Genomic DNA, 54819 nt, shown 5'->3' with positions numbered 1-54819 from the left:
TGTGCGGCTGGTCGGCGAAGCCGTCGAGGCGTACCGGGCGGCGTTCAACGGAGAGACCGTCACCAGCGAGGAGACCAAGGACGTCCGCATCGACCTGCCCGTCGACGCCCACCTGCCGCCGGAGTACATCAACTCCGACCGGCTGCGGCTGGAGGCCTACCGCCGGCTGGCCGCCGCCCCCGATGATGAGGCCGTGGGCGCGGTGGTAGAGGAGCTGACCGACCGGTACGGGCCGCTGCCCGAGCCGGCGGGCCGGCTGGTGGCGGTGGCCCGGCTGCGGCTGCTGTGCCGCAGCGTCGGGATCACCGAGGTTTCGGCGCCGTCGGCGACGACGTTGCGGCTGGCCCCGATGACGCTCGCCGACTCCGCCCAGTTGCGGCTCAAGCGGCTGCACCCGGCCGCCAGTTACCGCGCCACCACCGCCACCATCCAGGTCCCGATCCCGCGCGCCGGCTCCTCGGTCGGTGCCCCCCGCATCCGCGACGTCGAACTCGTCCAGATGGTGGCCGACCTGATCTCAGCGCTGGAGGGCAAACCGCAAGGCCACGTCGATGTGACCGGCCCGGCAGCCGTTGACAACGCCGCCGCGCCGGCCGGCCGACGATGACCGTCGTCCTGGTCGACCCCCGCCGGCCCGCACTGGTGCCGGTGGAGGCTTTGGCGTTGCTGACCGGCGACGTCGTCTACACCGAGGAGCTGCCGATCGCGGTGCCGTGGTCGCTGCCGTCTGCCCAGTCGGTGCTCTCCGGTGCCTTCGAGGGGCAGGCCCCGGTGCTGCTGTCCTCAGATCGCGATCATCCCGCCGTCGTCGCGCGCCTGGCGGCCGGCGAGACGCTGATCGCCGCGCCGGATGCGCCGCCGGGGGAGCGGTTGATCGATGCGGTCGCGATCATGGACCGGTTGCGCACCGCCGGACCGTGGGAGAGCGAGCAGACCCACGACTCGCTGCGCCGGTTCCTGCTCGAGGAGACCTACGAGTTGTTCGACGCGGTGCGCAGCGGGGATGCCGAGGAACTGCGTGAGGAACTCGGCGACGTGCTGTTGCAGGTGCTGTTCCACGCCCGCATCGCCGAGGACGCCCCGGAGCATCCCTTCGGCATCGACGACGTCGCCGACGCACTGCTGCGCAAGCTGGGCAACCGGGTGCCGGCGGTGCTCGCCGGTGAGGAGATCTCGCTCGAAGACCAGGTGGCGCAGTGGGAAGAACGTAAAGCGCTCGAAAAGCGCTCCCGGAACTCGATCATGGACGACCTGTCCACCGCCCAGCCGGCGTTGGCGTTGACGAGCAAGGTGCTGCAGCGCGTCACCCGCGCCGGCCTGCCCGCCGAGCTGATCCCCGATACCATCACCACAGTCACCGTCACCGCCGACGTCGATGTCGAAAACCAGCTGCGCTCAGCGGTTTTGGAATTCATGGACACCGTCCGTGCCGTGGAGAAGGAGATCGCGGTGGCGCGCGGCGGCGGCGTGGACGTCCTCGACGATCCCGCCCCGCTGGGCGAGATCAGCGAGCAGGAGTGGCGCGCTTACTGGGTGGATCAGGCTTAATTAGGAGGATATTGCGGCGCCTGCCGTTCCAACGTTGACGGCAGGTCCGACTGCGCTTTTCGCGTGCGGACAGCGTGGGCCACGAGAGCGGATCGCGCCCAGACGTGGATCCAGGCGCGTACCTCCTCGCGGCGGTCCTGTGCGACGACGTCTGCGGACGCTTGCGCTAGTTATGAGAATCGGAGCCCTCGCCCCAGCCGCCCGGCAGCATCGGCATCCGCGGCTCGGTGTCGAGCCCCTCGCCGGCGAGCACGGTGATTCCCGCCGCGCGGCGGCGCGCCTCGGTGGCGGTGCCGGCGAAGCCCAACGGGCCCGCGCCGGAATCCGAGGGTCCCGGCTGGCCCCAGTCCGGGGTCACGCCGACGTTCATGTCCATGTATTCGTCGCCGAACCCGTGCTGCTGGGCGCGGTGGCGGCGCCGGCGTTTGGCGGCCAGCGCCTGCGCCGCAGATTCTGCTGGGGCGCCCTGGCTTTCGGACGCCTCTTCTTCGGCGCTGCGGGAACGCCGCGCACCGCTGGAGCTGCGCGCCGCCGACGAGGCGCTGCTGACCAGGTACAGACACGAGGTCGGCCCGAAACCGACACCCGGACCGCCGCCCGCTGCGCCGCCGCCGGCCGGCATCCCGCCGCTCACGGTGCCCGGAGCAGTCGGGCCGGCCGACGAGATCGGATCCGCGCAGGCGCACACCTCCGCGCCGGCCGGTACCACGGCGCCCGCGGAGACCGGGACGCCGGCGCCGCCCGCCACCGGCAGTGGCGGAGTCGGCTCGACCGCCTGCTCGACCCCGCCCGCCGCGCCGATCGCGCCGAGCGCACCGAGCCCGGCGGCGGCAGCGGCGAGGCCGGGCGCCGCGGCCATGACGATCGGGATCGCCATCTGCACGGCGATCTGTCCCATCGGCCACAACAGCATCAACGTGTGGAAAGTGGTCCATCCCAGCGACGCCGCCAGAATCGGGGACATCCCCGGGATCTGCGCCAGCATCTGGCCCACCGCGCTGGCAAACGGAAACGCCTCGATCGGATACCCGTCGACACCCAGTTGCGCCCACAGCCACTTGGCGATCGGGTCGGCAAAACCCATGTTGAACTGCGTGAGCCAGTCGGCGACTTGTTGTTCCCAGCTCGTCCCCGCGGTGGCCTCAGCAGCGCCCGGGGCCACGATCGGCGGCGCGGGCGTGGCAGGCGGAACCGAGGCCAGCGCCGCTCCCGCAACACCCTGGTAGACGGTCATCATCTCCGCGGCCTGGACCCACATCCGGGCGTAGTCGGCTTCGTTCAGCGCGATCGGGATGGTGTTGATGCCGAAGAAGTTCGTTGCGACCAGCGTCGCGTGCACGGCGTGGTTGGCGGCAAGCTCGGCCAGCGTGGGCATACCGGCCAGCGCGGTGCTGTAGGCGGCGGCCGCCGTCTCGTGCAGGGCGGCCGCGCCTGCGCTCTTGGCGGCGCTCTCAGCCAGCCAGCTCAGATAGGGTGCGTGCGCGGCCGCGTACTGCTGGGCGCTCGGGCCCTGCCAGGCGCCGGCTTCCACGCCGGCCAGCACCGCATCGAGCTCGGCGGCGACCTCGGTGTACTCGGCGCTCATCGCTGACCAGGCCGATGCCGCCTCCAGCATCGGACCGGGTCCCGGGCCGGCGCTCAGCAGCGCCGAGTGCACCTCCGGCGGCGACGCCAGCCAGACCGGTGCGGTCATGAAACACCACCACTTCCAGCGATCGTGATCTTGTTCGGTCAACCAGTGGTCGCCTCGCCGCCCGGTTTGGTTCCCGGCTCTCGAATCTTTGTCTTCACGCACCGAATGAGCGACTATGTCGGCATGCGGTGCGAGGTGGTGCGCGAAACCCTGTCGGCCCTGCTCGACGGCGAACAGCAGGAGCTGCCGGCGCAGCAGGTCGACGCGCACCTGGCATCGTGCCGCAGCTGCCGACGCTGGCTGGTCGGTGCTGCCGCCCAGGCCCGCCGGCTGACCGAGATCGAGTCCGGGGCCGACGCCGCGGCGGGCCCTGACCTGGCCGCGCAGATTCTGGCGGCAGCCGGCGTGACATCGGTCACCGGCGAGATCACCGCCGGCACGCGGTGGACGCGCTGGGGCTATCGGCGGCTGTCCCTGATCGTGGTCGGGATGCTGCAGGTGGCGATGGCACTGGCCCAGATCGCCGGCGTGGACTTCGGGATGGTGTCGGCGCACGGGCACGGCGCGGCCACCGGGGCGCATTTGCTGCACGAATCCACCGCGTGGCTGTTGGCGCTCGGCGGCGCGATGATCGCCGCGGGTATCTGGCCGGCGGTCGCGCTGGGTGTTGCCGCAATCACCGGGGTTTATGCGCTGGCGCTGACCGGCTACGTCGCGATCGACACCTACCACGGGCAGGTGACGGTCGAGCGGATCGCCAGCCATCTGCCGGTCCTGGTGGGTTTGCTGTTCGCGTTGCTGGTGGCCCGCGAACGTACCGGTGGCACCGGCTCGCGCCGAGCCGCAGACGACTCCCGCGATGCGTCTCCGCCGGTCGATTCCAGCCGCGGCCGGAAGGGCCGCCATCTGCGGTCGGTCAACCAGTCGACCATCCCTACGACCATGCGTCGTAGTGGCGCCGCAGGGCCGGGTCTAGGGTGGTTTTCCATGGCGAGCGCGGACCGGGTCGACGATGACGTTGTCACCGCGCTCGCGCTGGCGGCGGCAGCCGGCGACACCCGGGCTCTGGAGGCGTTCATCAAGGCCACCCAGCGCGATGTCTGGCGGTTCGTGGCCTACCTCTTCGACGGCGTCAGCGCTGATGACCTGACCCAGGAGACCTTCCTGCGGGCGATCGGCGCGATCGGCCGGTTCTCCGGACGCTCCAGTGCCCGGACCTGGCTGCTGGCCATTGCGCGCCGGGTGGTCGCCGACCACATCCGGTACCTGCGGTCGCGTCCACGCACCGCTCCCGGCGCCGACCCCGAACTGCTGCTCGACCGCGACCGGCCCAGCCGTGGCTTCGAGGACGTTGTCGAAGTCACCAGCCTGATCGCCGGCCTGTCGGCCGAGCAGCGTGAGGCGCTGCTGCTGACCCAGCTGTTCGGGCTGTCCTACCACGACGCCGCCGCGGTGTGCGGCTGCCCGGTGGGCACCATCCGCTCCCGGGTCGCCCGCGCCCGTGACGCGCTGCTCGCCGATCCGGAACGCGACGAGCTGACCGGTTAGCCCGACCAGTATCCGCGCTGGCAGGCCGGGTTTTTCCGGAATGCGGGGCTACTGAAGGCCGTCCCTGGCGCTGGGGTCATGGAACGATGGACAAAGATCACGGTTTCGAGGTTGGGGAGAGCGGTGTCGGCGCATCGTTGGCTGCGGACGACCGCCGTCGTGGCTGCGACGGCCGTGCTGCTGGCGTCCAGCTGCAGCTGGCAGCTCGGTAACCCCATCCCGCAGGGCGTGCCGCCACCGCCCGGGGACCCGGTCCCGCCGGTGAATACCGAACTGGTGGCGGGCCGTCCGGCCGATCAGCTCTACCACTGGGCCGCCGAGCGGGCCGCGATGCTCGATATCCCGGTCACCGCGCTGGAGGCGTACGCCTACGCCGCACGGGTCGCGGAGGTGGAGAACCCCAACTGCCACCTCGGCTGGACGACGCTGGCCGGCATCGGCCAGATCGAGAGTCATCACGGCCGCTACAACCACGCCACGGTGGCCCGCAACGGTGACGTGCGGCCGAAGATCCGGGGCGTGCGTCTCGATGGCACCGGCGGCACGCTGCACATCGTCGAGAACCTGCAGCCGGACCTGGCCGACGACGACGGCGTGGTCCGCGCGATGGGCCCCATGCAGTTCATCCCGGAGACCTGGCGGCTGTACGGCGTCGACGCCAACAACGACGGCATCGTCAGCCCGGACAACATCGACGACGCTGCGCTGTCGGCGGCCGGCTACCTGTGCTGGCGGGGCAAAGATCTGGCCACGCCGAAGGGCTGGATGACGGCGCTGATGGCCTACAACGAATCGGAGATCTACGCCCGCGCCGTGCGGGACTGGGCCGCCGCGTACGCGGCTGGCCGCCCGTTGTGACGTAGGTGTTGGGGAGCACCGTTAGGCTCCCAAGAGGCCCCCATAGGCTTATCAAGGCCAGCCCCACCCAGCTCAAGGAGAAGTCAGTGCCCATCATCCAGCAGGTCGGCGCCCGCGAGATCCTCGATTCCCGCGGCAACCCCACGGTCGAGGTCGAGGTGGCGCTGGAGGACGGGACGTTCGCCCGGGCCGCGGTGCCCTCCGGCGCGTCGACCGGTGAGCACGAGGCCGTCGAGCTGCGCGACGGCGGCACGCGGTACGGCGGCAAGGGTGTGCAGAAGGCGGTCACCGCGGTACTCGACCAGATCGCACCGGCGGTCATCGGGATCAGCGCCGATGACCAGCGGCTGGTGGACCAGGCCCTGGTGGATCTCGACGGCACCCCGGACAAGTCCCGGCTGGGCGCCAACGCCATGCTCGGGGTGTCGCTGGCAGTGGCCAAGGCCGCCGCGGACTCCGCGGCGCTGCCGCTGTACCGCTACCTCGGCGGTCCCAACGCCCACATCCTGCCGGTGCCGATGATGAACATCCTCAACGGCGGCGCGCACGCCGACACCGGTGTCGACGTCCAGGAGTTCATGGTCGCCCCGATCGGCGCCCCCAACTTCGCCGAGGCGCTGCGCTGGGGTGCCGAGGTCTACCACTCGTTGAAGGCGGTGCTCAAGAAGCACGGGCTGTCCACCGGGCTGGGAGACGAGGGCGGTTTCGCGCCCGACGTCGCCGGCACCACCGCCGCCCTGGACCTGATCAGCAGCGCGATCGAGTCGACCGGCCTCAAGCTGGGCACCGATGTCGCGCTGGCCCTCGATGTGGCGGCCACCGAGTTCTACACCGAGGGCAGCGGATACGCCTTCGAGAAGCAGACCCGCACCGCGGCCCAGCTGGCCGAGTTCTACGCCAAGCTGCTCGACAGCTACCCGCTGGTGTCGATCGAAGACCCGCTGTCCGAGGACGACTGGGACGGCTGGGTGGCGCTGACCTCGGCGATCGGAGACCGGGTGCAGCTCGTCGGCGACGACCTGTTCGTCACCAACCCCGAACGCCTCGAAGAGGGCATCGAGCGGGGCGCCGCGAACGCGCTGCTGGTCAAGGTCAACCAGATCGGCACCCTGACCGAAACCCTGGATGCGGTGACGCTGGCCCACCACAGCGGCTACCGCACCATGATGAGCCACCGCAGCGGCGAGACCGAGGACACCACCATCGCCGACCTGGCGGTGGCCGTCAGCAGCGGACAGATCAAGACCGGTGCCCCGGCCCGCAGTGAGCGGGTGGCCAAGTACAACCAGCTGCTGCGGATCGAGGAGGAGCTCGGTGACGCCGCCCGCTACGCCGGCGAGCTGGCCTTCCCCCGCTACGCGCCGGAGAGCAAATAGCTCCTCGGGGCCGCTGCCATGTCCGATCCGAAACGGCCCGAGAAGCGGCGCACCGCGACGTCGCGGCCGGGTCGGGCCGGTGAAACCGCACGCGCCCGCCCGCGCCGCTCACCGGTGGTACGCCGCGGACCGGGCTCCTCGCGCAGCGCGCCGGAATCACCAGCCCAGCCGATCAAGCGATCCGCCTCGGCGGCAGCGGATCTGCGCTCGGAGCTGCGGGTCGGTTTCACCGCGCGGCGTGCGGTCATCCTGGCGGCGGTGATGTGCGTGCTCACCTTGACCCTCGCCGGACCGGTCCGCACGTTCTTCGCCCAGCACGCGGAGATGAAACAGCAGTCCCAGCTGGAAGCCACGCTGCACCGCCAGATCAACGACCTGCAACAGCAGAAGGCCAACATGGATGACCCAGCGCATATCCGGGCGCAGGCGCGGGAGCGGCTCGGCTTCGTCATGCCCGGCGAGATTCCCTATCAGGTCCAGCTGCCCGCGACCGCCGAGGTGCCGGGCGAGCCGGGTGTCGAGCCCGGGAACATCGGTCCCAGCGGTGACCCCTGGTACACCGCGCTGTGGCACACCATCGCCGATGTGCCGCACCCTCCGCCCGGTCCCGCGGTGGCGCCGGGATTGCCGGCGCCACCGCCGGGGCCTCCCGCCGTTCCCGTTCCGGTTGCGCCCGGTGGTTGACCCCGCCGACCTGGACGTGGTGGGCCGGCAACTGGGCCGAGAGCCGCGCGGCGTCCTGGAGATCTCTTACCGCTGCCCCAACGGCGAGCCCGCCGTGGTGAAGACAGCGCCGAAACTGCCTGACGGGACACCGTTTCCGACGCTGTACTACCTGACTCACCCGGTGTTGACCGCCGCGGCCAGCCGGCTGGAGTCCTCGGGTCTGATGGCCGACATGACCGACCGGCTGCAGCACGACCCGGCTCTGGCCGCCCGCTACCGGGCCGCCCACGAGTCCTTTCTCGCCGAACGGGATGCGATCGAGCCGCTGGGGACCACGTTTTCCGGCGGCGGGATGCCCGACCGGGTGAAGTGCCTGCATGTGCTGATCGCCCATGCGCTGGCCAAGGGCCGCGGGGTCAACCCGTTCGGCGACGAGGCGTTGGCGATCCTGGCCGCCGAGCCGGGGATGGCCGGGATTCTGGTGCCGGAGGAGTGGCTATGACGCGCGTCGCCGGAATCGATTGCGGCACCAATTCGATTCGTCTGCTGATCGCCGACGCGCGCGAGGGACGCCTGTACGACGTACACCGCGAGATGCGGGTGGTGCGGCTGGGCGAAGGCGTCGACGCGACCGGACGGTTCGCCTCGGGCGCCTTGGAGCGCACCCGGGCGGCCCTGGCGGATTACACCGAATTGCTGAGCGCCCATGATGTTTCACGGGTGCGGATGGTGGCGACCTCGGCTACCCGCGATGCGGCCAATCGTGACGAGTTCTTCGCCATGACCGCACAGGTGCTGGGTGCGGCCGTTCCCGGCGCGGTAGCCGAGGTGATCACCGGCCACCAGGAGGCGGAACTGTCCTTTCGCGGCGCGGTAGGCGAATTGGCCGCTGCCGCTGGGCCGTTCGTGGTCGTCGACCTCGGTGGTGGTTCCACCGAGGTGGTGCTGGGCGATCCCGACAACGGGGTGTCGGCCAGTTTCTCGGCGGACATCGGCTGTGTCCGGCTGACCGAACGCTGTCTGCACTCGGACCCGCCGACCCCCGCTGAGGTCGCCACGGCCCGCGGCGTCGCCCGCGAACTGCTGGGCGAAGCCCTGCGCGCGGTGCCGGTGCAGCACGCGAAGACCTGGGTGGGAGTGGCGGGCACCATGACGACGCTCTCGGCGCTGGCGCATGGCCTGACCGAATACGACGCGGGGGCAATTCACCTGTCCCGGGTGGGTTTGCGCGACCTGTGGACGGTCTGCGATCGATTGATCGGCATGAGCCGCGAACAGCGGGCCGCGCTGGGGCCCATGCACCCCGGTCGCGTCGACGTGATCGGCGGCGGGGCGATAGTCGTGCAGGAACTCGCGCAGACCTTGGCCGAGCGCGCCGGGATCGAGGAACTGGTGGTCAGCGAACACGACATCCTGGATGGCATCGCGCTGTCCATCGCCTGACCCTTCTCGCGGACTCACCCGCGGCGTGGGGTGACCAGGCGGCCGCCGGCGACCAGCGACGCCGATTGTTTGAGCCGCTGGGCCCGGACGCTGATGTCATATCCGTGCACCTCGGCGATGGCCGCGAGGTTTGCGGTGAGATAGCGGTACAGGTCGTCGGCGTCGCGGCAGATGAGCACCGCCATGAGGTTGTGCTGGCCGCTGACCGCGGCGACGAACGCGACCTCGTCGTGGGCGGCGATCCGTTCGCCCACCCGGTGCAGGTGCCGCGGCACGACGTTGAGCCACAACATCGCGTTGAGCTGGAATCCGAGCCGTTCCCCGAGCACGTCGACGTCATAGACCAGGGTGCCCGAGGCTTCCAGGGCGGCCACCCGCCGAGCTACCCGTGCGGCCGACCATCCGGTCCGTTCGGCCAGGTACGCCTGAGTGGCGCGGCCATCGTCGGCGAGCGCGTCCAGCAGCGGCTGGTCGTGCGCGGTGGGGGTGATGAGGGGACCGGACCCGGCCTGGCCTACCGGGGCGTCGAGGATCTGGTTGGTTTGCTCGGCACTGAGTTTGTGGCCATAGCCAGCCCACTGCGCGGTCGCCGGTTCGCCGAACGCGTGCAGCACCAACTCAACGCTGATGTCGAGCACCGACGTGGTCCGCGGGAGCTGTTGCAGCAGCGGGCTTTCCCGACTCTCGCGGACCGGCGCGCGGATGACACAGACCAATTCGGTCCACCCCGACAGGATGTTGGCGTGGGTGACATCGGACCGTCGCGCCAGCGCGTCGCCCAGTTGCGAGATCCGGTCGGGTTTGGCGCGGATGCGCGCCACCCACTGCGCCTCCCCGTGCACCCGCGGGTTGACCAGGCCGACGACCCGCAGCACACCCTCGCGACGCAACCGCTGGTAGCGGCGGGCGACGGTTTGCTCGGATGCGTCGACGACGGTGGCGAGACGCCGAAACGACACCCGCGGCGAGAGCTCCAACGCATGGAGGATCTGTGCGTCAAGCCGGTCTGTCATGAGGAAAGTATGCAGTCACTGCCTGTATCTATAGCGGTTTATAGCCATTCCACGGCTAGCCGTAGGAATTTTAGAGCGCTGGCTGCGACGCTGGGCTGCAGGGAACGAGAGAAAGGCAATGCCATGCACTGGACGGGCAACACCATCCTGGTGACCGGCGGCGGCACCGGCATCGGCCGCGGCCTGGCCGAGTCGCTGCACCGACTGGGGAACCAGGTCGTCGTGGCGGGGCGACGGCGCGAGCCGCTAAGAGCCGTCGTCGACGCCAACCCAGGCATCGGCCAGCTGCCGCTGGATCAGGGCGATCCAGGCGACGTCCGGCGATTCGCCGCCGAACTCGCCGACCGCTACCCAAGCCTGAACGTCGTGATCAACAACGCCGCCGTCATGCGCGTGGAGGACCTCACCGCCGGTGATGTTGCCGCGGCGGAGGCGGTGGTGGCGACCAATCTGCTGGGGCCGATCCGGCTGACCGCCGCGGTGCTGCCGGCGCTGCTCGCCCAGCCCCACGCGGCGATCATCAACGTCACCTCCGCGCTGGCGTTCGTGCCGAAAGCGATCACCCCCGCCTACTGCGCAACGAAGGCGGCGCTGCACTCCTACACCGAGTCGCTGCGTTTCCAGTTACGCAACACCCCGGTTGAGGTGATCGAGATCGTGCCGCCGCGGGTGCAGACCGACATGCACGTCACGCTCGCCGACGACCCCACCACGATGCCGCTGGATGTCTTTGTCGCCGAGACGATGACGCTGCTACGCGCCCAGCCGCAGGCCACCGAGATCGTGGTGGCGCAGGCCGAGCCGTGCCGGCTGGCCGCCCACGCCGACAGCTACCGCGAGCTCCACGCCATCATCAACTCGAAGGGATAGCCATGCGCGTCGTTATCGGCCTGCCCAACCACATTGCCCGAGTAGATGGTTCACTGATCGCCGAGTGGGCGCGGCGGGCCGAACAATACGGCTTCGCCGGAGTCACGACCATCGACCGGTTGGTCTACCCCAGCCTCGACTCGATCGTCGCCCTATCCGTTGCCGCCGGCGCCACCCGCGATCTCAGGCTGATCACCAATGTGCTGCTGGCACCGCTGTACCCCGCCGCACTGCTGGCCAAGCAATTGGCCAGTCTGGCCGATATTTCCGGTAATCGGCTCACGCTGGGGCTGGGAGTGGGCCGGCGCACCGACGACTACGCGGCCACCGGCGCGGACTTCCACCAGCGGGGGCGGGTTATCGACCAGACCATCGATCTGATGCGGCAGGCGTGGCAGGCCGACGTGGTCACCGGTGACGTCCCGCTATGCCCTGCGCCGGTGCAGATTCCGGTGCTGTTCGGCGGGGCGTCGCCAGTCACCTTGCGACGCGTGGCCACGGTGGGAGATGGCTGGGCGGCCGGCGCCGTCCGCGACTACGCGAACCAGTCGTCGTTTGCCGACCGGGTGCGGGCGGCCTGGCAGCAGGCCGGCCGGGCGGGCACGCCTTGGCTGAATGCCAGCGTGAATTTCGCGTTCGGCGACCCCGAAACGGTGTACGCCGGGCAGGCGAACCTGCGCAACTACTACGGCTTCGTGCCGGAGTACGCCGAACTCAACGTGGCCGACATGCTGGCCACGCCGCACGACGCGGTGGCCACCGTGCGCGCCTACCGCGACCTCGGATTCGACGGGCTGCTGTTTCACCCCAGCGTCGCATCGCTGGACCAGCTTGAGCGCCTCGCCGACGCCGTGCTGTGAAGGCATCGATCGGAACGATGACCGTGGCTACCTTGCGCACTCACGAAATCGCGTTGCACTACGAAACATACGGTGATCCCGTCCGACCCGCCGGTGTTGTTGATATCGGGCCTGGGCGGCACCGGCAAGAGCTGGATCGGCCAGATCGAGCGGGTCGCGGCCGACCACTACGTCGTTCCCGCCCGGGGCGGTGCCGGGGAACCAGTCGCGCCGAAAGCGGTTACCCGACGGCGCAACTGGCCGCCGAGATGGCGTCGGTTGCAGGTTAGCCGGCGGCCTTCCAGACGACCTTGTCGACGCCGGCGGCGTCGCGGTAGACGACGCTGTCGGGCGCAGTGCCGTTCTTGACATCGAAGTACAGCCGCCCGCTGGTCTGGCTGCCCTGTGCGATCGGACCGTTGGGCAGGCCGTCGACCTCATTGCCCTTCATAACGGCATACGTCGAACTGTTGACGGCGCGGGCATTGAAGTCAGCAATGTTCGGGGTAGGAGAACCGTTTACCGCCGTGGCAGTCACATCGGAGTACCAGATACCGTCGTTGTGGCCGCTGGGTTGCAGGTTTTTGACGGTGTAGTCGATGGCCCCGCCTGGACTCTGAATCTCCTGTGTTTGACCGAACCCGACGACCGTTGGATCCGCAGAAGCCGGTGCCACCGCCAGCATTCCTGCCGTCGTTAGGCCGACCGCTGTCACCGCCGTCTTTTTGGCGATCTGGGAGAACATCACGGTAAAACTCCTTCCGCTAGGTCTCCAAATACATATCCGCGTTGACGGTTTTCAAACCTCGAAGCGGTAACCCATGCCCGCTTCGGTCAGCAAATGCTTGGGATTCGACGGATCGTCTTCGAGTTTGCGCCGCAACTGCGCCAGGTAAACCCGCAGGTACTGCGTTTCCTTGGCGTAGGCCGGCCCCCACACCTGGGTGAGCAGCTCATCGCGGCCGACCAGCTTGCCGCGGTTGCGCACCAGCATCTCCAACATGCCCCACTCGGTGGGGGTCAGATGTACCTCGCCGTCGTTTTTGGTGACCTTCTTGGCGGCGAGGTCAACGGTGAACGAGGAGGTTTCGACGATCGGTTGGTCGATTTCGGCGGTGGCGGCATTGCGGCGCACCGCGGCACGTAGCCGGGCCAAAAATTCGTCCATCCCGAACGGCTTGGTCACGTAGTCGTCGGCGCCGGCGTCGAGGGCCTCCACCTTGTCCGCGGAATCGGTGCGGGCCGACAACACGATGACCGGCACCGTCAGCCAGCCCCGCAGCCCGTCCAGCACCTCGATGCCGGAGATGTCGGGTAGCCCCAGATCCAGGATCACCACGTCGGGACGTTGTTCGGCGGCGGCTCGCAGCGCACCGGCGCCGGTTGCCGCGGTGACGACCTCATAGCCGCGCACCGACAGGTTGATTTTCAGTGCACGTAAGATCTGCGGCTCGTCGTCGACTACCAGCACCCGTGTGCTCATCAGCTCTCTCCTGACGGTGCGGCCAGGTCCACCACCATGGTCAACCCGCCACCTGGTGTCTCCGTCGCCGAGATGGTGCCCCCCATCGCCTCGGTGAAACCCCGTGCCACCGAGAGTCCCAGCCCCACACCGCTGGTGTTGTCGCGATCGCCGAGGCGCTGGAAGGGGTCGAACACGTGTAACTCGCCGCCGCGGGGCAGCCCGCGGCCCTCGTCGGCGACGTTGATCAAAACCCGGTCACCGACTTGACCTGCCGTCACCCGCACCACGCTGTCCGAGGCGTAGCGCAGGGCATTGTCGATCACGTTGGCCAGCACTCGTTCTAACAGGCCGGCGTCGGCCATTGCCACCGTCGGACCCACCTCCACCTTCACCTGGTCCAGGCCGTTCCGCCGGAAGATGTTGCTGCGCTTACCGATTCCGATCAAGGAGCGCTGCACGACCTCCTCCAGGTACACCTTGGTGAGCTCCGGTCGAATGACGCCCGCGGCCAGTCGTGAGGAGTCCAGCAGGTTGCCCACCAAACCGGTGAGCTGGTCGACGGATTCCTCGACGGTGGCCAGCAGTTCGGCGGTGTCATCCGGTGAGAACGCGACGTCGTCGGCGCGCAGACTCGACACTGCCGCCTTGGCCGCCGCCAGCGGGGTACGCAGGTCGTGGCTGACCGCCGACAGCAGGGAGCGGCGCAGTTCGTCGGTGCGCATCACGGCGTCGGCCCTCCCCGCTTCGACCGCCAATTCCTCCTGGCGTACCAGTCCCGCGGCCTGCCGGGCCACCACCGACAGCACCCGGCGGTCCCGGGAGGCCAACTGGCGGCCGGCCATCAACATCCAAAACTCGTTGTCGCCGACATCGATCGCGGTGTCGGCGAGAGCCACCGACATGCAGGGGTTCTCGCCGACCGAAGCGACGACCTCGGGCTGTTCGGGGGCCGCGGCTCCGCTCGGCACCCGTACCAGGCTCACCGAGCGTTGCGTGTAGGTCTCGCGCACCCGTTCCAGCAGGCTGTCCAGATCCGCTCCGCGCAGCACCGATCCGGCGAACAGTGTCATCAACTCGGCTTCCCGCGAGGCGCGGCCGGCCTCGCGGGATCGTTTGGCCGTGCTGTCGACCAGTGCCGCCACCGCGACCGCCACCAGCAGCAGCACCACTTCGGTCACCGCGGCGTCGTGTTCGGCGATGGCGAAATCGCCGCGCGGCGCGAGCAGGAAATAGTTGAGCAGCACGCCCGACAGCAATGCCGACAGCACGGCCGGCGCGATACCGCCGAGCAGCGCCACCACCAGCACCCCGACCACGAACAGGGCGCTTTGCCCGCTGTTGAGGTAGTGATCCAGCCAGCCGACCACGATCGCGCAGACCAGGCACGGGACTGCGATCGCGGCTAGCCAGGACGCCGCGCGCCGCTCCCGCGGGGAGATCGACACCGCCCGGAAGTTCGGCTTGGTGTCCTCGTCGGTGACGATGTGCACGTCGATATCGCCGGATTGCTGCACCACCGCCGCACCGACGCCCTCGTCGAGGATGCGGGCCCAGCGCGAACGCCGCGAGCTGCCGATCACCAGTTGTGTGGCGTTGACGTCACGGGCGAAGTCGAGCAACGCGGCTGGCACGTCATCGCCGATCACGGTGTGCAGGGACGCGCCCAGGCTGACCGCCAGTTGGCGGATCTGGCCCACGCGCGGCGCCGGCGCAACGGAATCGCCGTCGCGCAGCACGTGCAGCACCAGCAGTTCGCCGCCGGCCTTGGATGCGATCCGGGAGGCCCGCCGCACCAGTGTTTCGGACTCCGGGCCTCCGGTCACCGCCGCCACGATGCGTTCGCGCGCCTCCCAGGTCTCGGTGATCTTCTTGTCGGCACGGTATTTCGTCAGCGCGGCGTCCACCTGGCCGGCCAGCCACAGCAGCGCCAGTTCGCGCAGCGCGGTTAGGGTTTCGCCGCGAAAGTAGTTGGCCAATGCCGCGTCAACCTTCTCCGGCGGGTAGACGTTGCCGTGGGAGAGTCTGCGGCGCAACGCCTCCGGGGCGACGTCGATGAGTTCGATCTGCGTCGCCTGACGCACGACCGCGTCCGGAACGGTGTCGGCCTGGGTGGTGCCGGTGATCTTGGTGACGACGTCGCTGAGGCTCTCCAACTGCTGCACGTTGACGGTGGAGATCACCGTGATTCCGGCGTCGAGCAGCTCCTCGACGTCCTGCCAGCGCTTGGGATTACGGCTGCCCGGGGCGTTGGTGTGCGCCAGATCGTCGACCAGGACCACTTCAGGGTGCCGGGCCAACACCGCGGAGACGTCGAGTTCGCCGCCCACAGCGCCGATTATCTCAATGCCCTCAAGCAGTTCGGCGGTCTTGGTGCGGCCGTGGGTCTCGATCGCGGCGGCGACCACATCGGTGCCGCGTTCGGCCCGGCGGTGGGCTTCGCCGAGCATCGCGTAGGTTTTGCCGACCCCGGGCGATGCACCCAGATAGATCCGCAGTTCGCCCCGCCGGCCACGCTGCCTCATGACGCTCACCCGACCATCATCCCGGCAAGCCGCGTCGTCAGCCAGCGGCGACCGGTCGCGACATCACGGTGGGCTTGAATCCGTAGCGCGGATCGCTGAAACCGCGGCCGCCACGTGCTGCGGCCGCCCCGGCGGCACCCATCGCGGCTGGAACCGCCGACACCGATTGCCCTTCCTCGACCGCACCGGGAATCCATTCCGAGGTGATCAGCGGTGCCGCACCGGCCTCGGACGGCAGCGCCCCCGGCCAGCTCGTCGGCACCGAGAGCCCACCGACCGGGGCGGCCTGGGCCACGCTGGCCAGCACCGGCGCCCGGCCGGCCGCTGCAGCGCCGGAGGCGGCCGCGCCGCCCGGGGCGTCCACAGAATCCACCAGGATCGGGCCGGTGGCGGCGCCCACGCCGGGCGAGGCGATGGCGATGGCGCTGGCGATGCCGGCGAACAGGTGCCACGAGCCGGCGGTCACCGCGTAGGTGCTGTAGGTCTGAATCGCGTTCCAGATCCCGATGTTCTGCGTCGAGCCGATGAAATCCGACAGGAAATCGCCGGCCTGGGCCGGCCCGGCCGCCGCGCTCAACGGGGAGGACAGGCTCTGCACGGTGTTGGGCAGCCCGGAAATCAGCTGGGACAACCCGTTCTGGGTTCCGCTGGCCGAGGCCTGGCCGACCGCGGCAGCCTGACCCGCCGTGCCGAGCGGGTTGGCGATCGCGTTGGGGGAAGACAGGGGCTGCAAGGTTCCAGCGCTCGCAGAGGAGGCCGCGTAGCCGTACATGGCGATGGCGTCCTGCGCCCACATCTCGGCGTACTGGGCTTCGGTGGCGGCAATCGCGGGCGTGTTGATGCCCAGGAAGTTCGAGGCGACCAGCGCGACCAGCTGCGCTCGGTTGGCGGCGATCACCGGCGGCGGCACCATCATCGCGAACGCCGCTTCGAAGGCGGCGGCCGACGCGGTGGCCTGGGCGGCTGCGTGCTCGGCGGCGGCCGCGGTGGTGTTGAGCCAGTTGATGTAGGGCGTCACGGCCGCCGCCATCGACGCCGAAGCCGGGCCCTGCCACTCCTCGCCGGTCAGCGCCGCGACCGCCGACTGGTAGGACGTCGCGGTCGTCGCAAGCTCGGCGCCCAGACTGTTCCATGCCGCCGCGGCGGCCATCATCGGTGCCGCTCCGGCACCGGCATACATCAGGCCGGAGTTGATCTCCGGGGGTAACGCGCCAAAGTCCATCTTCGTCAATTCCGATCGCTGGTCACCGATTGTCTCCCCGTCAGCCCACCGGCGGGCGGGGCATCACCTTCGGCTTGATGCCGTACCGCAACCGGCCGCGGCTGCCCTGGTCGCTCGTGGACGCCGGCAGTCCGGCGGGTACGGCCGCCGTCGAGGCACGGGGTGCCGCGGCCGCGGTGCTGGTGCCGGAGAGTGCCGCCGGTGCGGTCCCCGCCGGAGCGGCCTCGCCGGCCCAGCTCGGTGGCACCGGCGTGCCGAGGGGCCGCGCCGCGGCCGGGCCCGCGCTCGCCGGGACCGGTGCTGCCGCGCCGGCCGGCGCGGTCTGGCTGGTGAGGCCCGCTGAGGGCAGCAGCGATTCGGGTGCGACCTGGTGAACGACCCCCGAGGGCGACGTGATGTAACCCTTGCCCAACCCGGTGAACTCCGAGGCGGCCGAGCCGATGGTGCCGGCCTGCATGGCGGCCAGGATGGAGCTGTTGCTGGCGATCCCGCCCAGCCCGTATGTCGGGTCGGCGGCCCCCGAGCCGGCGCCCAGTCCTGCGGTTGCCGTGCCCAGCCCGGCGGCTGCCGAGTTGGCCGTCTCGGTGTAGCCGTAGGAGTCGCCGCTGGTGCGCAGCGTGTTGACGAACATCTCCTGGATCGCCGCGGCCTGGGCGCTGATCTGCTGGTACAGCTGCCCGTAGGCGGCGAACTGGGTCGCCTGCAGGATCGAGACCTCGTCGGCCCCGGCCGGGGCGATGCTGGTGGTGGGTGTGGCCGCCGCGGCATTCTGCGCGGTCATCGCCGAGCCGATCGCTTGCAGGTTGCTGGCGGTCGCCGCCATCGCCTCGGGATGGGTGGTCACGAAGGACATGACTTCTCCTGATGGAAAACGGGCCGGCCGTCGGCCGAGTGCAGGGTCCACTGTTTCCGTTCGAACGCCGGATTGCAGAAGTCGTTTACGGGTTCTTAACGCCCCTGCCAGAATTCTTGACGGTTTATTCGCACAGGCACTTCACAGCGGTCAGGTGGCCCGGCTCAGGCCCAGCTGGACCCCACCGCTGCATCGGTGCTGGCCATGTTGTTGCCGGCGGCCTGCACCTTCTGGCCGTGGGCGTTGGCCTGGGAGTAGATGACCTGGAAGTTTCGTCCGAGTTGGGTGATGAATTCCTGGCAGGCCACCGAACCGGCGCCGCCCCAGAAGTCCCCGGCGGCCAGCACGTCGTGCACGATCGCCTGGTGTTCGGCCTCCAACGAGGCGGCCTGGGCGCGGATCAGTGCGCCGTGGGCGTCGACATCACCGAACTGGTAGTTGATGGACATCGTCGGGTTTCCTTTCCTTGGTTAGCTGCTCAGGGTCTGCTGCGAGGCAGCTTCCTGCTGTTCGTAGTGGTTCGCGTCGCGAATCAGACCGTCGCGTACGCCGTGGAGCATGTTGACGATGTTGCGGAACGCGGTCTGCATCTGGCCCATGGTGTCGTAGGACGTCCGCTCGGACAGACCGCCCCAGCCGGAGCCGGAGATGCTGGTCGAGGACGCCCACATCCGCCGGGCCTCGTCCTCCACCGTCTGCGCATGAGTGTCGAACCGGGCCGCCATGGAACGCATCGCGTCCGGGTCGGTCATAAAGCGTGTGGTCATGGGTGTGTCTCCTTCGTGAATTGTTCGTGCCGGGTCAGCCGGCCAGGACCGGGTGCGCGACAACGTTTGGCTTGAACCCGTACTGGGGCACATTGCCGGTGGGTCCGCCGCGTCCGCCGAGGCCACCGATCGGCATTCCTGCCGGTATGGCCGAAGCCCCGTTTGCGGCGGTCGCGCTCAAACCGGCGCCGGGCGCCGCGGCGACGGTGCCGGAGGTGGTTCCGGCAAGCCAGTTCTGCGGTACCGACAGCATGCCGACCGAGCTGGCCTGTCCGAGGGCCGCGGAAACTGGCGCGCCGCCGAACGTGCCGAGCCCGCCGAGGCCGGCGAAGCCCGCCGAGCCCAGCGAAGCCACCGGTGCCACCGCACCGACGGCCGAACCCAGCCCGCCGGCGGCCGCGGAGCCCGCTGTTCCCACCGAGGAGCCCGCACTGCTGCCGAGGCTGCTCAAGAACCCGACGGCGGTCGACAGCGTGCTGGCCACATTCCAGGCCCCGGTGTTGACCATTCCGTTGATGCTGTCGGTGATCTGGCTGTTGTCGAACAGACTGCCCAGCAGCCCCGACAAGCCGGACGACGTCGACGACGAACCGCCCTGTGCCGGCGAGGCCAGGCTTTGCAGCACGACGGGCAGCGTGGAGATCAGCTGGCTGGTCTGGCTGTTGTCCGCAGCGGCGGCGCCGGCGGCCTGGCCGGTCGCGGCGGCCTGGCCGGCCAACCCGGCGGGGTTGGTGGTCTGGCTGGGCTCGGCGAACGGCGTCAGCTGCGAGGCAGCCGCCGATCCGCCCGCGTAGCCGTACATCGCAGCGGCGTCCTGGGCCCACATCTCGGCGTAGTGCGCCTCGGTGGCCGTGATCGCCGGGGTGTTCTGCCCCAGCAGGTTGGTTGCGACCAAGGTCATCAGCAGGCTGCGGTTGGCCACGATCACCGGTGGGGGAACCGTCATCGCGAACGCCGTCTCGAACGCGGCGGCCGCCGCGGTGGCCTGACCGGCGGCCTGCTCGGCCTGGGCGGCGGTGGTGTTCATCCACGCCACGTAGGGAGCCGCCGCGGCGGCCATCGATGCCGACGCCGGACCGGCCCACAGTTCCCCGGCCATCCGTGCTATCACCGCCTGGTAGGCGGCCGCGGTCGAGCCCAATTCGGCGGCCAGACCGCGCCAGGCTGCGGCGGCTGCCAAGAGCGGGCCCGCCCCAGGCCCGGTGTACATCCAGGCCGAGTTGACTTCCGGCGGCAATGCCCCGAAATCCATCATGTCTTGAATCCCTTTGTCTGGCTGGGCTTACCGGGCCGCGATCGCGTTGGCGGCCTCGGTGGCCGCGTACGATCTAGCGCTGGTGATCAGCGTGGTGACGAACATCTGGTGAATCGCATTCGCCTGGGCACTGACCGCCTGGTACAGGCCGGCGTGCGCCACGAACTGCGCGGCGGTCAACGCCGACACCGGGTCCGCCGCTGCGGGAACCACACTGGTGGTCACCGCGGCGGCAGCCGCATTCTGGGCGGCCATCGCCGAGCCGATACCGGTCAATTCGCCGGCCGCGGCCGTCAGCTCTGCAGGCTGAGCGCTCACGAACGACATCGCTGTCCCCTAACCGAACCAGCCGGCGCCTTGCCGGCCGAGATCCACCGTGCCGCAACGATGCTCGGTTAGTAGTGACCCTTACGCGCTCTTAACGGCGCCGGATCGAACCTTGACGGGTCCTTGATGTCGCAGAAGACAAACAAACCGGCGCAGCCCCCTCCGCTGCGCCGGTTTGCTTGATCGGGGCTTTGTCAGGCCCAGCTGGAGCCGACGGAGGCGTCGGTGTTGGCCATGTTGTTGCCGGCGGTCTGCACCTTCTGGCCGTGGGCGTTGGCCTGGGAGTAGATGACCTGGAAGTTGCGGCCGAGCTGGGCCACGAACTCCTGGCAGGCCATCGAACCCGCGCCACCCCAGAAGTCCCCGGCAGCCAACACGTCATGCACGATCGCCTGGTGCTCGGCCTCCAACGAAGCGGCCTGGGCGCGGATCAACGCACCGTGGGCATCCACATCACCGAACTGGTAGTTAATGCTCATCTGTGGTTCTCCTCCTAGCTCGACAGGATCTGCTGGGAAGCAGCTTCCTGCTGCTCGTAGTGGTTCGCGTCGCGAATCAGACCATCGCGCACCCCGTGCAACATGTTCACGATGTTGCGAAACGCCGTCTGCATCTGCCCCATCGTGTCGTAAGACGTCCGCTCGGCCAGACCACCCCAGCCCGCACCGGAGATGTTGGTCGACGACGCCCACATCCGCCGGGCCTCATCCTCGACCGTCTGGGCGTGCACGTCAAAACGCCCCGCCATCGCCCGCATCGCGTCCGGATCGGTCATAAAACGTGTTGCCATTGTCGTGTCTCCTCACCTGAAGTTGGTTGGCGTAGCGTTAATCTGCTTTATCCGGCAACGACCGGCCGGGCCATCACGGTCGGCTTGAACCCGTAGCGGGGGGTGCTCAGACCGAAGCCGCCCCGGTCGGCGCCGACCGGCATTCCGCCAGGCATCGCGGCCATCGATTCGATTTCTTCTGGGGCGGCCGCCCAGCTGCTGGCCTGCAGAGCACTGGCGGCCTCGGCGGTGCTGGCCGGGGCGGCCGCGGCCCACGCCGGCGGTGCGGACAACTCGCCGACCAGTGTGGCCTGGCCCACGCCCGCCGAGACCGCCGGTGTGGTTGCGCTCGCGGTAAAGGCGCCGGCCGCCGCGGACGCGGCACCGGTGGTGCCACCACCCAGCGCGCCCAGGCTGCTCAGCGGGCCGCCGGGAGCCAGCAGGGCGCCGATACCGGCACCTGCCGAACCACCGCCGAAGGCGTTGAAACCCCCGCCGGAGAAGAAGCTGGTCATGGTGGGGATCAGGCTCGACGGCGTGAAGGCCAGGGACGTTCCCGCGAAGCTCACCACGCCGTTGAGCGGATCGGACAGCAGCGAGGCGATGCCGTTCACCGAGGCGTTGTTCAAGAAGGCCGACCACAGTCCGGACAGGTCTCCTGCGGCTGCGGGCTGACTGGCCGCCGCCGGCGAGGCGAGACTTTGCACCGCGTTCGGCAGCGACGAAATCATCTGTGCCGTTTGTGCGGTGTTGCCGGCCGCCGTGCTGCCGGCTTGACCGACCGCCGAAGCCTGGTTGGCCGTCCCGGCGGGATTCGTGGTCTGGCTCGGTTCGGAGAACGGGGTCACATTGGTCGCCGCTGCCGAGGACGCGGCGTAGCTGTACATGACTTCGGCGGCCTGGGCCCACATCTGGAGATACTGGGCGTCGCTGGCCATGATCGCGGCGGAGTTCTGGCCGACGACGTTGGTGGCCACCAGTTGCTTCTGCTGGATGCGGTTGGCGGTGATCACCGCGGGCGGCGGGGTGGCCGCATGGGCCGCTTCGAACGCCGCCGCGGCGGCGGTGGCCTGGGTAGCGGTCTGCTCGGCGTTCGCCGCGGTCTCGGCCATCCAGGCCAGGAAGGGCTTGGCGGCGGCGGACATCGCCGCCGATGCCGGGCCCATCCACTCGTCGTCCACGAGTTGGGACAGCGTCGTCTCGTAGGACGTCAGGGCCGAGGTGATCTCCGCGGCGAGTCCGCGCCAGGCGGAGGCGACGGCCATCATCGGCGCCGAACCAGGCCCGGAGTACAGCCGCCCCGAATTGACCTCAGGAGACAGCAGGGCGTAGTCGATCATCGTTGCTCCTGACAAACGTTGGGCCGCAACATGGTCAGACCACCATCGGCTTCGGCATGACTTTTGGACGGAAGCCGTACCGCGGCGTGCCGTAGTGCATGCCGGGCCGTGCGGCACCGGTGGGAACCGGCGGCGGCATGGAGGCCATGTTGTTGTGGGTTTCGGCGGGGACCGCCCACCCGGAGGGGGCAAGGGACGCGGCGCCGGCCGGGGTGGCCGCCGACCAGCTCGCCGGCGCCGAGAACGACGTCCCCACCAGCGATGCCTGGCCCATGCTGGCGGTGACGCTCGGAGTCACCGAGCTCACCCCGAATGCGCTGCTCACCCCGCCGCCGAGCGCACCCAGGGCGCCCAGCGCGCCACCGGGACTCAGCGCTGCCCCCAGGCCGCTTCCGAGCGCACCGCCGCCGGCGGCGTTGAAACCGCCGCCGGTGAGGTAACCGATGAGGCTCGGCAGCAGGCTGGACGGGATGAAGGCCGCGCCGGTGCCCATCGTGTTGGCGAAGTTGTACAGCGGGTTGCCGATCAAGTACGCGAAGCCGTTGAGCTCATTGTTGCTCAGTATCGACTCCAGCCAGGTGATCCAGTCACCCGGCGGGGTGGCGGCGGCCGGGGAGGACAGGCCCTGTATCGCGTTCGGCACCGACGAAATCATCTGCGCCACTTGAGCGTTGTTCGCGGCACCGGTTCCGGCGGCCTGAGCGACCGCGGCGGCCTGGCTGCCTTGGCCGGCCGGGTTGGTGGTCTGGGCGGGTTCGCTGAACGGGGTCACCTGCGAGGCGGCGGCCGATCCAGCGGCGTAGCCGTACATCGCGGCGGCGTCCTGCGCCCACATCTCGGCGTACAGGGCATCGAGGGCGGCGATGGCCGGGGTGTTGATGCCCAGGATGTTGGTGGCGACCAGCGCCGCCTGCTGCACCCGGTTGGTCGTGACGGCCGCCGGGGGCACCGTTGCGGCCCGGGCCGTCTCGAACGCGGTCGCGGCAGCGGTGGCCTGCGTGGCGGCCTGCTCGGCCAGCGCAGCGGTGGCGTTCATCCAGGCGATGTAGGGGGTCGCCGCGGCGTACATCGACGCCGATCCCGGGCCGAGCCAGTCTTCACTGGACAGTTGCGACACCACGGTCTCGTAGGAGTGTGCGGCCGACGCCAGTTCGGCGGCCATCGCGCGCCAGGCCGAGGCGGCGGACATCATCGGTGCCGATCCCGGACCGGCGTACATGCGCCCGGAGTTGATCTCGGGGGGCAAGGCTCCGTAATCCAGCATCAAATCCGCCTAACCCGCGGCGAGCGCGTTGGCGGCTTCGGTGGCGGCGTACGACTCGGCACTGCCGTTCAAGGTGGCCACGAACATCTCGTGAATAGCCGCGGCCTGCGCGGCAACCGACTGGTACATGCTTGCGTGCGCGGCGAACTGCGCAGCGGTCAGCGCCGAAACCTCGTCGGCCGCCGCGGGAACGACGCCGGTGGTCGGAGCGGACGCGGCGGCGTTTTGGGCGTTGAGCGCTGAACCGATCGACTGCAGGCTGCCGGCGGCAGCGGCCAAGGCCTCCGGCTGCGTAGTCACGAAAGACATGGGTATCTCCTCACGGAACGGATGGTTATCGGCTCCTGCGACTACGGTCCCGTATCACTGGGCGATTGTGAAAGCTGGTTAACCGCTTCTTAACCCGGGTGTCCGAACTTTTTACGAGCACCTTCGCGGCGCTCCCGAAGGGCAGCTGGCCGGTGTCGCCCCAGGCCGCGCCGACAGCCGCGGAGTGAAAAGCCGTGCAAGAGGCCAGCGGCGGCCGGTGAAGAACTTTCGTCGCCACACCGGAAGTGGCCCAGCACACAACGACTTTGACAACGTGCGTAGGGCAGCCTTGCTGCATCGCGGGCTGAGTCGCTAAAGATGGTGGCACGCAAGGGTTTTGGGGAGGCGAAGGCGGGCGGGTTGTGGCGGCCGTGGCACGGCACGCCGACGGTGTGAGCGCGCGGTAACGCCGAATTAACATGACGATCCGGCGGAGTAAACGGTGCGTAACACGCTTTTAACCAACGCTCAGCACACTACGAGCTATGAAACGGTTTCTGCTGCTGGCGGGCCTGACCGCCATGGTCGGTCTGGCGGCGCCCGCGCATGCCGAGCCGGTCGGGAGCGATGCCGCCTTCCTGACCCAGCTGACCGGAGCCGGCCTGAGTCACCGCGGCTCCGACGAGGTGGCGATCTCCGCCGGTCACTCGGTGTGTCAGCTGATGGACGCCGGCCTGACCCCGATGGACACCGTCGTTGCGGTGCAGACCACCAATCCCGGCTTCACCTTGCAGCGCGCCGCGGAGTTCGCCCGCATCGCTGCCCAGAACTACTGCCCCGAGCACGCCTGAGTCGCTGAGCACCCGTTACCACTGTCCCGGTGGGCTGTCGCTGGCCTCGCCGCGTTAGATTCGCCGCGAGCCCCCATAGCCCAATTGGCAGAGGCAGCGGACTTAAAATCCGCCCAGTGTCGGTTCGAGTCCGACTGGGGGCACACGGTGGTTGGGCCGGTGGCGCCCCGCTTAGCGGTCTGCCGGAACGCCGAACTGCCGATCCCGCGCAGCGAATGACCCAACAGCTGTGCTGGGAGGGCTAGTTAGCACTCACAGCCGATGCCATCGCCGTCGCGGTCGAGTTTGGACTGGTATTTGTCGGATGTTGCCGGAATGTCGCAGTCCCCGTTTGCCCTTGCTTCGGTGCAGTTGCGGTACGGGACGTCGGCGTGGGCCGTGGGCATGGCGGGGATCGTCAGGACCGGCAAGCCGGCCGCGAACGCCAGGGAGAACAACAGTGCACGGACCATTCAGGGCCTCCAGGGCATCACTGTGGACGAGAGCTGAGGCGAGATTAGTTCCCCGCCGGCCGAGCCGCCTCGGATTCCTGGGAACACGTCTGGCAGGCTTCCTGTCGCGCGAGACTTCCGCGGCCGCCCATACCCGGCCGCCGAGCGTTTTGCAAGGGCCTGTGACCAGAACCGCCGAATTCGTCCCGGCGAGTCTTCTTAATTTCTTATTCGACACTAATTGCGATGCAGATCACAAGTTAGCCCAACCGCCTGAAATGCCTGGCGATGCAACCGTCTATGTTTGCTGGCGGTCGTCGCGACCGACGGTTTTGCCCACGGGTACCCAGGCGGCGCGGGATTAAGCTGCGACGTCTATCACAATAATTAGGACATTTTCCTTTCACCTGGAATTCACCGCTAGGATCGAACGAACACCCCGTCCTGGCACCCCGGTCGTACTGGCCGCGCCGCTGCGGCAGCTACGCGGGCGTGGGCGCAAAGACGAGCGAAGTGTGATCGATGGGAGCGATGTGGACGACGTGGTGGCTTACGGATTGACCAGCCCGAGAGCTCGGATCGTCGACACCGTGGCGCTGGACCGCGGCCCGATCGGCGGCCTCGCGGTCACCGCGGACGGCACCCGGTTGCTGGCCACCAACTACGGCGACGACACCGTCTCCGTCATCGACACCGCCAGCTGCAGCATCGTGGCCACCGTGTTCCACGCTGACGAGCCGTTCTCGGTCGCCGTCGGCCCGGCCGGTACCGCTCGGGCGTACGTCACCGGCGGCTCGACGGCGCTGGACGCCGTGCTGGCGATCGACGTCGACGCCGCCGAGGTCACCGGGTGCTACCCGGTGGCGATGGATCTCGGTGAGCTGGTCGCCGACCCGATGGGCAGCCGCGTCTATGTCACCCGCACCGGTTCGGCCGGTATCGAGGTGCTCGCGCTGGACGCGACCATGCGCCCGGCCGGGGTCGTCAGCGTCTCCAGCAGCCCCGCCGCGGTGGCGGCCTGTCTGCGGATCAGCCCCGACGGCCGCCGCCTCTACGTGGCGGTCCGCCAACCCGGGGGCGACACCGTCACCGTCCTGGACCGGGAACTGAACGTCGTCGACGTCATCAAGGTCGGCTCGACCGTCATCGACGTCGCCGTCAGCCCGGACGGTGCCCGGCTGTTCGTCGCGACCTGCGGTGCCGATGGTCGCGGAGCAGTCCATGCCGTCGACGCCCGCACCCACGCCGTCGGGGCCGGCTTCGTCGTCGACACCCAGCTGATCCAGCTGATCGTGAGCCGCGACGGCGAGCGCGCCTACCTGGTCACCGCGGCAGGCGTCCTGGTGATGTGCGCCCGCACCAACGAGGCCCTCGGCACCCTGACCGCGACCACGGCGCCGTCCTGCGCAGCCGAGAGCCCGGACGGCAGCCGCCTGTACATCGCCGGCTTCGACGGCACCGTGACCGTCGCCTCGCTGGCCGACCTGCCGGCGCCGTCGGCGTCGCTGCATGAGCAACTGGCGCTCGACGACGCTGTCAGCCGGATGCTCCAACTCGAACCCGCTCTGTAGCCAACGCCACGCGGCTCGCGTCGGCATGGTCGAATATGTCGATGCGCAGCACCATGCAGAACTGGCCGCTGACGATCGGTGCCATCCTGCACCACGCCACCGGCATTCACGGCGCCCGCACCGTGACCACCATGACCGACGACGGTTTTCGCACCACCACCTACCGGGAGTTGGGCGGGCAGGTGGCCCGGCTGGCCAACGCCCTGCGGCGGATCGGCATCACCGGCGACGAGCGGGTTGCCACGTTCATGTGGAACAACACCGAACACCTGGCCGCCTACCTGGCGGTGCCGGCGATGGGCGCGGTGCTGCACACCCTCAACATCCGGCTGTTCGCCGAGCAGATCGTCTTCGTCGCCAACGAGGCCGAGGACCGCGTCATCCTGATCGACACGTCGCTGATACCGCTGCTGGCGCCGGTGCTGGCGCAACTCGACACCGTGCACACCGTAATCGCGGTCGGTGAGGGTGATATCGCGGCGCTGGAGGCCTCCGGCAAGACCGTGCTGCGCTACGCCGAGCTGCTGGCGGCCGAGTCGCAAGAGTTCGACTGGCCGGTCGTCGACGAGAACTCGGCGGCCGCCATGTGCTACACCAGCGGCACCACCGGCAACCCCAAGGGCGTGGTGTACAGCCACCGGTCCAGCTATCTGCACACCATGGCGGGATGCACCACGAACGGCATCGGAGTCGGCGCAAGCGACTGCGTCCTGCCGATCGTGCCGATGTTTCACGCCAACGCGTGGGGGCTGCCTTATTCGGCGCTGATGGCCGGTGCGGATCTGGCGATGCCCGACCGGCATCTGGACGCCGCGTCGCTGGTCGCCCTTATCGAAACGCAGCGACCCACGGTGGCCGGCGCGGTGCCGACGATCTGGAACGACGTCATGCACTACCTGGATCGTGAACCCGGCCATGACATCTCGTCGCTACGGCTGGTGGCGTGCGGCGGTTCGGCGGTCCCGGTGTCGCTGATGCGCGCGTTCGAAGAGCGCTACGGCGTGCAGGTGCGGCAACTGTGGGGCATGACCGAGACTTCGCCGCTGGCCACCATGGCCTGGCCACCGCCGGGCACCCCGCCCGAGGAGCGCTGGTCGCTGCGCGGCACCCAAGGGCAGCCGGTGTGCGGTGTGCAGGCCCGCATCGTCGACGACGACGGCGCGGTGCTGCCCAACGACGGCGAAGCGGTCGGCGAGCTGGAGGTGCGCGGCCCGTGGATCACCGGCGCCTACTACCGCGGCCAGGACGAGTCGAAGTTCTCCTCCGGCTGGCTGCGCACCGGCGACGTGGGCCGCATCGACGCCCAAGGCTTCATCACCTTGACCGATCGGGCCAAGGATGTGATCAAGTCCGGCGGGGAGTGGATCTCCTCGGTGGAGCTGGAGAACGACCTGATCGCCCATCCCGACGTGGTCGAAGCCGCCGTCGTCGGGGTGCCCGACGAGCGCTGGCAGGAACGTCCGCTGGCCGTCGTCGTGGCGCGCAACGGCGCCTCGGTCAGCCCTGGCGAGCTGCGAACGTTCCTGTCCGACAAGGTCGCCCGCTGGTGGCTGCCGGAACGGTGGACATTCGTCGAGGAGATTCCGCGCACCAGCGTCGGCAAGTACGACAAGAAGACCATCCGGGCCCGATACTCCGACGGCCAATACCAAGTGAGCGAGGTGCGTGACTGATGAGTCTGCGGGTGATCCAGTGGGCGACCGGCTCGGTCGGCGTGGCCGCGATCAAAGGAGTGCTCGAACACCCCGACCTCGAGCTGGTCGGCTGTTGGGTGCACTCGAAAGCCAAGAGCGGCAAGGACGTCGGCGAGATCATCGGCGCCGAGCCGCTGGGCGTGACGGCCACCGACAGCGTCGACGAGATCTTGGCGCTTCACGCCGATGCGGTGATCTACGCGCCCCTGCTGCCCAACCCCGATGAGGTCGCCGCGCTGCTGCGCTCCGGCAAGAACGTCGTCACCCCGGTCGGCTGGTTCTACCCGTCCGAGAAGGAGGTGGGACCGTTGGAGGCGGCAGCGCGCGAAGGTGGCGTGACCCTGCACGGCGCCGGCATCGGGCCGGGCGCGGCCTTCGAGTTGTTCCCGCTGCTGCTGTCGGTGATGTCCACCGGCGTGACATTCATTCGCGGCGAAGAGTATTCGGATCTGCGCACTTACGACGCGCCGGATGTGCTGCGCCATGTGATGGGCTTCGGCGGCACCCCGGATCAGGCGTTGAGCGGCCCGATGCAGAAGCTGCTTGACGGCGGGTTCCGCCAATCGGTACGCCTGTGCGTCGACCGGCTGGGCTTCGCCGCCGACGAGCAGATCCGCTCTCGGCAGGAGGTCGCGGTGGCCACCGCCCCGATCGACTCGCCGATCGGTTCCATCGAACCCGGTCAGGTGGCCGGGCGCCGGTTTCACTGGGAGGCCACCGTCGGCGACGAGGTGGTCGCGCGGGTCACGGTCAACTGGCAGATGGGCCAGGAGAACCTCGACCCGCCCTGGACGTTCGGTCCCGCAGGGGAGCGCTACGAGATGGAGGTGCGGGGAAACCCCGACACGTTCGTCACCGTCAAGGGCTGGCAGCCCGAGACCGTCGAGGCCGGCCTGATCAGCAACCCCGGTGTCGTGGCGACCGCGGCGCACTGCGTCAACGCGATTCCGGCGACCTGTGCGGCCCCGGCCGGGTTCGCCGGGTTCTTCGACCTGCCGCTGATCACCGGCCGGGCCGCCCCGCACCTGGCGCGCTGAACGTTAACCTGAAAACCGTGGCCTACGCAGTCGAGCAATCCCGGGTGATAGCAGTTCCGGTCGAGGACGCCTTCGCCGGCACGATGCCGCTGCCGTTGCCGCAGCTGTTCCGGCACTGGTACGGGCCGATTCCCCCGATCAAAGAGGTGCTGGGCCAGACCGGCGCATGGGAGGCGGCCGGCCAGACCAGGATCGTGCGGCTGACCGGCGGCGGCAGCATGCGCGAGGAGCTGACCAGCATCGAGCCGCCGCAGTCGTTCGGCTACCGGCTCACTGAGATCACCGGCCCGTTGGCGCCGTTGGTGCGATTCGTCGAGGGCCGGTGGCAATTCAGCCCGACGGCAACGGGCACCACGGTCACCTGGCGGTGGATCATCCACCCGCGGTCCGCGCTGGCGGCCCCCGCGATGCCGGTGCTCGGGCGGCTGTGGAAGGGCTACGCCCAGCGGGCCCTGGCGCAGTTGGCCACACTGCTGGAGGGCTGAGGCACCCGTGTGCCGACTGTTCGGACTGCATGCCGGGACCGATGCCGTCACCGCCACGTTCTGGTTGCTCAACGCTCCGGACAACCTCGCCGCCCAGAGCCGGCGCAACCCGGACGGTACCGGCCTGGGCGTGTTCGGCCACGACGGCCGCCCGCGGCTGCGCAAGGAGCCGGTCGCGGCGTGGCAGGACACCGAATTCGCCACCGAGGCACACGAAATGGCCGGCACCACGTTCGTCGCGCACGTGCGCTACGCCACCACCGGCGCTCGCGACATGGCCAACACCCACCCGTTTCTGCAGGACGGCCGGATCTTCGCCCACAACGGAGTGTTACGCGGTCTCGACGCCGTCGAACAGCGCCTCGGTGAGCTGGACGCCGCTGAACTCGTTGCGGGACAGACTGATTCCGAGCGCGTCTTCGCGCTGATCACCGGGTCGATCCGGGCGCGCGACGGCGATGTCGGCGCCGGCCTGCGCGACGCGGTCGGCTGGCTAGCGGCCCACGTGCCGATCTATGCGCTCAACATCTTGCTGAGCACCGCCACCGATATGTGGGCGCTGCGCTATCCCGACACCCACCAACTGCACCTGCTGGACCGCCGTGACGGCGCCGAACCGTTCGGGGTGGATCTGTACACCCAGCGGATCCGGGCACAGTCCGAACAGCTGCGCGGCCGCCGTGCGGTGGTGTTCGCCAGTGAACCGATGGACACCGACCCGCGCTGGCGGCTGCTGGCCCCGGGCGAACTGATCCACGTCGACGCCGAGCTGCAGCTCACCACCGAGCTGGCCTTCCCCGATCCCCCCGCCCGGCAACTGCGCCGCGACGAACTGACCACCGCGGCGCAGGAGGCTCAACACCCTTGGAAAGAACGGCTGTGACAGGTAAACGTGCCCTGGTATTGGCCGGCGGGGGAGTGGCGGGCATCGCCTGGGAGACCGGTGTGCTGTGCGGCATCGCCGACGAGTCGCCGGCCACCGCGGCGGCGCTGCTGGACTCCGACGTACTGGTCGGGACTTCGGCCGGTTCCGCGGTGAGCGGACAGATCAGCAGCGGAACCAGCCTCGATGAGCTCTACGCCCGCCAGGTCGCCGAAACCTCGCCGGAGCTAGACCCCGGGGTAGGGGTGGAGGGGATCGCCGAGCTGTTCCTGGCCGCGATGACCGAACCGAACACCTCTGCCGCGCAGAAGATGCAGCGAATCGGTGCGGTCGCGCTGGCTGCCGAGACCGTCCCCGCCCCGGTGCGCCGGCAGGTGATCGAACGCCGGCTGCCCTCCCACCACTGGCCGGAGCGCTGCCTGCGGATCACCGCCATCGACATCGACACCGGTGAGCTGATGGTGTTCGACCGGGACTCGGGCGTGGATCTCGTCGACGCGGTGGCGGCCAGCTGCGCGGTCCCGGGCGTGTGGCCGCCGGTGGTGATCGGCGGACGGCGCTACATGGACGGTGGGATGCGCAGCTCGATCAACCTCGACGTCGCCGACGATTGCGCCGTGGCCGTCGTGCTGGTGCCCTCCGGGGAATCGGCGCCGTCGCCGTTCAGCGCCGGCGCGGCCACCGAGATCGCGGCGTTCGGCGGGCGGGTGTACGCGGTGTTCGCCGACTCCGCCGCGCTGCGCGCCTTCGGCAGCAACCCGCTGGACCCGGCGTGCCGGGTGCCGTCGGCGCGCGCGGGACGCGAGCAGGGTCGCCGGCATGCCGCCGCGATCGCCGAATTCCTCACCGGCTAAATGCTGTCCAGGGCGCGGCGCGTGAGTTCGCGGCCGACGTCGATCAACTCTGCGGCGCGATGGAAGTCCAGGCTGCGGCAGGCGGCGCGAGGCACTTCGATGAGCAGATCCGGCGGGTGGGACGCCAGCTGATGGCGGGTCAGCGCCGCCTGGGCGATGTCGATCGTGCGGTTCATCACCTCGAAGCTGCCCAGCTTGGGTGCCTCGGCCGCGGCCTCAGTGGGATCGGCGTCAGCGTGCTCGGATTCGCCGCTGCTGAACCGGTCCAGGATCGCCCGTGCGGTGGGCCGATCCAGCAGCGAACGCGCCCCGCTGGTATCCAGCAGGGCTGAGGTGCTGCGCAGCATGCGGTTGAGCCGCCCGGCCGGCGCGCCGCGCTCGGAATCGTCGGCAGCCGGCCCGGCGGCCGTCGGATCGCCACCGTTGAGGCTCACCGCCACGGTCAGGTCGGCGTTGACGGCACACAGCGGCGCCATCGGGAGCGGGTCGAGGATGCCGCCGTCGGCGAGCAGCCGCCCGTCGACCACATGCGGTGCGATCACCCCGGGGATCGCGATCGAGGCGCGGATGGCGGTGTCGACCGGACCGTGCTGCAGCCACACCGACCGGCCCGCGATCAGGTCGGTGGCGACGGCGGTGTAGGGGATCGGTAGCCGCTCGATGTCGATGTCGCCCAAGATGTCCCGGACGACCTCGAGGATCTTCCCGGCCCGCAGCACACCGGCCGCGGTGAACGACGGGTCCAACAGCCGCAACACCGCCCCCTGGGTCAGCGACTTGGCCCATTCGGCGAAGTCGTCGAGCCGCCCGGCCGCCTGCAGGCCGCCGACCAGCGCGCCCATCGACGACCCTGAGATCCCGACGATGTCGTACCCGCGTTCGCGCAACTCGGAGATCACCCCGATGTGGGCGTAGCCGCGTGCACTGCCGCTGCCCAGGACCACCGACACCCGCGGTGCAGTTGTAGAGGTCATGCCCACCATTTTGCGGGCAGCGCCGGCCCGGCTTTTTTCCTCACCGTGATTGCAACCGCACTTCCGGCTCAAATGCCCAGCTCACGGTGGGTGACCCGGCGGCGCGTAGGCCGGACGCCGCGCGGCCACCCGTCGTGGGCGGATGCGCCTGGCGCCGCCGACCGCCTAGCATGGCCGTCGTGATGGAGTACGTCGGATTCCCGGGTTGTTGTTGCCGCAGCTGATCGCTGCCGCCGACCCCTGACATCCACCCCATCCGTTCTGGAGTTTTCCACCATGGTTATCGCTGATCCTGTTGCGTTGCGGCGTTCGGGCTCCCGGCCCCGCTCGCTGCGCCTGCCCGACCTCCTGCAGACCACCGACCTGGCCGCCGACGCGGTGCTGGCCGGCCGCTACGAGCACCTGCTGCCCGCCGCCGGGCTGCCTGAAGACAGTCGCTGGTTCACCCGGATCCACGGTGACGAGCGGCTCGACATCTGGCTGATCAGCTGGGTGCCCGGACACCCCACCGAACTGCACGACCACGGCGACTCGCTCGGCGCCTTGACGGTGCTGTCCGGCTCCCTGGACGAATACCACTGGGACGGCGCCGGATTGGCGCGGCGCCGTCTCGAAGCCGGCGACCAGGCCGCATTTTCGCGGGGCTGGGTGCATGACGTCGTCTGGGCGCCGTCACGTCCCGGACCGACGCTGAGCGTGCACGCCTACTCCCCGCCGCTGGTCGAGATGTCCTACTACGACGTCGCGAGCGACAACACGTTGCGCCGGCAACGCACCGAACTCACCGAACACCCGGAGGCATCATGACCGCGACGCAGGTGACCAGTCGTATCGACGGGATGCTCGCCGCGGCACGGGCAAGGCTGCACCGGTTGACCGCCGAGGAGCTACCCGCAGCGCTGCGCGACGGCGCGATCTTGGTCGACATCCGTCCGGCGGCCCAGCGCGCCCGGGAAGGACACGTCCCCGCCGCCCTCGTGATCGAGCGCAATGTGCTGGAGTGGCGCTGCGACCCGACCAGCGACGCCCGGCTGCCGCAGGCCCTCGACGACGACGTGCAGTGGGTGATCCTGTGCTCGGAGGGCTACACCTCGAGTCTGGCCGCCGCCGCTCTGGTGGACCTGGGCCTGCATCGCGCCACCGATGTCATCGGCGGCTATCACGCCCTGGCCGCCGCCGGGGTGCTGGTGGAGCCGAAAGGGTCCCGGGGGCTCAACCGGCTAGGCATTGGAGTGCAGCAGCGGTCGGAGCCGCTCGGTTTTGTCCGGGGTCCACGCCGCTGGATGTAATATCGCCGCCCAGGCGTCGGCTACCTCGGCGACATAGCAGTGTCCGTGGCCGTCGGGCACGTCGACTGCTACCGCCATGTCGGCGGAGACCTGCAGGAACGTCACGATCGGCTTCCAATGCACTTGCGGCAGTACGTCATAGCCGCGCGGCTCGGACAGCCAGTCCGGCTTGTGGAACAGCAGATCCGGGTTCCACCAGGCGATCGGGTCAGATGCGTGCTGTAGGTACACCACGCGCGGGGTATCCCAGGGATCGTCTGGGCGCGTCAGGTCGGTCCGGCGGGCAACGAACCGCGCGTTGCGGCCGTGGTCGTAGATCGGCAGCCATTGCGGCGAACCGGGATCGCGGTTGACGGTCAGGTCTTTCCAGATGGTGTTCTGAAACGTCGGCCCGGAGAACAGCGCGCCGTCGGTGCGTGCCAGCACGTTGTTGAGGTTCATAAACGGTGCCTCGCCGCCGAAGGACCCGAGGCTCTCACCGAACACCACCAGCTTGGGGCGCCGGGACTCTGGCATGGCCCGTACCCGCTTGTCGACCGCCTCGAACAAGGCCTGTCCGGCCTGGCGGGCGTTCTCCTTGTCGACCAGGAAGGACAGCCAGCTCGGCAGGAACGAATACTGCATGCTCACGATCGCGGTGTCACCGTTGAACATGTACTCCAGGGCAGAGGCTTCGGCCTCATTGATCCAGCCGGTGCCGGTCGTGGTCGCCACCGCCACCACCGCACGGGTCAGCCCGCCGGTGCGGGCCAGTTCCGCGGCGGCCAGTTCGGCGGTCGCCTGGATCCCGTCAGCGGAGTTCAGGCCGGCGTAGGCGCGGATCGGCTCGACCGCCGGGGTGGCGTTGAAGGCGGTGAGCTGCGCGACGGTCGGTCCGCCGGCCACGAAGATGCGGCCCTGATGGCCCAGCGACTCCCAGGAGACCAGCGACTCAGGGCCGCCCGAACGCAGCCCGGTCGACGGCGCCGCCCGATCGGGGTCCAGCTCGTTGTTGACTCCGGCGAAGGAGTTGTTCAGCGTGCGCATGGTGAACTTCACCACCACACCGTTGAGCAGCGCGATGGTCAGCCCGGCCAGCAGCGCCACCACCACGACCAGCGAAACCCGTGGCGGCGCAATGCGGTTGAGTTGACGCACCGATGTGCGGACCACGATGCGCACCAACTGTCCGAGTTCGACCAGCACGAACAGGGTCAGCACCGCCAGCCCGGCCGCCATCGGGAAGCAGTACCAACTCAGCTGCGGTACGCCCATCAGCGAACGGACATCCCGCTGCCAGTCGTGGACGCGGACGATCATCACCACATGGATGACGACGGCGACCGGGATCAGCACCGCCCAGGCCCAGCCCGGCGCCGGCGGGCTGGTTTCCGCCGACCGCATGTAGCGCACCAGCCACACGATGAACACGCCGATTCCATACCCGGCGGCCCCGGACGCGCCGCTGACCAGCCCCTGGAACAGCGGTCCGCGGGGCAGCAGCGACGGCGTCATCGACAGCCAGATGAACACCAGTCCGGTCGCGGTACCGGTGAAGGTGTAATGCCGTATCCACCAAGGCCGTTCGGGCGACCCGGCCATCGCTTAGCGGTGGGTGAAGTTCGGTGCGCGCTTCTCGGTGAACGCCGCCATGCCCTCGGTCTGGTCCTCGGTAGCGAACGCCGAATGGAACAGCCGGCGCTCATAGAGCAGCCCCTCGGCCAGGGTGGATTCGAACGCCCGGTTGACGGCCTCCTTGGCCATCCGGGCCGCCGACAAGCTCATTCCCGCGATGGTGGCGGCGACCTTGTGAGCTTCGGCGAGCAGGTCGTCGGCCGGCACCACGCGGGACACCAGCCCGCTGCGTTCGGCCTCGGCCGCGTCGATGGTGCGGCCGGTCAGGATCAGGTCCATCGCCTTGGCCTTGCCGATGGCGCGGGTCAGCCGCTGGGAGCCGCCCATGCCGGGCAGCACGCCGAGTTTGATCTCCGGCTGGCCGAATTTGGCGGTGTCGGCGGCGATCAGCAGATCGCACATCATCGCCAGTTCGCAACCGCCGCCCAGGGCGTGCCCGGCGACCGCCGCGATGGTCGGGGTGCGCACCGCGGCCAGCTTGGACCAGGCGGCGAAGAAGTCGGCGGCGAACACCTCGGCGAAAGTCAAGTTCGCCATCTCCTTGATGTCCGCCCCGGCGGCGAACGCTTTGGCGCTCCCGGTGATGATGATCGCGCCGATTCCCGGATCGGCGTCGAATTCAGCTGCGGCGGTGGTGACTTCGTTCATCACCTGGCTGTTGAGCGCGTTGAGGGCCTGCGGCCGGTTCAAGGTGATGGTTCCGACGCGCCCGTCGCGGTCGACGAGAATCGTTTCGTATGTGTTCTGCGCCATGGGAAAGACTCCTTAAAAGGCTAGATCGGGTTCGGCGGGGGCGAAGTAGGTCTCGATGTCGGCGGCGCTCACCTCGGCCAGGGTTGCCGGCGACCACTGCGGGTTGCGGTCCTTGTCGACCAACTGGGCGCGGATGCCCTCCACCAGGTCGTGGGAGCGCAGTGAGGCGGTCGACACCCGGAATTCCTGGACCAGAACGTCTTCCAGAGTGGCCAGACTGCCTGCCCGGCGCACCGACTCCAGCGTCACCGCACACGCGATCGGCGAGCGGGTGCCGATCAGCTCTGCGGCGGCGGTGGCGCCGGGGCTGCCGTGGCCGGCCAGCGCCGCGGTGATTTCGGCGACGGTGTCGTGGGCATAACACTCGTCGATCCACTCGCGTTGCGCGGCAAGCGGGCTCGGTGGCGGTTCGACCGCGTGGCGCTGCAGTGCCTCAGCGACCCCGTCGGCGACGATCGTCGCGGTGAAGTCGCCCAACGCGTCGTGCGGTACGAAGTGGTCGGCGAAGCCCAGCGCGATGGCATCCGCGCCGGAGAACGGTGCGCCCGTCAGCGCCGCATGCAGGCCCAGGTGACCGGGTGCACGCGACAACAGATAGGTGCCGCCCACATCGGGGATGAAGCCGATACCCACTTCGGGCATCGCCATCTTCGTGGTGTCGGTGACCACACGCGTGTTGGCGTGCGCGCCCACCCCGACGCCGCCGCCCATCACGATGCCGTCCATCAAGGACACGTACGGCTTGCCGAACGCACCGATCTGGGCATTGAGCAGGTACTCGTCGTGCCAGAAGCGCCGCGCGTCGGCGCCGTCGGCTTTGGCGCTGTGATAGATCGCGACCACGTCTCCGCCTGCGCACAGCCCGCGCTCCCCGGCCCCCGACAGCACCACGGCACGCACTGACGGATCATCAGCCCAGGTGGATAGCGCCGTCGTCATCGCGGTCACCATCGGCAGGGTCAGGGAGTTGATCGCCTGCGGACGGTTCAGGGTCAGCAGCCCGACCCCGCTATCGACGCGGGCCAGTACCTCGTCAGATTCACCTGTCACGCCTTCGCAATGTAGATCCCTACCCGCGGTCGTCCATCCGCGGGTAAGGTTTGGCGGAAGAACGGCCGGACGCCGGGAACTCCGGCGGGCCGCGGATCGTTGATCAGTTGTTCGCACATCTTCGTGTCAGAGCACAAGACAGCATTAGAGAGGATCGGGAAGGTGCGGGAGACCAGCAACCCGGTATTTCGTTCGTTGCCCAAACAGGGCGGTTACGCGCAGTTCGGAACCGGCTTCGGTCAGGCCACCGCCGGCGCAGCCCAGCAGATGACCCCGGGTTATCCCGGCCTGCAGGGCCCGCAGACCGACTATCGGCGGGAGGTCAGTCGCCCGCTCACCATCGACGACGTCGTCACCAAGACCGGTATCACGCTGGGGGTGCTCAGCGTCGCCGCGATCGTGTCCTTCTTCTTGGTGTCGGCCAACCAGGCGCTTGCCGGCCCGCTGACCTTCATCGGCGCGTTCGGCGGGCTGGCGCTGGTCATGGTCGGCATGTTCGCCCGCAAGCAGGACAGCAAGGCGCTGGTGCTCAGCTACGCGGTGCTCGAGGGGCTGTTCCTCGGTGCCATCTCCTTCGTGCTGACCGCGGTCACGGTGGGGACCAGCAATGCCGGCTCGATGATCGGTCAGGCCGTGATGGGCACCTTCGGGGTGTTCGGCGGCATGCTGGTGGTCTACAAGACCGGCGCCATCCGCGTCACCCCGAAGTTCACCCGGATGCTGGTGGGCGCGATGTTCGGGGTGCTGGCCCTGATGATCGGCAACCTGGTGCTGTCGCTGTTCGGCGTCAGTGGTGGTGAGGGTCTGGGCCTGCGCAGCGGCGGGACCCTGTCGATCGTGTTCTCGCTGGTGTGCATCGGCATCGCCGCGTTCAGCTTCCTGATCGACTTCGACGCGGCGGATCAGCTGATCCGGGCCGGGGCGCCGGAGAAGGCGGCCTGGGGTATCGCACTCGGTCTGACCGTGACGCTGGTCTGGCTGTACCTGGAGATCCTGCGCCTGCTCAGCTACTTCCAGAACGAGTGACCTTCGTCTTTCCCCGTTGACTCTGCGCTGAGGGCGCAAAAGTGCGAGTAGCACCTGCCCTCAGCGCAGAGTCATTTCTGCTGTGGCTGACGGCCCGCGGTTCGGCGATCGGCCTGTCACCCTCTGGGCATGGCGGAGCCCTTCATCGGCAGTGAGGCGTTGGCGACCTGGGCAGGCGGGGCAGTATCGGGCAGGCGGTCGCCAGGCTCGACGCGTTGGCGCATGCCACCGGCCTCAAGGTCGAGCAGGTGGCGGATCTCGCCGCCCGGCATCGGCACACCCGCGGCCTGCGGCAATTGGAAGCTGCCCTCGATCTCGTCGACGCCGGAGCGCAGTCGCTGAAAGAGTCCTGGCTGCGGCTGCTGTTGATCAATGACGGCTACCCGAATACTTCCTGGACACGGGGTGGCAGGACCTCATGCTCACGGTCGAATACGACGGCGAACAACACCGCACCAGCCGCCCCCGGTTCGTCAAGGACGCCGAACGCCTCGAGTACATCCAGCAGGTCGGCTGGACGCATATCAGAGTGCTCGCCGAGCACCGGGGCTGCGACGTGATTCGCCGCGTCAAGCGGGCTTGGGACGCCCCAAGACGGCAACGGAGAAATTAGGAGAGGCGCTCCACCACCATCGCCATGCCCTGGCCGCCGCCCACACACATGGTCTCCACGCCGAAGGTCTTGTCGTGGGTGGCCAGGTTGTTCAGCAGGGTGGCGGTGATGCGGGCGCCGGTCATGCCGAACGGGTGGCCCAGGGCGATCGCACCGCCGGACACGTTCAGCTTGTCCTCGTCGATACCGAGCTCGCGGGCCGAGCCGAGCACCTGCACGGCGAAGGCCTCGTTGATCTCGAACAGGTCGATGTCGGAGACCGACATCTTGGCGTTGGCCAGTGCCTTCTTAACCGCCTCGATCGGGCCCAGGCCCATGATCTCCGGCGACAGGCCCGACACCCCAGTGGACACGATCCGGGCCAGCGGCTTGAGGCCCAGCTGCTTGGCCTTGGTGTCGCTGGTGATGACCACCGCGGCCGCGCCGTCATTCAGCGGGCAGGCGTTGCCGGCGGTCACCGTGCCGTTTTCCCGGAATACCGGCTTGAGCTGGCTGATCTTCTCGTAGGTGGTGCCGGCGCGCGGGCCGTCGTCGGTGCTGACCACGGTGCCGTCCGGCAGCGTGACCGGGGAGATCTCGCGGGCGAAGAAGCCGCTCTTGATGGCTTCCTCGGCCCGGTTCTGGCTGCGCACGCCCCAGTGGTCCTGGTCTTCGCGGCTGATCCCGGTGTGCAGCACGACGTTCTCGGCGGTCTGGCCCATCGCGATGTAGATGTCGGGCAGGTTGCCGTCGGCGCGCGGGTCGTGCCACTCGGTAGCGCCGGCCGCGGCGGCCTCGGTGCGGGCCACCGCGTCGTTGAACAGCGGATTCTTGCTGTTCGGAGCGCCATCGGCGGCGCCGATACCGAACTGGGAAACGGTCTCCACCCCAGCGGAGATGAAGGCGTCGCCCTCGCCGGCCTTGATCGCATGGAACGCCATCCGGGTGGTCTGCAGCGACGACGAGCAGTAGCGGTTCACCGTGGTGCCCGGCAGGAAGTCGTAGCCGAGCAGCACCGCGACGACGCGCGCGATGTTGTAGCCGGATGCGCCGCCCGGCTGGCCGCAGCCCATCATCAGGTCGTCGATCTGGTGCGGGTTCAGCTCGGGCACCTTGTCCAGCGCGGCGCGCACCATCTGGGCGGCCAGGTCATCGGGCCGCATGGTGACCAGCGATCCCTTGCCGGCCCGGCCGATCGGCGAACGAGCAGTTGAGACGATGACAGCTTCGGGCACTTCTGGCTCCTCTGGTCGGGTACTCCAGGGAAATCTAGTCCGCTCAGGCCATCACGCGTGAATCGGCCTCGTCCAGCGCGGCGCACAGTGCCGGGATCAGTTGACTCGCCGCCAGCGCATAACCCGCCGCCGACGGGTGGTACTGGTCCTGGGCGAACAGCAAGCCGGGGGAGTTGCGAAACGCCGGCGTGCGCAAGTCGGCGAACGGGACGGCGATACCGCCGGCGGCCTTGACCGCCTGGGTCTGGGCCCGGGCCAGCTGCCGCGCCCGGGTGTGCGCGACCCAGCGCAGCGGTTGGGGGATCACGCTGATCACCGAGAAATCGGGGCAGGTGCCGACGACCACCACCGCACCGCTGCAGCGCAGCCGCCTTACCGCCGCGTGCAGCCGCTGCGCCGCGCCGGCGATCCCGTTGAGCGTGGTGACGTCGTTCGCGCCGATCATGATCACCGCCGCGTCCGGTGGCGGCCCGGCGACGAACATCGCGTCGACTTGCCCGGCGAGGCCCTTGGAGGTGGCGCCCACGATCGCCTTGGTGCTCAGCCGAACCCGTTTACCGGTCCGCTCCGCCAGCGCCCTGGCGATCAGCGCGCCGGGGACCTCCTCGGCCGAACAGCAGCCGTAGCCGGTCCCGGTCGAGTCGCCGAACATCATCAGGTGCAGATCGACGCCCAGGCCACGCTGAAAGCGCTGCACGGTGGTCTCGCCAGCAACGTATATGCCATCGGCGCGCGGTGGGATCTGGCATGCCCTAGGGATGGTTTGGCGGGCCAGGTCGGCCTGACCGGCCAACAGATTGCGCACACCCAGGTAGAGGGTTCCGCTGGAGGCGAGCGCGCCGGCGGTGGCCAGCGTGATCGCCGACCGCCGCGCCACCCGGATCCCCATGCCGCAAGTTTAGGCGAGCAAGCACCCCGGGGACCGGGTGTAGCAAACACAAATGATCACGATGCGGACCCGAAGCCGTATCGGAACGACTCTTAGGATCTCTTCACAAACGCGGCCGTGTGACGATACGAGCTACCGCGTTGGCTGTGCCGGCCGGGGCCGGCTGGAGGGAGTGTGCACCATGACCGCGCCCAGCAAGATTGCCAGCTCGCCGCGCACATTCAGCGGTCTGCGGCCCGGACCGCGAACCCACCGCTTCCCCCGCAATGACGGCCTGCCCGTCGAGGTCGTCGAGGACCCTCCCAGCGTCGAAGGACGGCTGGCGTGGCTGGCGGCCCGGCCCACGATCCGGACGGTGCTCTCGGTCGGCAGCTACCTTCCGCGCATGCCGTGGCCGTTCGGCCTGCTGGACTTCGCCGCCAAGGCGGTGCTGCCGGCGCCGGGTACCGTGCGCGCCACCATCCGGCTGCCGCGCTGCACCGCCCAGATGGTGCGGGCCGCCGGTGTTTTGCCGCCCGACGGCACCCGCCGGGTGGTGCTGTACATGCACGGCGGGGCCTTTCTGACCTGCGGGGCCAACACCCACGGCCGGCTGGTCACCAAGCTGTCGAAGTACGCCGACAGCCCGGTGTTGGTGGTCGAGTACCGGATGATCCCCAAGCACTCCATCGCCGACGCGATCGACGACTGCTACGACGCCTACCGGTGGCTGCGCCGCCAGGGCTACACACCGGACCAGATCGTGCTGGCCGGCGACTCAGCCGGCGGCTACCTGTCGCTGGCGCTGGCGGAAAAGCTGTTGGAGCAGGGCGACGAAGCCCCGGCGGCGATCGTCGCGATGTCGCCGCTGCTGGAGATCGCCAAGGAAGCCAAGAAGGCCCACCGGAACATCCACGTCGATGCGATGTTCCCGCCCAAGGCGTTCGACGCGTTCGTCGAGCTGATCGAAGATGCGGCACGGCGGGACCGCGTCCACGGCGGTGACATCCTCGAACCACTGCAGCACGTCAAGCCGGGGCTGCCGCGCACCCTGATCCACGTCTCCGGCTCCGAAGTGCTGCTGCACGACGCGCGGTTGGGCGCCAAGGTGCTGGCCGCAGCCGGCGTCCCGGTCGAACTGCGGGTGTGGCCCGGCCAGATCCACGTCTTCCAGATCACCGCACCGTTCGTGCCGGAGGCCACCCGGTCGCTGCGCCAGATCGGCGAATACATCCGCGAAGCCACCGGCTGACCCGGAGGGACCAACAACCTGAGACGATGGCAGACATGCGGATAGCGCGCCACATCAGTGATCTCATCGGCAACACCCCCCTGGTCGAGCTGGGTTCGATCGTTCCCGCCGGCGCGGGACGGGTGGTGGCCAAGATCGAATACCTCAACCCGGGCGCGAGCTCCAAGGACCGCATCGCGGTGAAGATGATCGACGCGGCCGAGGCCAGCGGGGCGCTCAAGCCCGGCGGCACCATCGTCGAACCCACCTCCGGCAACACCGGTGTCGGCTTGGCGCTGGTCGCGCAGCGCCGCGGCTACAAGTGCGTATTCGTCTGCCCGGACAAGGTCAGCGAGGACAAGCAGAACGTGTTGCGGGCCTACGGCGCCGAGGTCGTGGTGTGCCCGACTGCGGTGCCGCCCGACGATCCGGCCAGCTACTACAGCGTGTCCAACCGGCTGGTCGAAGAGATCGACGGCGCCTGGAAGCCCGACCAGTACTCCAACCCGGCCGGCCCGGAGAGTCACTACGAGACCACCGGTCCGGAGGTCTGGGCCGACACCGACGGCCAGGTCACCCACTTCGTCGCCGGGATCGGCACCGGCGGCACCATCACCGGCACCGGCCGCTACCTCAAGGAGGTGTCGGGCGGCCGGGTGCGGATCATCGGCGCCGACCCGGAAGGCTCGGTGTACTCCGGCGGTACCGGGCGGCCGTATCTGGTGGAAGGCGTCGGTGAGGACTTCTGGCCGGCCGCCTACGACCCGAGCATCCCTGACGAGATCATCGCGGTGTCCGACGCCGACTCGTTCGACATGACCCGGCGCCTGGCCCGCGAGGAAGCGCTGCTGGTCGGCGGGTCCTGCGGAATGGCCGTGGTGGCCGCGGTGGAAGCGGCCGTCAAAGCCGGGCCCGATGCGCTCGTGGTGGTGCTGTTGCCGGACGGCGGCCGCGGCTACATGTCGAAGATCTTCAACGACGCCTGGATGTCGTCCTACGGGTTCCTGCGCTCCCGGCTGGACGGCTCGACCGTGCAGCCCACCGTCGCCGACGTGCTGCGCGCCAAGTCCGGGGTGTTGCCGGACCTGGTGCACACCCACCCGTCGGAGACCCTGCGCGACGCCATCGGGATCCTGCGGGAGTACGGAGTGTCGCAGATGCCCGTCGTCGGCGCCGAGCCACCGGTGATGGCGGGGGAGGTGGCCGGCAGCGTGTCCGAGCGCGAACTGCTCTCGGCGGTCTTCGAAGGCCGCGCCAAGCTGGCCGACGCGGTGTCGCAGCACATGGGTCCGCCGCTGCCGCTGATCGGCTCGGGTGAAGTGGTCGGCGTCGCCGCCACCACGCTGCGAGAGGTGGACGCGGTGATGGTGGTCGAAGACGGCAAGCCGGTCGGGGTGATCACCCGCCACGACCTGTTGGGTTTCCTCTCCGACGGGCCGCGTCGCAGGTAGCCACGGCGAGGGTGCCTTGCGGTAGCGTGGCAATCCGCACCAATCGATTCGCCAGAAGGGTTGCCCATGACTGACTTCCCGCAGCCGCCCCAGGGCAATTACCCGCCCCCGCCCGGCGACTACCCGCCCCCGGGTAACTACCCGCCGCCGCCGGGTAACTACCCGCCGCCGCCCGGTAACTACCCGCCCCCGCCGCCGGGTAACTACCCGCCGCCGCCGCCCGGCAACTACCCGCCCCCGCCGCCGGGATACGCCTCGGCCGGAAGCCCGGTCGGCCAGCTTCCGCAGGAGGCCTACACGTCGTGGCTGACCCGGGTGGGCGCCTACTTCATCGACTTCATCCCCATCCTGGTGCTCTACGGAATCCCGTCGATGATCGCCGGATCTACGGCGAAGAAGGAGTGCATCACCACGTCGACGGGGTTCGCCTGCACCGTCAGCCCGTCCGGCGCCGGCGCGATGCTGATGTTCGTCGGTTGGGTGGCGGCGCTCGGTTACGGAATCTGGAACTTCGGTTACCGGCAAGGGGTCACTGGGTCGAGCATCGGCAAATCGGTGATGAAGTTCAAGGTCGTCTCCGAGGCCACCGGCCAGCCGATCGGGTTCGGCATGTCGGTCGTGCGGCAGCTGGCTCACATCATCGACGGCGCCATCTTGTGTATCGGCTACCTGTTCCCGCTCTGGGACGCCAAACGGCAGACGCTCGCCGACAAGATCATGACCACCGTCTGCCTGCCGATCCGGTGAGCCAGGGTCAAGGACACGGCCTAAAGGGCCTGTCCACCAAGGCGATCCACGCCGGATTCCGTCCCGACCCGGCGACCGGCGCGGTCAACGCCCCGATCTACGCCAGTAGTACCTTCGCCCAGGACGGTGTCGGCGGCCTGCGCGGCGGGTACGAGTACGCCCGCACCGGAAACCCGACCCGGGCCGCGCTGGAGACCGCTCTGGCCGCGGTCGAGCACGGCAGTTTCGGACGCGCGTTCTCCTCCGGGATGGCCGCGACGGACTGCGCGCTGCGGGCGATGCTGCGCCCGGGCGACCACCTGATCATCCCGGACGATGCCTATGGGGGCACCTTCCGGCTGATCGACAAGGTGTTCACCCACTGGGGTGTGGCCCACACCCCGGTCGCGTTGGCCGACCTGGACGCGGTGCGCGCCGTGCTCACCGACAAGACCCGGCTGATCTGGGTGGAGACCCCCACCAACCCGTTGTTGTCGATCAGTGACATCGAAGGCATTGCGGCAATCGGTCGCAAATCCGGCGCAAAGGTGCTGGTGGACAACACCTTCGCTTCGCCGGCGCTGCAACAGCCGCTGACGCTGGGCGCCGACGTGGTGCTGCATTCGACCACCAAATACATCGGCGGTCACTCCGACGTGGTCGGCGGCGCGCTGATCACCGACGACGAGGAACTCGACGCCGCCTTCGCGTTCCTGCAGAACGGCGCCGGCGCGGTGCCCGGCCCCTTCGACGCCTACCTGACCCTGCGGGGCCTCAAGACGCTGGTGCTGCGGATGCAGCGGCACAGCGAGAATGCGACCGCGGTGGCGGAGTTCCTCACCGGGCACCCAGCGGTGGAGCGTGTGCTCTACCCGGGCCTGTCCGGCCACCCCGGCCACGACGTAGCCGCACGCCAGATGCGCGGGTTCGGCGGCATGGTCTCGGTGCGGATGCGCGGCGGGCGGGCAGCCGCCGAGAAGCTCTGCGCCGCAACCGAGATCTTCATCCTGGCCGAGTCCCTGGGCGGGGTGGAATCACTGATCGAGCACCCCGGCGCGATGACGCATGCGTCGACGGCCGGCTCGCAACTGGAGGTTCCCGACGACCTGGTGCGCCTGTCGGTGGGCATCGAGGACATCGACGACCTGCTCGATGATCTCAAGCAGGCGCTGGGCTGAGCGCCCGGCTCAGGAGTGGTAGGGCTCCGCGCTGATCAGGGTCACCGTGACGGTCTTGCCGCTGGGCACGGTGTAGCTGCGCTCTTCGCCCTCCTTGGCGCCGAGCAGCGCGTGACCAAGCGGTGAGTTCGGTGAGTACACCTCAAGCTTGTCGTCATTGACGCCCTCCTGGCGGGTGGCGATCAGGAAGGTCTCGGTGTCGGACTTGTCGCCGTCGTAGTAGACCTTGACCACCGATCCGGGCAGCGCCACCCCGGACTGGGTGGGCGCCTCGCCGACCTTGGCGTTGTTGAGCAGCTCCTGCAGCTGGCGGATGCGGGCTTCTTGCTGACCCTGCTCCTCGCGGGCGGCGTGGTAGCCGCCGTTCTCCCGCAGGTCGCCCTCTTCGCGGCGGTCGTTGATCTCCGCAGCGATCACCGGACGGTTCGCGATCAGCTGGTCGAGCTCGGCCTTGAGCCGGTCGTGCGACTCCTGCGTCAACCAGGTCACCTGGGTGTCCGTCATCTCAGTGTGCTCCTCGTGTCGTCGGACCCGGCGATCCAGCCAGCGGGGTCGACGTCGTTCTAATGCAGCAATACACGGTCCCAGCTGGAACCGTGTATCCGTCGAGGGTACCACCGCGAAGTCACGGTGACTTCAGGTAACCGGGCACGTCGGTGCCGCAGCCGTAGATGTCGCCCATCACCGGCGGCTGGGAGGATTTGACGATCGTCGTCACCTGGACGGTCGCCGACTGCGACGGCGGAATCAGCACTTCACGGCGGCCCGCCTCGCTGCCGTCGCCGGCTCGCACCCGCACGATGCACACCGCCGGCTGGGACGGATCGGATCGGGTCACGCTGATCTTTACCGACACCGTCTGGTCGTCGATCACCTCATACCCGTACAGCTCGCCCTTCACGTCGGCGGTGGTCAACCGCTGATAGCCCAGCACGGCGACGCCAGCGGCCGTCGCGACAGCCAGTGCACCCAGCATGATCGCCAGCAGGCGCCGGGGCAGGGCGCGGCCGCGGGTGCTCGGGTAGCGGGCCGGCTCGGAGTCGGTCATCGTCGCGGTGTGTTCCATGGTCGTGAGTCGGGATCGGTTACCGCGCCCGCCGCAGATGGTGGAACGATGGGGGCCGGAAACCAACAGGAACTATAGGGGACTTTGCACATGAGCGGACTGCGGTTGATGGCGGTGCACGCGCACCCCGACGACGAGTCCAGCAAGGGCGCGGCGACGTTGGCCCGCTACGCCGCCGCCGGCCACCGGGTCATGGTGGTGACACTGACCGGCGGTGAACGCGGCGACATCCTCAACCCCGCCATGGATCTGCCCGAGGTCCACGGCCACATCGCCGAGATTCGCCGCGACGAGATGGCCAAGGCCGCCGAGATCCTCGGCGTCGAGCATCACTGGCTGGGTTTCATCGACTCCGGCCTGCCCAAGGGTGACCCGTTGCCGCCGCTGCCCGAGGACTGCTTCGCCCTGGTGCCCCTGGAGGTGTCGACCGAGCGGCTCGTGGAAATCGTTCGGGACTTCCGTCCGCATGTGATGACCACCTACGACGAGAACGGCGGCTACCCGCACCCCGACCACATCCGCTGCCACCAGGTCTCGGTGGCCGCATTCGAGGCTGCCGGGGACTACCGCCGCTACCCGCAGGCCGGCGCCCCCTGGACGGTCTCGAAGCTGTACTACAACCACGGATTCCTGCGTCAGCGGATGCAGTTGCTGCAGGACGAGTTCGCCAAGCACGGCGAGGTCGGTCCGTTCGCGAAGTGGCTGGAGCACTGGCGGCCCGATCACGACGTGTTCGCCGAGCGGGTGACCAGCCGGATCCAGTGCGCCGAGTACTTCAGCCAGCGCGACGATGCCCTGCGCGCGCACGCCACTCAGATCGACCCGAACGGCGATTTCTTCGCGGCTCCGATCGAGTGGCAGCAACGCCTGTGGCCGACCGAGGAGTTCGAGCTGGCCCGGTCTCGGGTGCCGGTGACGCTGCCGGAGACCGACCTGTTCGCCGGGATCGAGGATGAGTCATGAATCATGTTGTGCTCACCGCACTTTGGGTCTTGGCCGACGACGTGCCCCGCGACACCGGGCCGGACTTCGGCAAGGCGAGCCCGGTCGGGCTGCTGGTCATCGTGCTACTGCTGCTCGGCACGTTCTTCCTGGTGTGGTCGATGAACCGGCAGCTGAAGAAGGTGCCGGAATCCTTCGACCGGGAGGATCCGGCCGCCGATCAGGCCGCCGACGAAGGCACGCTGGACCCGGGACCGGACTCGGCGGGTTAGACAGGGTTCGTTCATGGCCAATCGTCTCGCAACGTCCGCCAGCCCGTATCTGCGCCAACACGCCGACAACCCGGTGCACTGGCAGGAGTGGACCCCCGAGGCGTTGGCCGAAGCCGCCGAACGCGACGTACCGATCCTGCTGTCGGTCGGCTACGCAGCCTGCCACTGGTGTCACGTGATGGCGCACGGGTCCTTCGAGGACGCAGACGTCGCCGCGGTGATGAACGAGGGCTTTGTGTGCATCAAAGTCGACCGGGAGGAGCGCCCGGACATCGACGCGATCTACATGAACGCCACCATGGCGCTCACCGGGCGGGGCGGCTGGCCGATGACGTGTTTCCTGACTCCGGACGGCCGGCCGTTCTATTGCGGCACCTACTACCCGAAAGACACGTTCTTGAACCTGCTTTCGGCGATCTCGGAGACCTGGCGCCAGCGCCGTGACGAAGTCGAGGACGCCTCGGACCGCATCGCCGGTGAACTGCGCTCGATGGCTGCCCGGTTGCCCGGAGACGGACCGCCCATCGACGCCATGCTCTGCGACGGCGCCGTGGCGGCGGTGCTGCGTGACGAGGACACCGCCCACGGAGGTTTCGGCGGCGCACCGAAGTTCCCGCCGTCGGCGATGATGGAAACCCTGCTGCGCCACTACGAACGGACCGCGGGCCGCCCGGCGCTGGAGGCGGTGGCGCGCGTCGGCGCGGCGATGGCGCGCGGTGGGATCTACGACCAGCTCGCCGGCGGCTTTGCCCGCTACAGCGTCGACAACGCTTGGGTGGTCCCGCATTTCGAGAAGATGCTGTACGACAATGCGTTGCTGTTGCGGGCCTATGCGCACTGGGCGCGGCGCACCGGCGACCCGCTGGCCCGCAGGGTCGCCGAGCAGACCGCCCGGTTTTTGCTCGAGGAACTTTCCGCGGGCGCCATGTTCGTCTCGTCGCTGGATGCCGACGCTGACGGCCGAGAGGGCTCGACGTATGTCTGGACGCGCCAGCAGCTGACCGAGGTGCTCGGCGATGACGACGGACGTTGGGCGGCAGACGTTTTCGGGGTGACGGCGAGCGGCACATTTGAATCCGGCACGTCGGTGCTGCAACTTCCGGTCGATCCCGACGATCCGGAGCGGCTGGAGCGGGTGCGGCAGCGGTTGCTGGTCGCCCGGCGGTCCCGCGCCCAACCCGCACGTGATGACAAGGTGGTCACCGCCTGGAACGGTATGGCGATCACAGCTCTGACCGAAGCCGCTGTGGCACTGGGCGATTCGGGTCTGATCTCCGCGGCTCAAGACTGCGCGGCAGCGTTGCTCGACGTGCACCTGGTGGACGGGCGGCTGCGGCGAGCCAGTCTGGGCGGCCGGGCCGGGCACAGCGCAGGCATCCTGGAGGACTACGGCGCGCTGGCCACCGGACTGCTCAGCATCTATCAGCTGGACGGCGACCCGAGGTGGCGGGATACCGCCGCGGGTCTGCTGGACACCGCGCTGGCCCACTTCACCGACCCGGCGCAGCCCGGGCGCTGGTTCGACAGCGCCGACGACGCCGAAGTGCTGGTGCTGCGTCCCGGCGACCCGCTGGACGGGGCCACCCCGTCGGGGGCGGCGCTGATCACCGAGGCGCTGCTGACCGCGGCGCACCTGGTCGAGGCCGACCGCAGCGAGCGTTATCGGCAGGCCGCCGCCGACGCGCTGGCGGCGCACAGTGCGCTGCTGGCCCGCGCGCCGCGCTCGGTCGGGCATTGGCTGGCCGTCGCCGAGGCCTACATCCGGGGCCCGCTGCAGATCGCCGTGGCCTGCCAGAGCACCGACTCGGCGCTGCTGGCCGAGGCGCGCCGCCTGGCGCCCGGCGGCACGATCGTGGTCGGCGGTGCGCCCGGCTCGTCGGAGCTTCTGATCGGGCGAGACCGGGTCGACGGCGCCGATGCCGCCTACGTCTGCCGCGGCCCGGTCTGTGACCTGCCGGTGGGCAGCGCCGCGGAGCTGGCCGTGGCCCTCGAGGTGCCCGGCGGGCCAGCGCCGGGTGTAACGTGCGGCACATGACGAGCGCACCCGACAAGGCACAGGCCATCACCGAGACCGTCCACCGCTACATCGAGTTGGTCGGCAGCGGTGACGCTGACGATCTGGTCGGGCTGTACGCGGCCGACGCCACCCTGGAGGACCCGGTCGGTGGCGAGGTGCACATCGGGCATCAGGCCATCCGCAACTTCTACTCGGCCATCACCGGTCTGGACCGCAAGTCCGAGCTGGTCACGCTGCGCGTGGCCGGCAACGAGGCGGCGTTCCACTTCGCGCTGACCATTACCAACGGCGATCACCGGATGCGCATCGAGCCGATCGACGTGATGGTGTTCGACGGTGACGGCAAGATCGCCGGGATGAAGGCCTACTGGTCGGCGGAGAACATCACCCAGCTGTAAGCCGCGCTCACGACAGCGCGGCGAACCAGATCGCGATGTACTGGCAGATCGCCGCCACCGCGGTGCAGGCGTGGAAGAACTCGTGGTAACCGAAGGTCTGCGGCCACGGGTCCGGCCACTTCAGGGCGTACATGATCGCCCCGATGCTGTAGAGCATGCCGCCGACGGTCAGCAGCACCATCGCCGCCACCCCGGCGTTGTGCATGATCGTCGCGATGAAAAACGCTGACACCCAGCCCAGCAGCAGATACAGCGGTACACCGACCCACTTCGGGGCGGTCGGCCAGCACAGCTTCAGCACCACCCCGGCCAGCGCGCCGCCCCACACGATGGTCATCACCAGCCGCTCCTGGGCGTCGTGGTCCATCGCCAGCAGCGCGAACGGGGTGTAGGTGCCGGCGATGAAGATGAAGATCATCGCGTGGTCGAGCCGCTTCATCCTGACCCGGGTGGCGACCGATTTCCAGGTCACCCGGTGATAGGTGGCGCTGACGGCGAACATGCCGACCACCGAGATGGTGTAGGCCAACGTCGCCAGACCTGCCTCGGCGCCGGCCAGCGGCCAGGTCACCCCGATCAAGGTGGCCCCGGCGATGACCGCCACGATGGCCGCCACCAGGTGAATCCATCCGCGTGCTCGCGGCTTGGTGTGTGCCGCAAGGACGTCTGTGGGCAGCTCACTCGGGTTCGGTTCGGCGATGGTGTCGGCGTGCGTGCTCATGAACCTTTCCTCCAGGGGATTCGGCGGATGCGATTCGCGGCAACTTCTGCCGATCACAGTAGTCTGGGTTTTTGTGGCGATCATCCCGGCGCGCCTGAAAGAGCCGCTGTACCGGCTCTATGAAATGCGCCTCCGGCAGGGGCTCGCGGCCTCCCGGCCGGCGTTGCCGCGGCATATCGCCGTGCTCTGCGACGGCAACCGGCGCTGGGCGCGCGATGCCGGCTACGACGACGTCAGCTACGGCTACCGGATGGGTGCGGCCAAGATCGCCGAGATGCTGCGCTGGTGTGCCGACGCCGGCATCGAGATGGCCACCGTCTACCTGCTGTCCACCGAGAACCTGCAGCGCGACCCCGCAGAGCTCGCCGCGCTGATCGAGATCATCACCGACGTGGTGGAGGAGATCTGTGCGCCCGCCAACCGGTGGAGCGTGCGCACCGTCGGGGACCTGGAGCTGTTGGGCGAGGAGCCGGCCCGCCGGCTACGGGAGGCCGTGGACTCCACGAACAAGGACGGTGGCTACTCCACCCTCCATGTCAACGTCGCCGTCGGCTACGGCGGGCGCCAGGAGATCGTCGACGCCGTGCGCGGCCTGCTCAGCAAGGAATTGGCCAACGGTGCCACCGCCGAGGAGCTCGTCGAGGCGGTCACCGCCGACGGCATCTCGGAGAATCTCTACACCTCGGGCCAGCCGGACCCGGACCTGGTGATCCGCACCTCCGGGGAACAGCGGCTGTCGGGATTCCTGCTGTGGCAGAGCGCCTACTCGGAGATGTGGTTCACCGAGGCGCATTGGCCGGCTTTCCGTCGGGTCGACTTCCTGCGGGCGCTGCGCGACTACACCGTGCGGCACCGGCGATTCGGGAGGTAGCGCGGCCGTGGTGGTGCTCTCGGCGCTGGTTTTCACCCTGAGCTGGTGGCTCGGGATGTACCTGCTGGCCCGCGACCCGCGCAAGCCGGTACTGGTGCTGGCTGCCGCCGGGCTGTGCGGTTTCGCGGCGGTGGTCGCCGCCGACGCCGTGCGCGCGGTGTGGCAGCCGGTGCTGCTCGGCCGGCTGGAGATCTATCTGGCCGTGGTGCCGGGGGTGGCCTGGTTCGCGGTGCTGCTGGAGCTGAGCCGGCCGTGCGACCGCTGGTCTCACCGCCGTCGCGACACCCTGCTCATCGGTGGGGTCGCCGCCGCGGCCCTGGCCGGGGCGGCGTGGGCCGGCACCGTCGACGGCCCGTTGCGCCCCGGGCACTGGCTGCTGTTCGCCGTGGTTTCGGTGTCCACGCTGGGGGCGATGGTCAAGGCCCTCATCCGGCCCGCCCAGCCCGGCTCGGTGCTCGGCGTGGTGATCGTTGCGACGTTGTTCTTCGCCCTGGCCAACGCGATCCTGATCATTCCGCTCGGCGTGGTGCCCAGCGGGATCGCGCTGGCCGGCACCGGCTTCGACGTGCTGCTGCTGGGGCTGGCGGTCGCGCTGTGGGATGCCTTCGACGAAGGCCAGGCCCTGCGGCTGGACATGCTGCGCTCATTTCTGGCCGCGGTCGCGATGGCGGCGCTGCTCGGTGGGCAGGTGCTGATCGGGTTGGCGATGACCCGAGGCGAACCCGCCGCGCAGACCGCGCTGACGGTGCTGCTGTTCACCACGATCGCGGTCGGCATCGAAGTCCAGGTGTTCGTCGACCGGCTGGCCGGGTTCTGGGACCGGCTGGCGTTCTGGCGGTCCCCGGCATTGCGCGCCGACCGCGCCGCCTTGCGCGACACCGAGGCCGCGCTGGCGCTGCGCTCGACCGGCCCGCTCGACGACGTCGACGAGGAGACCTTTGTCCGGCTGACCCGGCGGGCGTTGGCCCACTACGGGGACCTGTCGAAGCTCGTCGCCAGCCCACTGACCGCGCTGCCGGCCATCGACGAGCGGTTGGCCGCCCGCGGTGTCCCGGACGCGCCGCTGGAACGCGCCAACGAGCTCAAGGCGCTGCTGGCCGACCGCATCGCGGCGCTCAAACCGCGCGACTGCGGCGAGTTCGGCACCACCGAACAGTGGCGCCACTACAACGCCCTGTATTTCCCGTATGTGGTCGGGGTGCGCGCCTATGCGCAGAACGCCACCGCGGCCGGGTTGGATCCGACCGCCCGCCAAGCCTGGCAGTGGTTGGTCACCGAGGTGCCGCAGCGCTCGCTGCACAACTGGCAGAACGCTGCCGCCCGGGTGATCGCCGCCGACTTGCGCGGCCGGGTCACGGTGTCGTCGGGCCGCTGACCTGCGGTTGGCAGTGCTTGGCAGTGTCGCGGGTCGATGTGGCAGTGGCCGGCGAGCAACGTCGGGGGTGTACCTAGCCGTCCTCGTCGACCCCCGAAGGGAGTTCCCCATGACCGCCATCACCACCCGGGTCTTGTCCGACTCGACCGACTCTCTGCTGCGCTTTGCCCTGCGAGCCGACGCCGCCGTGACCGGAGTCATCGGCCTGGCGGGTCTGTTCGCCGCCCGCCCGATGGCGGCGCTGACCGGGCTGACCCCGGCCCACGAATACGCGCTGGCCGCCTTCTGTGTGCTCTACGGCGCGGTGGTCTACGTCCTGGCCGCGCTGCCGGAGGTGCGCCGGGCCGGTATCGGCGTGATCGCCGCCAACCTGGCGTGCACGGTGGCCGCCGTCGCGGTGCTCGAGGCTGGCGTGCTGCCGTTGACCGGGGTCGGCGTCGCAGCAATGCTGGCCAGCGCCGCCTACACCGCGTCCTTCGCCGTCGCGCAGTACCGCGGGCTGCGCCGCCTGCGCTGACTTGGGGCCCGGGAGCGTGTCGCCCCGGCCGTCACCGTCTACAGTTCTCTCCCATGATGTGGCGGCTGGCGGCGATGACGCTGATTCCCGGAACGCTGATTTTCGCCGCCGCGCCGGCACAGGCCGACGAGAAGGGCTACCTCGGTTACCTGGAGTCGCACGGCTTCAAGTACCAGAACAGTCCGGGGCTCAGCACGCCGTCCGGCGCGGTGACGTTCGGCGAGATCATCTGCCAGAACTTGCGCCGCGGCCGTCCCGCCCGGGACCGGTTCGACAAGAAGATCGCTGACGGCATTCCCAAAGTCGTGGTCGACGCCGCGCAGAACGAGATGTGCCCGGAGACCTTGGCCGCTGCCGCGACCCCGACGCCGGTGACGCCGCCGCCGGGTGCCCCCGAACCGCCGCCGCCCGGCTTCCCGCCGCCGCCCGGCTTCCCGCCGCCGCCTGAGTTCCCGCCGCCGCCCGGCTTCCCGCCGCCGCCTGAGTTCCCGCCGCCACCGCCGGCTCCCGAGCCACCGCCGCCCCCGCCGGCACCGGAACCGCCGGGACCCCAGCCCCAGCCGGGGACCGCAACGCAGCCCTAGATCGCCGCGAGTTAGAGCTTGCGCAGCCGCAGCCGGTTGATGGAGTGGTCGGCGTCCTTGCGCAGCACCAGGGTGGCCCGCGGCCGGGTGGGCAGGATGTTCTCGACCAGATTCGGCCGGTTGATGGAGCGCCAGATGTCGCGCGCAGCCGTCACCGCCTGCTGATCGTTGAGCGCTGCGTAGTGGTGGAAGTGCGACTCCGGATTGGCGAACGAGGTGGAGCGCATCGCCAGGAACCGCGAGATGTACCAGTGCTCGATGTCTTCCACCCGGGCGTCGACGTAGAGCGAAAAGTCGAACAGGTCCGAGACCATCAGCGTGGGCCCGGTCTGCAGCACGTTGAGGCCCTCGAGGATCAAGATGTCGGGGTGGCGGACTACTTGTTTGGCGCCGGGGACGATGTCGTAGCTCAGGTGGGAGTACACCGGTGCGCACG

58 protein-coding genes, 1 tRNA gene and 3 pseudogenes (2 of these 62 cut by a window edge) are annotated in these 54819 nt (G+C 69.2%); 35 read left to right on the top strand and 27 right to left on the bottom strand.

All coding sequences use genetic code 11. The annotated features are described in order from the left end of the window. A protein-coding gene (mfd, locus tag AC5Y4Q_RS13085) for a transcription-repair coupling factor (RefSeq protein ID WP_419179747.1) crosses the window boundary here: on the top strand, window positions 1–607 show its final stretch. Its footprint begins 3071 nt before the window's first position; the window shows 607 of its 3678 coding nt (coding positions 3072–3678); its start codon lies off the left edge, out of view; its stop codon occupies window positions 605–607. Beyond that, window positions 604–1548 (top strand): nucleoside triphosphate pyrophosphohydrolase, encoded by a 945-nt coding sequence (locus AC5Y4Q_RS13080; RefSeq protein WP_125225561.1) that lies wholly within the window; start codon window positions 604–606, stop codon window positions 1546–1548. Before mfd ends, AC5Y4Q_RS13080 begins: the two co-directional genes overlap by 4 nt. A 166-nt stretch (window positions 1549–1714) precedes the next feature. On the opposite strand, the gene AC5Y4Q_RS13075 is transcribed toward AC5Y4Q_RS13080, so the two are convergent. Then, a complete protein-coding gene (locus AC5Y4Q_RS13075) occupies window positions 1715–3241 on the bottom strand; it encodes a PPE family protein (RefSeq protein ID WP_125225562.1) in 1527 nt (508 codons plus the stop codon). Window positions 3242–3346: 105 nt separating this feature from the next. On the opposite strand from AC5Y4Q_RS13075, the pseudogene AC5Y4Q_RS13070 reads away from it, so the two are divergent. The 7 genes and pseudogenes from AC5Y4Q_RS13070 to AC5Y4Q_RS13040 form a co-directional block, all read left to right on the top strand. Continuing rightward, window positions 3347–4033: pseudogene (locus AC5Y4Q_RS13070) on the top strand (DUF2275 domain-containing protein); the annotation flags it as partial. Window positions 4034–4168: 135 nt separating this feature from the next. Further along, window positions 4169–4729: an RNA polymerase sigma factor SigC gene (gene sigC, locus AC5Y4Q_RS13065; RefSeq protein ID WP_234786559.1), complete on the top strand. Its 561-nt coding sequence runs from the start codon at window positions 4169–4171 to the stop codon at window positions 4727–4729. A 123-nt stretch (window positions 4730–4852) separates the two neighbouring features. Then, window positions 4853–5587 carry a lytic transglycosylase domain-containing protein gene (locus tag AC5Y4Q_RS13060; protein WP_065019448.1) on the top strand — a complete coding sequence of 245 codons (735 nt, stop codon included), beginning with the start codon at window positions 4853–4855 and terminating at the stop codon, window positions 5585–5587. Between the two features lie 86 nt (window positions 5588–5673). Next, window positions 5674–6963, top strand: coding sequence for a phosphopyruvate hydratase (gene eno, locus AC5Y4Q_RS13055; protein ID WP_125225563.1), 1290 nt, complete (start codon window positions 5674–5676; stop codon window positions 6961–6963). 18 nt (window positions 6964–6981) lie between these two features. Then, entirely contained in the window at window positions 6982–7647 is a 666-nt protein-coding gene (locus tag AC5Y4Q_RS13050; protein WP_125225564.1) for an FtsB family cell division protein, read from the top strand. After that, window positions 7640–8131, top strand: a complete 492-nt coding sequence (locus tag AC5Y4Q_RS13045; RefSeq protein ID WP_064922424.1) for a DUF501 domain-containing protein — start codon at window positions 7640–7642, stop codon at window positions 8129–8131. The genes AC5Y4Q_RS13050 and AC5Y4Q_RS13045 overlap by 8 nt, the downstream gene beginning before the upstream one ends. Next, window positions 8128–9072: a Ppx/GppA phosphatase family protein gene (locus AC5Y4Q_RS13040; RefSeq protein ID WP_499959224.1), complete on the top strand. Its 945-nt coding sequence runs from the start codon at window positions 8128–8130 to the stop codon at window positions 9070–9072. The genes AC5Y4Q_RS13045 and AC5Y4Q_RS13040 overlap by 4 nt, the downstream gene beginning before the upstream one ends. A 14-nt stretch (window positions 9073–9086) precedes the next feature. Here the strand turns inward: AC5Y4Q_RS13040 and AC5Y4Q_RS13035 are convergent, their stop codons facing one another. After that, entirely contained in the window at window positions 9087–10085 is a 999-nt protein-coding gene (locus AC5Y4Q_RS13035) for an Lrp/AsnC family transcriptional regulator (protein ID WP_499959222.1), read from the bottom strand. Between the two features lie 123 nt (window positions 10086–10208). On the opposite strand from AC5Y4Q_RS13035, the gene AC5Y4Q_RS13030 reads away from it, so the two are divergent. Together AC5Y4Q_RS13030 and AC5Y4Q_RS13025 are read left to right on the top strand one after the other, a co-directional pair. Next, window positions 10209–10955 (top strand): SDR family oxidoreductase, encoded by a 747-nt coding sequence (locus AC5Y4Q_RS13030; protein ID WP_125225780.1) that lies wholly within the window; start codon window positions 10209–10211, stop codon window positions 10953–10955. Window positions 10956–10957: 2 nt separating this feature from the next. Beyond that, the gene (locus AC5Y4Q_RS13025) at window positions 10958–11815 is read left to right on the top strand and encodes an LLM class flavin-dependent oxidoreductase (RefSeq protein WP_125225781.1); all 858 of its coding nucleotides are present in this window, start codon (window positions 10958–10960) and stop codon (window positions 11813–11815) included. A gap of 265 nt (window positions 11816–12080) precedes the next feature. On the opposite strand, the gene AC5Y4Q_RS13020 is transcribed toward AC5Y4Q_RS13025, so the two are convergent. The 14 genes from AC5Y4Q_RS13020 to AC5Y4Q_RS12955 form a co-directional block, all read right to left on the bottom strand. Beyond that, window positions 12081–12542, bottom strand: a complete 462-nt coding sequence (locus AC5Y4Q_RS13020) for a DUF1942 domain-containing protein (RefSeq protein WP_185746712.1) — start codon at window positions 12540–12542, stop codon at window positions 12081–12083. A gap of 51 nt (window positions 12543–12593) precedes the next feature. After that, window positions 12594–13277: a response regulator gene (locus tag AC5Y4Q_RS13015; protein WP_064922884.1), complete on the bottom strand. Its 684-nt coding sequence runs from the start codon at window positions 13275–13277 to the stop codon at window positions 12594–12596. Further along, a complete protein-coding gene (locus tag AC5Y4Q_RS13010; protein ID WP_125225796.1) occupies window positions 13277–15781 on the bottom strand; it encodes a sensor histidine kinase in 2505 nt (834 codons plus the stop codon). The genes AC5Y4Q_RS13015 and AC5Y4Q_RS13010 overlap by 1 nt, the downstream gene beginning before the upstream one ends. 37 nt (window positions 15782–15818) lie before the next feature. Further along, on the bottom strand, window positions 15819–17003 hold the full coding sequence (locus tag AC5Y4Q_RS13005) for a PPE family protein (protein ID WP_064922495.1): 1185 nt from the start codon (window positions 17001–17003) through the stop codon (window positions 15819–15821). A 40-nt stretch (window positions 17004–17043) separates the two neighbouring features. Further along, entirely contained in the window at window positions 17044–17856 is an 813-nt protein-coding gene (locus AC5Y4Q_RS13000; protein ID WP_125225782.1) for a PE family protein, read from the bottom strand. Between the two features lie 164 nt (window positions 17857–18020). Next, window positions 18021–18305: a WXG100 family type VII secretion target gene (locus tag AC5Y4Q_RS12995; protein ID WP_064922497.1), complete on the bottom strand. Its 285-nt coding sequence runs from the start codon at window positions 18303–18305 to the stop codon at window positions 18021–18023. Between the two features lie 21 nt (window positions 18306–18326). After that, window positions 18327–18623 (bottom strand): WXG100 family type VII secretion target, encoded by a 297-nt coding sequence (locus AC5Y4Q_RS12990; RefSeq protein ID WP_499959218.1) that lies wholly within the window; start codon window positions 18621–18623, stop codon window positions 18327–18329. 34 nt (window positions 18624–18657) lie between these two features. Next, window positions 18658–19875, bottom strand: coding sequence for a PPE family protein (locus tag AC5Y4Q_RS12985; RefSeq protein ID WP_499959283.1), 1218 nt, complete (start codon window positions 19873–19875; stop codon window positions 18658–18660). 30 nt (window positions 19876–19905) lie between these two features. Further along, entirely contained in the window at window positions 19906–20205 is a 300-nt protein-coding gene (locus tag AC5Y4Q_RS12980) for a PE family protein (RefSeq protein WP_499959216.1), read from the bottom strand. A 194-nt stretch (window positions 20206–20399) separates the two neighbouring features. Continuing rightward, a complete protein-coding gene (locus AC5Y4Q_RS12975) occupies window positions 20400–20684 on the bottom strand; it encodes a WXG100 family type VII secretion target (RefSeq protein WP_499959214.1) in 285 nt (94 codons plus the stop codon). Window positions 20685–20698: 14 nt separating this feature from the next. After that, window positions 20699–20995, bottom strand: coding sequence for a WXG100 family type VII secretion target (locus AC5Y4Q_RS12970; RefSeq protein ID WP_064920336.1), 297 nt, complete (start codon window positions 20993–20995; stop codon window positions 20699–20701). 47 nt (window positions 20996–21042) lie between these two features. After that, a complete protein-coding gene (locus AC5Y4Q_RS12965) occupies window positions 21043–22314 on the bottom strand; it encodes a PPE family protein, SVP subgroup (protein ID WP_499959212.1) in 1272 nt (423 codons plus the stop codon). 34 nt (window positions 22315–22348) lie between these two features. Next, window positions 22349–23578, bottom strand: a complete 1230-nt coding sequence (locus AC5Y4Q_RS12960; RefSeq protein WP_125225785.1) for a PPE family protein — start codon at window positions 23576–23578, stop codon at window positions 22349–22351. Window positions 23579–23587: 9 nt separating this feature from the next. After that, complete coding sequence (locus AC5Y4Q_RS12955; RefSeq protein ID WP_064922502.1) at window positions 23588–23887, bottom strand: PE family protein; 300 nt, start codon at window positions 23885–23887, stop codon at window positions 23588–23590. A 485-nt stretch (window positions 23888–24372) separates the two neighbouring features. Here AC5Y4Q_RS12955 and AC5Y4Q_RS12950 point away from each other — a divergent pair, with 485 nt between their 5' ends. Further along, window positions 24373–24678 (top strand): DUF732 domain-containing protein, encoded by a 306-nt coding sequence (locus AC5Y4Q_RS12950; protein WP_064922503.1) that lies wholly within the window; start codon window positions 24373–24375, stop codon window positions 24676–24678. Window positions 24679–24747: 69 nt separating this feature from the next. Then, window positions 24748–24821 (top strand) — tRNA-Leu (locus tag AC5Y4Q_RS12945). 102 nt (window positions 24822–24923) lie between these two features. On the opposite strand, the gene AC5Y4Q_RS12940 is transcribed toward AC5Y4Q_RS12945, so the two are convergent. Continuing rightward, window positions 24924–25130, bottom strand: coding sequence for an excalibur calcium-binding domain-containing protein (locus tag AC5Y4Q_RS12940; protein ID WP_499959209.1), 207 nt, complete (start codon window positions 25128–25130; stop codon window positions 24924–24926). Window positions 25131–25624: 494 nt separating this feature from the next. On the opposite strand from AC5Y4Q_RS12940, the gene AC5Y4Q_RS12935 reads away from it, so the two are divergent. The 6 genes from AC5Y4Q_RS12935 to AC5Y4Q_RS12910 are packed head-to-tail and all read left to right on the top strand — an operon-like array spanning window position 25625 to window position 31633. Continuing rightward, window positions 25625–26680: a YncE family protein gene (locus AC5Y4Q_RS12935; RefSeq protein WP_499959207.1), complete on the top strand. Its 1056-nt coding sequence runs from the start codon at window positions 25625–25627 to the stop codon at window positions 26678–26680. A gap of 41 nt (window positions 26681–26721) precedes the next feature. Beyond that, window positions 26722–28353 carry a long-chain fatty acid--CoA ligase gene (locus AC5Y4Q_RS12930; protein ID WP_499959205.1) on the top strand — a complete coding sequence of 544 codons (1632 nt, stop codon included), beginning with the start codon at window positions 26722–26724 and terminating at the stop codon, window positions 28351–28353. Beyond that, entirely contained in the window at window positions 28353–29411 is a 1059-nt protein-coding gene (locus AC5Y4Q_RS12925) for an NAD(P)H-dependent amine dehydrogenase family protein (RefSeq protein ID WP_499959203.1), read from the top strand. Before AC5Y4Q_RS12930 ends, AC5Y4Q_RS12925 begins: the two co-directional genes overlap by 1 nt. A 17-nt stretch (window positions 29412–29428) precedes the next feature. Then, window positions 29429–29896 (top strand): SRPBCC family protein, encoded by a 468-nt coding sequence (locus AC5Y4Q_RS12920; protein ID WP_064922519.1) that lies wholly within the window; start codon window positions 29429–29431, stop codon window positions 29894–29896. A gap of 7 nt (window positions 29897–29903) precedes the next feature. Beyond that, window positions 29904–30779, top strand: a complete 876-nt coding sequence (locus tag AC5Y4Q_RS12915; RefSeq protein ID WP_499959200.1) for a class II glutamine amidotransferase — start codon at window positions 29904–29906, stop codon at window positions 30777–30779. Beyond that, a complete protein-coding gene (locus AC5Y4Q_RS12910) occupies window positions 30776–31633 on the top strand; it encodes a patatin-like phospholipase family protein (protein WP_125225789.1) in 858 nt (285 codons plus the stop codon). The genes AC5Y4Q_RS12915 and AC5Y4Q_RS12910 overlap by 4 nt, the downstream gene beginning before the upstream one ends. Here AC5Y4Q_RS12910 and AC5Y4Q_RS12905 read toward each other — a convergent pair. Further along, complete coding sequence (locus tag AC5Y4Q_RS12905) at window positions 31630–32607, bottom strand: patatin-like phospholipase family protein (protein ID WP_125225790.1); 978 nt, start codon at window positions 32605–32607, stop codon at window positions 31630–31632. The two genes, AC5Y4Q_RS12910 and AC5Y4Q_RS12905, sit on opposite strands and share 4 nt — an antisense overlap. 276 nt (window positions 32608–32883) lie before the next feature. Between AC5Y4Q_RS12905 and AC5Y4Q_RS12900 the strand changes: the two genes are divergently transcribed. Together AC5Y4Q_RS12900 and AC5Y4Q_RS12895 are read left to right on the top strand one after the other, a co-directional pair. Next, the gene (locus AC5Y4Q_RS12900; protein ID WP_064922523.1) at window positions 32884–33414 is read left to right on the top strand and encodes a cysteine dioxygenase; all 531 of its coding nucleotides are present in this window, start codon (window positions 32884–32886) and stop codon (window positions 33412–33414) included. Then, a pseudogene (locus AC5Y4Q_RS12895) lies at window positions 33411–33818 on the top strand (rhodanese-like domain-containing protein); the annotation flags it as partial. The gene AC5Y4Q_RS12900 and the pseudogene AC5Y4Q_RS12895, both read left to right, overlap by 4 nt. Window positions 33819–33827: 9 nt before the next feature. On the opposite strand, the gene AC5Y4Q_RS12890 reads toward AC5Y4Q_RS12895, so the two are convergent. The 3 genes from AC5Y4Q_RS12890 to AC5Y4Q_RS12880 are packed head-to-tail and all read right to left on the bottom strand — an operon-like array spanning window position 33828 to window position 37313. After that, window positions 33828–35477 carry an alpha/beta hydrolase gene (locus AC5Y4Q_RS12890; protein WP_064922525.1) on the bottom strand — a complete coding sequence of 550 codons (1650 nt, stop codon included), beginning with the start codon at window positions 35475–35477 and terminating at the stop codon, window positions 33828–33830. 3 nt (window positions 35478–35480) lie between these two features. Next, window positions 35481–36263 carry an enoyl-CoA hydratase gene (locus AC5Y4Q_RS12885; protein WP_125225791.1) on the bottom strand — a complete coding sequence of 261 codons (783 nt, stop codon included), beginning with the start codon at window positions 36261–36263 and terminating at the stop codon, window positions 35481–35483. Window positions 36264–36275: 12 nt separating this feature from the next. Then, window positions 36276–37313, bottom strand: a complete 1038-nt coding sequence (locus AC5Y4Q_RS12880) for an enoyl-CoA hydratase/isomerase family protein (protein WP_064922527.1) — start codon at window positions 37311–37313, stop codon at window positions 36276–36278. Between the two features lie 162 nt (window positions 37314–37475). Between AC5Y4Q_RS12880 and AC5Y4Q_RS12875 the strand changes: the two genes are divergently transcribed. Continuing rightward, window positions 37476–38339: a Bax inhibitor-1/YccA family protein gene (locus AC5Y4Q_RS12875; protein WP_064922528.1), complete on the top strand. Its 864-nt coding sequence runs from the start codon at window positions 37476–37478 to the stop codon at window positions 38337–38339. A 164-nt stretch (window positions 38340–38503) separates the two neighbouring features. Then, window positions 38504–38952 (top strand): annotated as a pseudogene (locus AC5Y4Q_RS12870) (putative endonuclease domain-containing protein); the annotation flags it as partial. Here the strand turns inward: AC5Y4Q_RS12870 and AC5Y4Q_RS12865 are convergent. Both AC5Y4Q_RS12865 and AC5Y4Q_RS12860 read right to left on the bottom strand, forming a co-directional pair. Next, window positions 38949–40166, bottom strand: a complete 1218-nt coding sequence (locus AC5Y4Q_RS12865; protein WP_125225793.1) for an acetyl-CoA C-acetyltransferase — start codon at window positions 40164–40166, stop codon at window positions 38949–38951. The pseudogene AC5Y4Q_RS12870 and the gene AC5Y4Q_RS12865 overlap by 4 nt on opposite strands. A 43-nt stretch (window positions 40167–40209) precedes the next feature. Continuing rightward, window positions 40210–41055, bottom strand: coding sequence for an SGNH/GDSL hydrolase family protein (locus tag AC5Y4Q_RS12860; protein WP_499959195.1), 846 nt, complete (start codon window positions 41053–41055; stop codon window positions 40210–40212). A 181-nt stretch (window positions 41056–41236) separates the two neighbouring features. Here AC5Y4Q_RS12860 and AC5Y4Q_RS12855 point away from each other — a divergent pair, with 181 nt between their 5' ends. The 4 genes from AC5Y4Q_RS12855 (at window position 41237) to AC5Y4Q_RS12840 (ending at window position 45620) form a co-directional block, all read left to right on the top strand. After that, a complete protein-coding gene (locus AC5Y4Q_RS12855) occupies window positions 41237–42286 on the top strand; it encodes an alpha/beta hydrolase (RefSeq protein WP_064922537.1) in 1050 nt (349 codons plus the stop codon). A 35-nt stretch (window positions 42287–42321) separates the two neighbouring features. Beyond that, entirely contained in the window at window positions 42322–43716 is a 1395-nt protein-coding gene (locus AC5Y4Q_RS12850; protein ID WP_064922532.1) for a cystathionine beta-synthase, read from the top strand. A gap of 66 nt (window positions 43717–43782) precedes the next feature. Then, window positions 43783–44463, top strand: coding sequence for an RDD family protein (locus AC5Y4Q_RS12845; protein WP_499959193.1), 681 nt, complete (start codon window positions 43783–43785; stop codon window positions 44461–44463). Beyond that, window positions 44460–45620: a cystathionine gamma-synthase gene (locus tag AC5Y4Q_RS12840; RefSeq protein ID WP_125226006.1), complete on the top strand. Its 1161-nt coding sequence runs from the start codon at window positions 44460–44462 to the stop codon at window positions 45618–45620. The genes AC5Y4Q_RS12845 and AC5Y4Q_RS12840 overlap by 4 nt, the downstream gene beginning before the upstream one ends. A 9-nt stretch (window positions 45621–45629) precedes the next feature. Here AC5Y4Q_RS12840 and greA read toward each other — a convergent pair whose 3' ends face one another. Next, the gene (greA, locus tag AC5Y4Q_RS12835; RefSeq protein WP_064921033.1) at window positions 45630–46124 is read right to left on the bottom strand and encodes a transcription elongation factor GreA; all 495 of its coding nucleotides are present in this window, start codon (window positions 46122–46124) and stop codon (window positions 45630–45632) included. 121 nt (window positions 46125–46245) lie between these two features. Further along, window positions 46246–46668, bottom strand: coding sequence for a DUF4307 domain-containing protein (locus AC5Y4Q_RS12830; protein WP_064921037.1), 423 nt, complete (start codon window positions 46666–46668; stop codon window positions 46246–46248). 108 nt (window positions 46669–46776) lie between these two features. Here AC5Y4Q_RS12830 and mca point away from each other — a divergent pair, with 108 nt between their 5' ends. From mca to AC5Y4Q_RS12810, 4 genes are read left to right on the top strand one after another with little or no spacing between them, the layout of a single operon-like run. Next, window positions 46777–47649, top strand: a complete 873-nt coding sequence (gene mca, locus AC5Y4Q_RS12825) for a mycothiol conjugate amidase Mca (protein WP_064921032.1) — start codon at window positions 46777–46779, stop codon at window positions 47647–47649. Next, complete coding sequence (locus AC5Y4Q_RS12820) at window positions 47646–47900, top strand: hypothetical protein (RefSeq protein WP_064921031.1); 255 nt, start codon at window positions 47646–47648, stop codon at window positions 47898–47900. Before mca ends, AC5Y4Q_RS12820 begins: the two co-directional genes overlap by 4 nt. 13 nt (window positions 47901–47913) lie before the next feature. Then, entirely contained in the window at window positions 47914–49935 is a 2022-nt protein-coding gene (locus AC5Y4Q_RS12815; RefSeq protein ID WP_125226007.1) for a thioredoxin domain-containing protein, read from the top strand. Further along, window positions 49932–50315, top strand: a complete 384-nt coding sequence (locus tag AC5Y4Q_RS12810; protein WP_064921029.1) for a nuclear transport factor 2 family protein — start codon at window positions 49932–49934, stop codon at window positions 50313–50315. Before AC5Y4Q_RS12815 ends, AC5Y4Q_RS12810 begins: the two co-directional genes overlap by 4 nt. Window positions 50316–50322: 7 nt before the next feature. Here AC5Y4Q_RS12810 and trhA read toward each other — a convergent pair whose 3' ends face one another. Further along, window positions 50323–51036, bottom strand: a complete 714-nt coding sequence (gene trhA / locus AC5Y4Q_RS12805) for a PAQR family membrane homeostasis protein TrhA (RefSeq protein WP_064921028.1) — start codon at window positions 51034–51036, stop codon at window positions 50323–50325. Window positions 51037–51109: 73 nt separating this feature from the next. Between trhA and AC5Y4Q_RS12800 the strand changes: the two genes are divergently transcribed. The 4 genes from AC5Y4Q_RS12800 (at window position 51110) to AC5Y4Q_RS12785 (ending at window position 54383) form a co-directional block, all read left to right on the top strand. Further along, window positions 51110–51907, top strand: a complete 798-nt coding sequence (locus AC5Y4Q_RS12800) for a (2Z,6E)-farnesyl diphosphate synthase (RefSeq protein ID WP_064921027.1) — start codon at window positions 51110–51112, stop codon at window positions 51905–51907. A 7-nt stretch (window positions 51908–51914) separates the two neighbouring features. Continuing rightward, window positions 51915–53282, top strand: coding sequence for a hypothetical protein (locus AC5Y4Q_RS12795; protein WP_109535617.1), 1368 nt, complete (start codon window positions 51915–51917; stop codon window positions 53280–53282). A gap of 109 nt (window positions 53283–53391) precedes the next feature. Further along, the gene (locus AC5Y4Q_RS12790; protein WP_064921026.1) at window positions 53392–53799 is read left to right on the top strand and encodes a hypothetical protein; all 408 of its coding nucleotides are present in this window, start codon (window positions 53392–53394) and stop codon (window positions 53797–53799) included. A gap of 53 nt (window positions 53800–53852) precedes the next feature. Next, a complete protein-coding gene (locus tag AC5Y4Q_RS12785; RefSeq protein WP_499959188.1) occupies window positions 53853–54383 on the top strand; it encodes a DUF732 domain-containing protein in 531 nt (176 codons plus the stop codon). Between the two features lie 11 nt (window positions 54384–54394). On the opposite strand, the gene coaA is transcribed toward AC5Y4Q_RS12785, so the two are convergent. Then, a protein-coding gene (gene coaA, locus AC5Y4Q_RS12780; RefSeq protein WP_064921034.1) for a type I pantothenate kinase crosses the window boundary here: on the bottom strand, window positions 54395–54819 show its end. Its footprint extends 514 nt past the window's final position; 425 of the gene's 939 nt are visible here — the last part of the coding sequence; its start codon lies beyond the right edge, outside the window; the stop codon is at window positions 54395–54397.

The sequence above is a fragment of the Mycobacterium sp. NGS16 genome, assembly GCF_059813225.1.
This window is presented reverse-complemented; position numbering and strand designations above follow the sequence as displayed.

Coding starts and splice junctions, on each gene's coding strand:
- AC5Y4Q_RS12890 (WP_064922525.1), bottom strand. CDS start 35,477: ATGGCCGGGTCGCCCGAACGGCCTTGGTGGATACGGCATTACACCTTC.
- AC5Y4Q_RS12965 (WP_499959212.1), bottom strand. CDS start 22,314: ATGATCGACTACGCCCTGCTGTCTCCTGAGGTCAATTCGGGGCGGCTG.
- AC5Y4Q_RS12830 (WP_064921037.1), bottom strand. CDS start 46,668: ATGACCGACTCCGAGCCGGCCCGCTACCCGAGCACCCGCGGCCGCGCC.
- AC5Y4Q_RS12850 (WP_064922532.1), top strand. CDS start 42,322: ATGCGGATAGCGCGCCACATCAGTGATCTCATCGGCAACACCCCCCTG.
- AC5Y4Q_RS12960 (WP_125225785.1), bottom strand. CDS start 23,578: ATGCTGGATTACGGAGCCTTGCCCCCCGAGATCAACTCCGGGCGCATG.
- AC5Y4Q_RS13025 (WP_125225781.1), top strand. CDS start 10,958: ATGCGCGTCGTTATCGGCCTGCCCAACCACATTGCCCGAGTAGATGGT.
- AC5Y4Q_RS12860 (WP_499959195.1), bottom strand. CDS start 41,055: ATGGGGATCCGGGTGGCGCGGCGGTCGGCGATCACGCTGGCCACCGCC.
- AC5Y4Q_RS12970 (WP_064920336.1), bottom strand. CDS start 20,995: ATGGCAACACGTTTTATGACCGATCCGGACGCGATGCGGGCGATGGCG.
- AC5Y4Q_RS13015 (WP_064922884.1), bottom strand. CDS start 13,277: ATGAGCACACGGGTGCTGGTAGTCGACGACGAGCCGCAGATCTTACGT.
- trhA (WP_064921028.1), bottom strand. CDS start 51,036: ATGAGCACGCACGCCGACACCATCGCCGAACCGAACCCGAGTGAGCTG.
- AC5Y4Q_RS12885 (WP_125225791.1), bottom strand. CDS start 36,263: ATGGCGCAGAACACATACGAAACGATTCTCGTCGACCGCGACGGGCGC.
- AC5Y4Q_RS12940 (WP_499959209.1), bottom strand. CDS start 25,130: ATGGTCCGTGCACTGTTGTTCTCCCTGGCGTTCGCGGCCGGCTTGCCG.
- AC5Y4Q_RS12975 (WP_499959214.1), bottom strand. CDS start 20,684: ATGAGCATTAACTACCAGTTCGGTGATGTGGATGCCCACGGTGCGTTG.
- AC5Y4Q_RS12930 (WP_499959205.1), top strand. CDS start 26,722: ATGCGCAGCACCATGCAGAACTGGCCGCTGACGATCGGTGCCATCCTG.
- AC5Y4Q_RS13005 (WP_064922495.1), bottom strand. CDS start 17,003: ATGGACTTTGGCGCGTTACCCCCGGAGATCAACTCCGGCCTGATGTAT.
- AC5Y4Q_RS12950 (WP_064922503.1), top strand. CDS start 24,373: ATGAAACGGTTTCTGCTGCTGGCGGGCCTGACCGCCATGGTCGGTCTG.
- AC5Y4Q_RS12995 (WP_064922497.1), bottom strand. CDS start 18,305: ATGTCCATCAACTACCAGTTCGGTGATGTCGACGCCCACGGCGCACTG.
- AC5Y4Q_RS12990 (WP_499959218.1), bottom strand. CDS start 18,623: ATGACCACACGCTTTATGACCGACCCGGACGCGATGCGTTCCATGGCG.
- AC5Y4Q_RS12905 (WP_125225790.1), bottom strand. CDS start 32,607: ATGACCTCTACAACTGCACCGCGGGTGTCGGTGGTCCTGGGCAGCGGC.
- AC5Y4Q_RS13035 (WP_499959222.1), bottom strand. CDS start 10,085: ATGACAGACCGGCTTGACGCACAGATCCTCCATGCGTTGGAGCTCTCG.
- AC5Y4Q_RS13075 (WP_125225562.1), bottom strand. CDS start 3,241: ATGACCGCACCGGTCTGGCTGGCGTCGCCGCCGGAGGTGCACTCGGCG.
- sigC (WP_234786559.1), top strand. CDS start 4,169: ATGGCGAGCGCGGACCGGGTCGACGATGACGTTGTCACCGCGCTCGCG.
- AC5Y4Q_RS12815 (WP_125226007.1), top strand. CDS start 47,914: ATGGCCAATCGTCTCGCAACGTCCGCCAGCCCGTATCTGCGCCAACAC.
- AC5Y4Q_RS12955 (WP_064922502.1), bottom strand. CDS start 23,887: ATGTCTTTCGTGACTACGCAGCCGGAGGCCTTGGCCGCTGCCGCCGGC.
- AC5Y4Q_RS13030 (WP_125225780.1), top strand. CDS start 10,209: ATGCACTGGACGGGCAACACCATCCTGGTGACCGGCGGCGGCACCGGC.
- AC5Y4Q_RS12820 (WP_064921031.1), top strand. CDS start 47,646: ATGAATCATGTTGTGCTCACCGCACTTTGGGTCTTGGCCGACGACGTG.
- AC5Y4Q_RS13010 (WP_125225796.1), bottom strand. CDS start 15,781: ATGAGGCAGCGTGGCCGGCGGGGCGAACTGCGGATCTATCTGGGTGCA.
- AC5Y4Q_RS12900 (WP_064922523.1), top strand. CDS start 32,884: ATGGTTATCGCTGATCCTGTTGCGTTGCGGCGTTCGGGCTCCCGGCCC.
- mca (WP_064921032.1), top strand. CDS start 46,777: ATGAGCGGACTGCGGTTGATGGCGGTGCACGCGCACCCCGACGACGAG.
- AC5Y4Q_RS13050 (WP_125225564.1), top strand. CDS start 6,982: ATGTCCGATCCGAAACGGCCCGAGAAGCGGCGCACCGCGACGTCGCGG.
- AC5Y4Q_RS12790 (WP_064921026.1), top strand. CDS start 53,392: ATGACCGCCATCACCACCCGGGTCTTGTCCGACTCGACCGACTCTCTG.
- AC5Y4Q_RS13000 (WP_125225782.1), bottom strand. CDS start 17,856: ATGTCCTTCGTGACCACCCATCCCGAGGCGATGGCGGCGACCGCCAGC.
- AC5Y4Q_RS12785 (WP_499959188.1), top strand. CDS start 53,853: ATGATGTGGCGGCTGGCGGCGATGACGCTGATTCCCGGAACGCTGATT.
- AC5Y4Q_RS12925 (WP_499959203.1), top strand. CDS start 28,353: ATGAGTCTGCGGGTGATCCAGTGGGCGACCGGCTCGGTCGGCGTGGCC.
- AC5Y4Q_RS12985 (WP_499959283.1), bottom strand. CDS start 19,875: ATGGATTTCGGGGCATTGCCGCCGGAAGTCAACTCGGCCTGGATGTAC.
- AC5Y4Q_RS13040 (WP_499959224.1), top strand. CDS start 8,128: ATGACGCGCGTCGCCGGAATCGATTGCGGCACCAATTCGATTCGTCTG.
- AC5Y4Q_RS12845 (WP_499959193.1), top strand. CDS start 43,783: ATGACTGACTTCCCGCAGCCGCCCCAGGGCAATTACCCGCCCCCGCCC.
- AC5Y4Q_RS13080 (WP_125225561.1), top strand. CDS start 604: ATGACCGTCGTCCTGGTCGACCCCCGCCGGCCCGCACTGGTGCCGGTG.
- AC5Y4Q_RS12980 (WP_499959216.1), bottom strand. CDS start 20,205: ATGTCGTTCGTGAGCGCTCAGCCTGCAGAGCTGACGGCCGCGGCCGGC.
- greA (WP_064921033.1), bottom strand. CDS start 46,124: ATGACGGACACCCAGGTGACCTGGTTGACGCAGGAGTCGCACGACCGG.
- AC5Y4Q_RS12855 (WP_064922537.1), top strand. CDS start 41,237: ATGACCGCGCCCAGCAAGATTGCCAGCTCGCCGCGCACATTCAGCGGT.
- AC5Y4Q_RS12810 (WP_064921029.1), top strand. CDS start 49,932: ATGACGAGCGCACCCGACAAGGCACAGGCCATCACCGAGACCGTCCAC.